The sequence below is a fragment of the Limosilactobacillus oris DSM 4864 genome (genome assembly GCF_001434465.1).
GTDB classification, from domain to species: Bacteria; Bacillota; Bacilli; order Lactobacillales; family Lactobacillaceae; genus Limosilactobacillus; species Limosilactobacillus oris.
Genome location: NZ_AZGE01000007.1, coordinates 1 through 57,671, shown reverse-complemented (window position 1 = coordinate 57,671; position 57,671 = coordinate 1). Strand labels below are relative to the sequence as shown.

The following is a 57,671-nucleotide window of genomic DNA, read 5'->3' as shown; positions in this document are numbered from 1 at the left end:
CTCCAGGATGATCCCCAGGACGTCATCGCGAACCCACTTGCTCATCGCGTCGGCACCGATGTCGTCCAGCATCAGGACCGGTGCTTTCTTGACTGCTTCCAGCTTCTCACTGGTATTGTTCTTCTTAATTGAGTTGCGCATTTCAACAGCAAAACTCGGGAAGTGCAGCATCGTCGTCGCCACACCCTTTTGCTTCGCCAGTTCATTGGCAATTGCACCTAGGAGGTAGGTCTTACCAACCCCAAAGTTCCCGTAGAGGTAAAACCCGGGAATGAAGTGGTCCGCGGAATAGTGGTCGGTAAAGTTGATGGCTGCTTTTAGGGCTGCCATCCGGGTCGCGGTCTGGTGCTGCTCGTCAATGTAGAAGTTATCCAATGAAGCATTCTGGATAAACTTTGGCATGTTGATCGAGCGGACGAGCCGCTGAATGTGCCGCTGCCGTTCCTTTTCCAGCAGTTGCTGGGTGGGCACATAGGTGACATCTATTTGCCCGGAATTCAGCACTAGCTGCGGCGAATAGCCTGGAGCCACCGTGGTTTCTCCCTTCTTCGCCAGCTGTTTTTCATGGTAAAACTCATACAGCTTGGATTGCCCACTTTGGACCATCTCCCGAGAAATCCGCTCCTGATTGTCCTGCAAAAAGGCCTGAACATCCGGATCGGCTAGCACTCGCTTCATCAATTGGTCAACACTGGCAGCCACATTTTGATTTTTCATCAGCCCTTGGAGGGTTTCATTTAACGACTTCATTGCTTTCACCACCCCTATTTCTGCTTTCGTTTAGCCAACAGGGCCTGAACCTCTTGAACCTCTGCCTGCGACGCTTTCTTGGTGCGCTCCGCCTGACTGGCCTTGGTCCATTCCGGCATCTGCTCTTCAATCTGTGGCCGGCCCCGGTAATTTTTCCGCTGACGGGGCCGCCCCTTTGACTGACCAGCCGCCCGTTGCTGGTTAAAGTTCTTGAGCTGGAGCAAGGCACTGGCACCATCATGGACCCCTGCTTTGACCCAGCTATTGGCAATTGCGTCAACAAAGTTAGCCTTCAATAGGTCGTTGTCTAATTCGGCAATCACGTACCAGGAAAGGACGTTGATGACTTCTGGACTAAGTTTGACATCCGCTAACAGGTGGGTCAGGATATGCCGCTCGCTGGCGGTCACAAAGCCCCCGGTCTGTTCTTTAAGTCCCTGGAGGAAGTCCGCCGGGGCATACCCGGTCACGCTCTTTAACAGCTGCTGGTCCTTAGCAGTCAACCCCTGGTCCTTCTTACCCGGCTGGTTGGTCCCGGTCGAGCTGCCAGTTGAACTGCCGGTCTGCCGGTAGGCCGCGGCAACGACCCGTTTAAACTTCGCCGCGTCAAAGTGGTTGTCAGCCAGGTTGACCGCCTTCAAAATCAGGTCCTTCATCGTTGGGACGTCAATGCCGTATAGCTGGTGTTCTACCTCGATTAACTGCCGGTGGGCGTCCAGGTCCTTTTTGACAAGCGGCTGGTTAGCGAGGAGCTGAAAAAGGGTCGGCCAGTCAAAATCACTAGCTGCGAGTGACGGGCGGGCGGTCTCCACGCTGAACTGCTGCCGTGCTTCTTTGATGGGTGCTGGTGCCGTGATAACTGACTCCGCGGCAACGTGGAATTCATCCAAGAAGCGGTGGCTGACTTCCCTTAGCTGGGGACGCGAGGTCAACTCGTAACGCCGGGCCCACTTTGCCAAGTGAGCAAAGGCAGCGCTCCCCACCGCCTCAAGGAGGAGGACGCTCAGCAGGTCATCTTCAATAAAGGCGGCGGGGGAAAGGGTCGGCTGGAGCTGGTAAACGTAAAAGTCCCCCTGCTCATCATTCCCGGCGAAGGTCCTTACCAGCCCCACTGCTTCCAAACGGTGAAGGGCGTGGGTAATCTGTTCCGCCCCCGCGTTCATCTGTCGGATAAGGACCGCTTGCAGGCGCCGGTCAGCCAGGGTTGGCCGTTCCAACAGCTGACTATGCAGGGCATAGAACAGGCTAAAGGCGGTCGGCCCCACCACCGGCTGGTAAAAGCGGGCCAGGGTCGTGGCATTAAAGTTTACAAAGTCGCCGGCCGTCGTCACGAGGAAGGCTGCCTGTGGTGCAAACTGGTCCTCCTGCTTAGCCATCCTCATTCCTCCTAATCATTACTTTTGTGCTCCGTCTTCACCATGGTTTCCAGTTCGCTCATAAAGGCGTCAACATCCTTAAACTGGCGGTAAACACTGGCAAAACGAATGTAGGCCACCTCGTCGACGTCCTTTAGTTCGTTCATCACGTACTTGCCAATCAGCTGACTGGAAATTTCATTTTCGCCCAGGCTCCGCACCTTCTTCTCGACCTTATCAGTCAGCTTGGTGAGGCGTTCCATGCTAACCGGCCTTTTCTCGGCGGACCGGACAATCCCATTAAGAATCTTCTGCCGGCTGAATTCCTGCCGGGTCCCGTCCTTCTTCACAACTAACAGCGGGGTCTCTTCATAGCGTTCAAACGTGGTAAAGCGGAAGCCGCAATGCACACACTCCCGTCGCCGGCGTATAAAGCTGCCATCTTCACTCGGCCGACTGTCGACGACCCGTGAACCATTCTGGTGACAATGTGGACACTTCATGCGCTTACCTCCCTTATAATACTTAACACTTTATTGTACCATACCTCGGTCTAGTTTAATCGTTTAACAAGCTGGGCCACCTGCTGCCGCAAGTGATTATCGTCTCCGTTGTTATCAATCACGATGTCCGCCCGCGCGGCCTTCTCATTTAACGGCATTTGAGCCGCTACCCTGGCTTGCGCTGCCATTTGGGATAGACCATCCCGCTTCATCAGGCGTGCGAGCTGGGTCGCCTTATCGACGGTCACCACCACGACTAGGTCGCAATCCTCGTCATAGCCCTGCTCAAACAGCAGTGGCACGTCTAAAATGACGGCTGGGACAGCAGCCTTCGTGAAACCTGCGAGCTGGCCCATAATGGTTTCCCGAATCAGGGGCTGCATTACTTGGTTCAGCTGGTTGCGAGCATCCTGGTTATTAAAGACGAACTGGCCGAGCCGCTGGCGGTCAAGGCTGCCATCCATGGTCAAGATTGACCGGCCAAACCGCTCTACCAGACGTTCAAAACCTGGTTGACCAGGCTGCTGGAGGCGGTGGGCAACCAGATCAGCGTCGATGATTGGAAAGCCAACTTGACCCAGCAGCCCGCTGACGGTCGACTTGCCGCTGGCAATCCCGCCGGTTAATCCCACTACTTGTGTCATCTTAATCCTCCACTAGCGGCTGACAATGCGGACAGAAAGTCGTTCCTCGCTGGGCCACCTTGATTTTGACCATCTTGGCACCGCACCGGGGACACTTCTCGCCGCCCCGCCCATAGGCGTTCAGCCGCTCTTGGAAGCCCCCAGCATCACCAAAGGCATTGGTAAAACTGTGCACAGTCGTCCCCTTATACTTAGTTGCGACCGCTAATTCCTTAATGATGTTGTCATGCAGGACTGCTGCCTGGTCAGGGGTAAGGCTGTTGGCCGGCTGTTCTGGGTTGATCTTGGACATCCAGAGCACCTCATCGACGTAGATGTTGCCGAGACCAGCGACGTGTCGTTGGTTCAGCAGGAATGGCTTGATCTTGCCCCTGCTCCTGCCTAGCTCATCCTGGAAAAAGGCCAGCTTAAAATCAGCGGCGGTCGGTTCAGGTCCTAAGGTTTTCAAGCCGCCGACTGTCTTCTCATCTCCCGTCTCGACCAGGGTCATCCGGCCAAACTTACGGGTATCGTGGTAGCACAGCTCGGTGCCGTCCGTAAATTGAAAGACAACGTGGGTGTGCTTGTCGATTGGTCCCCCAATCGGCTGGTTATAATACTTCCCTTCCATCCGTAAATGGGACACCATCGTTAGATTATTACTAAAGCGGAACAGCAGGTACTTTCCCCGCCGGTCAATGTCTTCAATCGTCTGCCCAATCAGGGCCTGGCGAAAGTCTTCCACGTCATTAGTAATCGTCTTGCCGTAGTAGACATCAATTGCGTTAATTTTGCGGCCCTTGGCGACTTTTAAAAGTCCCCGTCGGACCGTCTCAACTTCAGGTAATTCTGGCATTTTCTACCGCCCCTATTTCAAGTCGTACCAAGTATCGCCAACCTTGCTCTCAACTTTTAGCGGCACGTTTAATTGAACCGCGGAGTCCATGACCTGGGGAACCAGCTTCTGGAGAACCGGGATTTCTTCCGCCGGCGCTTCAAAGACCAGTTCGTCATGGATTTGCAAGAGCATCCGGGCTTGGAGTTGACGCTGCTTGATTTCTTCCTTCATTCTAATCATTGCAATTTTAATGATATCTGCCGCGCTCCCCTGGATAGGGGTGTTCATCGCCGTCCGCTCAGCAAAGGACCGCCGGCTAAAACTCTTCGCATGAATATCCGGCAGGTAACGGCGGCGGTGGGTAATGGTTTCGACATAGCCGTGCTCACGGGCAAAGGCAATCGTGTCATCAATATACTTCTTTACGCCCGGGAACTCCTTAAAGTAATTCTGGATAAACTCGTGGGCCTGGGAACGGCTAACATGAATCCGCTGGGCCAGCCCGTAGTCACTGATTCCATAAACAATCCCGAAGTTAACCGCCTTGGCTCGCCGCCGCATATTGCGGTCAATTTCGGCGTCGGCCGGCAGGTGGAAAATCCGTCGGGCCGTGCTGGCGTGAATGTCCTCCCCGTTCTTAAAGTCCTCCTGGAGGTTCTTATCACCGGTGATGTGGGCCAACACCCGCAGTTCCACTTGGGAATAGTCAGATGAAAAGATCTGCCAGCCCTCATGGCTCGGTACAAAGGCCTTCCGGATCAGGCGGCCTTCCGGCAGGCGAACCGGAATGTTTTGCAGGTTAGGATCCACGGAGGACAGACGGCCAGTTTGCGTCAGGGTTTGCAGGTACCGGGTGTGAATCTTCTGGTCGCTGGAATGGATGACCTTCAGCAGGCCGGTGATGTAAGTCGACTGGAGCTTGGCGATTTGACGGTATTGGAGGATGTCCTCCACGATTGGCGCCTGGTCAGCCAGTTTCTCCAGTACATCCACCGCGGTCGAGTAGCCGGTCTTGGTCTTCTTGATGACCGGCAGTTTCAGCTTTTCAAAGAGGATGTGCCCCAACTGCTTGGTAGAATTGATATTAAATTCCTCGCCAGCGGCCGCGTAAATCTGGTCTTCAATGTCGGCTAAGCGCTCGGTCAGCTTGCTGCCCATATCTTTGAGCGTCTGGGAGTTAACCTTGATCCCAGTGATTTCCATCGCCGCTAAGACCCGGGTCAGCGGCACTTCGATTTCCGTGTAAAGCGGCGTCTGCTGGTTATCGTCAAGTTTCTTAAACAGCGGGTCCCGCAGGTCGTTAATCGCCCGGGCTTTTTGTGCCAGGTGAGTATAGAAGGTCTGGTCATCGTCCGGGATGGCCCGCTTAGCCCCCTTGCCATAGACCTCCTCGTCAGTGGCGACCTCATGATAATCATGCTCCAGGGCGACCTGCCCAAGGTCATTGCTGTTGTCGTTTGTGTTCAGCAGGTAGGAGGCCAGTAGGAGGTCAAAATCAACGTTCCGTAAGTCAATTCCCAGCCGGTGTAAACCGACAATCTGAGCCTTAGCGTTAAAGACGTTCTTTGCTACCGCTGGTGACTCCAACAGCTTTTTGAGCGGTGCCTGTTTTAAGAGTTCTGCGTCGCGACTGACCAGCCAGGTCGTGCCATCACCGATTACAAAGCCGGCAAAGGGGGAGGTGTGGTAGTTGGCGTCCGGCATTTCGAGGTAGAAACTCAGTTCACCCTTGAGCTGGTCGACTGCCGCCAGGTTATCCGCGGTTAGTTCCGTATACTTCACCGGCGCGCTGTCATCCGCCCCTTCTTCGGGGGCCAAGTCCATCTTCGCGAGGAAGGACTTAAAGCCCATCTGCTGGTAGAACGCCACCAGTTTCTCCGTCTGCTCGCCCCGGTAGGCGATGTCGTCTAAGCTAATTTCCAGCGGTGCGTCCTGGAGGATGGTTGCCAGGGTCTTGCACTGCCGCGCAATCTCTTCGTCTTCGACCAGGTGTTCCTTCATCTTGCTCTTTTTAAGGTCATCAATGTGGTCGTAGAGGTTTTCGACGGAGCCAAACTGCTTGACCAGCTTGATGGCCGTCTTTTCACCAATCTTGGTGACTCCGGGATAATTATCCGAGCTATCGCCCATCAGCGCTTTCATGTCGATAATTTGCCGCGGCGTAATGCCGAGTTTTTCTTCTACGTGGGCCGGAGTGTAGTGCTCGGTGTCGGTGACCCCCTTATGGGTAACGGCGACCGTGGTGTGGTCGCTGGCCAGCTGGGTCAGATCGCGGTCCCCGGTAACAATCAGGGTTTCATAGCCCGCTTCGTCCCCCTCCTTAGCCAGAGTCCCGATAATGTCATCGGCCTCGTAATTCTTTAGTTCGTAACTGTGGAGGCCGCACGCTTCCACCAGTTCGCGGACGTAGGGAAACTGCTCCGTCAGTTCGTCCGGGGTCTTGTTCCGACCGCCCTTGTAGTCATCGTACATTTTCGTCCGAAAAGTGACCTTCCCGGCATCGAAGGCTACCAGGGCAGCGTCCGGGTGAAACTTATCCAAGACGTGGTCCAGCATCAGCTTAAAGCCATAAATAGCTGCCGTATGCAGACCATCCTTATTGGTAAACTTGTCAATTTGGTTGTGCATCGCAAAAAATGCCCGAAAGACAATGCTGTTTCCATCGATTAGCAATAGTTGTTTTGCCATTTATTCTCCGTCCCTTCTCTTGATAGTGTTATTGTACCAAAGATTAAAGCCGACTGTTAGTTCCCTGTTTAGCCTTCTAAGTGTAATATAATGAGGATGTACTAATTTGCAAGAAGGGATTATTTTGGACAAACTGCTAAACAAACGTCACGTCGAGGAGGCCCGGCTCTTTGCCATCCTCCTCACCTTTTGCGGCGGCTTTTTGGACGCCTTCACCTACATCCAGTGCGGGCACACCCTTGCTGCCGCCCAGACTGGCAACATCGTCTTCCTCAGTGCCGCCTTAGTCAACCACAACGTCATCGGCATCGTTGACCGCTGTGGCGCCATCATCCTCTATATTCTAGGCATCATCGTCGCCATCGGCTTTCAGGCCCATATCAAATACTGGCGGATTTTCTGCCTCTTCCCGATTCTCATCATCGGTGGTTTCGTCGGTGCCATGCCAGAGGACTTCCCCACCTACCTGTCAGTCGGACTGGTTTCCTTTGGTCTCGCCCTGCTTAACACCGCCTTTAGCAAAATCGAGGGGCTCGGTTACAGCAGCGTCTTTACCACCGGGAATATTAAGAAGTTCGTCGTCGCCTGGACGGAATACGGCTACCACCACGACCGCGCTGACCTCATCATCGGCTTTGACTACTTCCTGATTGTGCTGGCCTTTACCACCGGCGCCATCAGCTCTGCGGTCATTCAACCATTTCTCCGGATGAAGACGATTTGGGTTGCGGTCCTCGTCATCTTAATCACCGATATTATTTACTACTTCCAAAAGAAGCGGGTGAACCCCTAACAAAAGCAGGAGGCTAAGAGAAAACGTTGCTTTTCTCCCAGCCTTTTGCTAGTTCTTAACTATTATAAAATTAACGTGCGTAACCACAGTGCTGATGTCTAACGCCGCGAAGCAAGGCTATTTGCCTACGAATACTAGTCGACCCGTATCGTTCTCAGTTAGTCAAGGAGGTTATTTACCACTCGCTCCCCTTCATCGCCGCTTAAATTTAACCGTCTTCCTTTTCAGAGAAATCTTTTCCACCTGCCAGCCGTAGTCTATCAACTCCTTCTTGTAAGAAAGAAAAGAATGATCCAACGGCACCCCTGCGGCCTGTTCAATTTCAGCAAACGATAGCGTGACAGTTGTCCCATCCTGCTGACTTACAAACGACCAGAGTGCATTATACTTACTCATTTTGATTACCCCCAAGAAAAGACTCCTGCGGCCCAATCGCCACAGGAGTCTTTACAAAATATATTAGTCCCGGTCGCTCATCCCAAAGATTTGCAGGAAGGAGATGAAGAGGTTGACGAAGTCCAGGTAGAGCTGGAGTGCGCCCACGATTGCCAGACCCATCACTGAATTTTCATTGCTGTAATTCAGGTAGATCTGCTTCATCTTCTGTGCGTCCCATGCCGTCAGCACCACGAAGATGATCACGGCAATGTAAGAGAAAATGTAGGTAATTGCCGGGCTCTTCAAGAAAATGTTGATGATTGAAGCGATAATCAAGGCTACCAGTGCCGCCATGGCGTGGGCACCAAACTTGCTGAGGTCCCGCTTGGTAACCGTCCCGTAGAGGGCCATCGTCGCGAAGACCGCCGCCGAAGAAATAAAGGCCGCCGTGATGTTAGCCGCCGTGAATGCTCCCGCGATCAGGGCAAACTCAACCCCGTAAATAATCGCCACCAGCATCAGCATGATAAAACCACCAACCGGGTTCCGGGTGGCGCTAAAGCTAATCCCCATCGACAACGCGATTGGCAAGAGAAGAATCAGCCATACCATCCCCTGGTGCTGTTGGAAGTAGCCCAGCACCTGCGTAGCAAAGACGTTCATCGTCAAGTAGGCGCTCAGTGCGGAAACTAAGACTGCCAGGGTCATGTTTCCGTACATCTTAGTCAGGAAACTATTCAACCCCGCCTGGTCGGCAACCACGCGCCGGCCAGAATCATTTGGAAAATTGTCCATTATTTAATTCCTCCTAAAAGCTTATTGAAATACAATACCACATTTGGGCTTGCCAGTGGTCCTTTTGACTACTTATTAAGCAATTCTTTGAACTTCTCTTCATACTTTTCGATATCGCCGGCACCCATGAAAATCAGCACCGCGTTATGGTACTTCGTCAGCTTGTCAATGCTATCCATATCGACCCCTTCACTGCCTGGAATCTTGGCTTCAAGGTCCGCACTGGAAACCGACCCGTCCTGCTCACGAATGGAAGAGAAGATTGGCGTTACAAAAACCTTGTCCGCCTTGCTCAGACTAGCAGCAAAGCCATCAATGTACGCCGCCAGCCGGGAGTACGTGTGAGGCTGGAAGACCGCCACGATTTCCTTATCCGGGAACTTCTGTCGCGCAGCATCAATCGTTGCCTTGATTTCGTTTGGGTGGTGGGCGTAGTCGTCGATCAGCTTGTCGTCAGCAACATCGGTCTCACTGAACCGGCGCTTGACCCCGGAGAAGTTGGCGAGTTCCTGCTTGATCTTGTCCATGTCGACTTTTTCCATGTAAGCCACCGCCAGAACTGCCAGGCTATTCAGGATGCTGTGCTCACCGTAGAGGTGGATGGTGAAAGTTCCCAGCTTCCGGTCGCGGAAGTAGGCGTCATAGGTCGAACCAGCCGGGGTCCGGCGGATATTCTCAGCCCGGAAGTCATCGTCAGCCCCGGTCCCGTAGTAGTAAACCGGCACGTCGACGTCCAACTTCCGCAGGTTGGCATCATCACCCCAGGCAAAGATGGCCTTCTTGACTTGCCGACCATAAGTTTCAAATGACCCGCGCACGTCATCAATGTCTTTGAAGTAGTCCGGGTGGTCAAAGTCAATGTTGGTCATAATGGCATAGTCCGGGTGGTAAGCCAAGAAGTGGTCCCGGTATTCATCCGCTTCAAAGACGAAGAAACGATCGTCATCGTTCCCCTTGCCGACACCATCACCAATTAGGTAGCTAGTTGGTTCAACCGCGGCGAGGACGTGGGACAGCAGGGCCGTGGTACTGGTCTTGCCGTGGGCACCGGCAATTCCGATACTGGTGTGGTCCGCCACTTCCTTTTCGACCGCTTCCGGATAGGTCAGCACCGGCAGGCCCATTTCCTTGGCCCGCAGCACTTCCGGATGATCTTCGGCAAAGGCATTCCCCTTGATCACCGTCATCCCCTCCTTGAGGTTGGCAGGGTCAAACGGCAGGATCTGAATGCCCGCCTTGAGCAGGGGTCCCTGGGTAAAGGTTTCCTTCGCAATGTCTGAGCCGAGGACTTCGTTTCCTTGATCATGTAAAACGCGGGCGAGGGCCGCCATCCCGGTGCCTTTAATGCCGATGAAGTAATATGTCTTCTTTTCCATTCTCTCTTTTCCTTTCCGTGTTCCTGCCTAGTTTGCTGGGAAGAAGGTGTCAGCCTTGGCAAAGTCGACTGCCTCGCCAACCTCCTGCCAATCATCAGGAATAATCCACAGGCCCTTCTTGTCCGGAGCATTCTTCATCCGCAATTCACGGAAGCCACAGAGCATCCCATCGCTTTCGACCCCCATCAGTGCGCCGGGCCAAATGAGCTTGCCATCGGGCATCATGGCACCGGGGCGCGCCACGACCACCTTAATACCGGTAGCGACGTTCGGCGAACCACAGACGATTTGAACTGTCTGGTCAGCACCGATCCGGGTCTGGGTGACCTTGAGGTGGTCGGACTTCGGGTGGTCTTCCATCTTCTCGACGTACCCGACCACGAACTTTGGCGTATGGTCGGCCGTTAATTGCTGGTCAAACCCGGCTTGAGTCAGTTTCTGGTTGAGCTTGGCAACCTGGTCATCGGTCAGGAAGACCTGACCATTTTCCTTTGTCAATTCCGGCAACAGCTTGCTGGCGTCCATAAAGTTGTAGCCAAGCAGCTGCTGGTCCTTGGCACTCACGATTTGGACAACTCCATCCTTGATCGTGCTTGTCTGGTCACCATTATTAGGCGCGGTAATCGTTACTAGGATGTCGCCCATCTCTGCTGGATTATAGCTTGCAATTAACATTCTCTATTCATGTCTCCTTTACTTTCAAACCGCTGAATTAGAAAAGGGAGTGGGACTGAACCAAACCACCTGGTTCGTCGTCCCACTTCTACTAATCCACAGCAGGATCAGCACAGGTCGGGGTCAATACCGGCTAAGCTGCTAACTGCCCTGCTGCTCTACTTATCTCCATCAAGAAAAAGGAGGCTGAGTGGTCCCCGGCCTCCTTATAAATCTAAAAAAAGCGGGCCATTTTGACTTGCTTTTTTATTTTACTTCAAATTCCGCAAAAAATCTTCAACTTGTTCCTTAGTTTTGCGATCTTTATTGACTAGCCGGCCAATTTCCTTGCCGTGGTCATAAGCGATGAAGCTCGGAATCCCAAAAACATTTAGTTCTGCTGCCAAGTCAATGTTTTCATCGCGGTCGACGGTGTAGAAGGTATAATCCGCAAAATCCTGTTCGATTTCCGGCACGGCGGGTTTAATAAAGCGGCAGTCAGGGCACCAACCAGCGGTGAAGAACAGGACAACCTTGCCCTGACCAATCTTGTCGATTAACTGGTCATCTTTAATTACAGGTAACTTTTCCATAGAAGTATCCCTCCTCATTGATTACAACGTTACTATACCATAACTGCTTCTTAATTACTCGTAAATAGCACCTGCTTGGCTTTTTACCGCCGTTAATGTTAGAATTGGGTAATCATTATATTAAAGGAAGCGTTGCAATGAACGATTCAAACAACACACTCAATCCATGGCTGGTCCCGGTGACACTGGGAGCCTCCGGGGTCGCAGGATTTCTGGCCGGCAAGCTCTTTGGCAAACGGCCCTACTCGGCTAACCGGGCGCTCAAACAAATTCGCCGGGACTTTGCTAAGGAGGGAACCATCACCGGCAGTTGGATCGACCACCGGCAGACTCCCTTCCAACGCTTCGCCGTTAAGACCAGCGCCTACCAGGGCGGCTTAACGCGCTTAGAAGATGGTGAACCGGTAAATTACGAGTTTAAGGTTGACGCCTTTACCGGCAGCCTGCTGGAATTAAAACGGCTGGAAAATTAAGCTCCGTGACTAACCAAGTTAAAAAGCGTTCAAAATCAGTTGTTAGCTGGTTTTGAACGCTTTTCTTATTCGTCCTTCTTAAAATGCGCCGTCAGCTTATAGATTGGCTGGCCCTTGGCCGCGAACTTTTGCTCGTACTCGGTCTCAACGTTATGCTCGTTCTCATCACTGTTGTGCAAATCGAGCCACACCCCATCGAAGAGCATTCCATAGTTGTTCATGCTTTGGAGGGAGAATTCAAAGAAGCCCATGTTATCAGTCTTCAGTTCAATTGCCCCTTCATCTTTGAGCACCTGCTGGTAGCCAGCTAAGAAGGTGTGGTAGGTCAGCCGCCGCTTGGCATGACGCGTCTTCGGCCATGGGTCCGAAAAGTTCAGATAGAGACGGTCAAGCTCATGGTCCTCGAAGTAGTTGGTGATGTCAGAACCATCACCACAGATCAGCTGGAGGTTGGGCAACTCCTCTGCGAGGGCCTTCTTCAAGGCGATAGCTGCTACCGTCCGCTGGATTTCCAGGCCGATAAAGTTGATCTCCGGATGGGCCTTCGCCATCCCAATGATGAACTGCCCCTTCCCCATACCGACTTCAACGTGAATTGGCTGCTTCTTGGCAAAACGGTCCTGCCAGTGACCCTTCACCTCCTCGGCATTGGTTACGATCATCTCCGGGTGGTCCGCAATCAGCGGATCCGCCCACTTTTTATGTTTCACACGCATAATTAGTATTCCTCACTTAACTTTTTTATTCGTAATTTGAAGTAGAAGCGGGTCAAAATCCCGACCTCAATTGTGGCAAAGACCAGGTTGAGTAAAAAGCCTCGCCAGTCGAAATGCAGACCAATACTTGCCAGGACAATCAGTGCCGCCTCAATCACGGTTACCCGGGTCAGGAGCCGTTGGAAGTCCTTGACCCGTTCCTCAGTTTGAACCGGGTAGAGGTGGGTCAAGACGTTGGCATCGTACTGGCCGTACAACGGCATTAACTGGGTTGCAATCAGGTAGATAAACAGGACGCCCAGCGCGGTGTTTAGCCACTGGAGCGGAACCAGGAACGCCAGGGCCATCCCCAGTAAGGTCAGCCGGATAACAATCCCGCTGATGTCCGTATTGCGGACAAAGCCCCGCGCGTAGAGGTACGCCCATGGCCGGTGGCCGTTTGACAGCCACCGCACCAGTCCATTCGCCCAGCGCCGGCGCTTGACATTCCCCTGAACGCTCGGTACGTCGGTAAAGAGGTTGAAAAAGCGGTAAACGCTGTACATCCGGTTACTTTCCATTTTGACCGCCGCCTGCCAGTCAATTGTCAGTTCACGGTAAACTAGCCGCATCGCAACATCCAAAATTACTGCCACTGCCAACCCCAACAAGGGGCTGACAAGCCAGGTCGCCGCAGCCGCCAACAAGGGATTCAGCCAATACTCCGCTTGGGTTCGCCAGCCCTGCTTTGACCAACGAAGGCTGATGGACTTGCGGGCGGTAAACAGCCAGTCATCCTTTGTCACTACCGCCGTCAGAAAAACGGCTACAATGTCAACTGTCGATAGCCGTTCCGTTGTAAGGGCGAACGGTAGGGCAGCAAAGGTTCCCGCCAGGGTCATTCCCTCCGCGAGCACAAGGCTGTAAAGGTAGGCCCGTCTCAAATAGCCATCCATGGCCCGAACCTGAGGTAAGAGGAAAACCGGGTCCGGCCGCTTGATCAGGGTCGCCAGCCGACCAATCTGGGCCAACAGGACAAACCAAGCAATCAGCATGAAACGGGGCCACCACTGGTTAGCACTGAGGGTTGGCAACCATTCTGAATACCCGTAGGCCAGCGCGCCAAAGAGGAAAAAGAGGGCGATGACAAAGTGGTCGTTGAACACCAGTCGCCAATACTTCAGGAGCATCATAAAGTGACGCTGGCGGCGTTTCGTAAATAGTCTACTCATCTTGATCATCCCTTGCTAAGCCGAGATAAATTTCGTCTAGCGACTCATCCGGCCGGTCTGCCTGCTCACGGAGTTCCGCCAGGGTTCCGTGGGCCCGGACCTGCCCGTTAGCTAAGAGGACAAAGCGGTCACAGTAGCGCTGCGCAGTATCGAGGACGTGGGTCGACATCAGTACGGCCACCCCCTCCTTTTTCTTTTGCTCAATCAGCTTCAGCAAGTCATGGACAGCCAGGGGGTCCAAGCCATAGAAAGGCTCGTCCACAATCAGCAGTTTGGCGTTGGTCATGAAGGCACAGCAAATCATCACCTTTTGCTTCATTCCCTTGGAGAAGTTCGCCGGGAACCAGTCCAGTTTATTGTCGAGCCGGAACAGTTTAAGCAGCTTATGAGCCCGCTGCCAGGCTGCCTCATGGTCAAGTCCGTACGCGTTCATCGTTAATTCGAGGTGCTCCCGCAACGTCAACTCGTCATACAGGATCGGCGTCTCGGGAACGTAGGCAATCTGCTGCTTATACTCGGCCGGATTTTCGGCTAAGGTCAGTCCGTTGAGGGTAATCGTCCCGGAAAACGGCCGCAGCAAACCGATAATGTGGTTTAAGGTCGTGGACTTTCCCGCCCCGTTTAAGCCGATCAGACCCACTAATTCCCCCGGCTGGACCGCCAGGCTAACCTGCTTTAGGACGGGAATCTGTGAATATCCCCCTACCAGGTTCTTTACTTCAAGTGCCATCATCGTTCCCCCTTGCTAGTCTTAATTTCAACCATTAATTATAACATATCCGGTGCAGCCCTCCCGCTTTTTCGGTATACTAGGGATAGACACAAAAGTTAAAGGAGTGCGATCACATGACTGACTGTATTTTTTGCAAGATAATTGCTGGGGAAATCCCAAGCTACACGGTATACGAAGACGACGTTGTCAAGGCCTTTCTCGACATTTCCCAGGGCACACCAGGGCACACCCTCGTGGTTCCTAAGAAGCACGTCAAGGACCTCTTCGCCTACGATGAGGACCTGGCTGCCGCTGTCTTTTCCCGCCTGCCAAAGATTGCCCGCGCCGTTAAGAAGTCCAACCCGGCAATTAAGGGGATGAACATCATCAACAACAATGGTGAAGTGGCCTACCAATCAGTCTTCCACTCCCATATTCACCTGGTTCCCCGCTACACTGACCAGGACGACTTCAAGATTATCTTTAAGGATAATTCCGCTAAGTATGACGAGGACAAGTACAAGGAAATTCAGCAAGCAATCGTCAAGCAGATGGAAGATGAACAGTAATGTTTAAGGCAATCAAAGAAACGGTGACTGACGTTCGGCAGCTCGTCCGTTCCTGTCAGGGATTGACCACGAACGTCAAACAACTCCAGGATAGTCTGCCCGCGGTCAATAAGTTCCAGGCAGAAGTGCAAAAGGACATTGCCAAGTGGCAGTTTAAGGACCAGCCGCGCCTGGATAAAATCCGGGAAATCACTGAACGGTTAAGCAAACAAAGCAAAGCATAGTAAAAAAACATCGGGCAATTAAATACCCGATGTTTTTTATTACCTAGTTATTGGCATTGCTGGAAGAGCTACTGTTGCTCGAATTGCCCAAGGTACCACTGTTGCTCGTCGCACCGTTGGAATTCAGGTAGTCATCCAGGATGTTCTTCTCATCGTTTTCCTTAATGGAAACATTCCCCTTCTTGAGGACGTTAGAAACGACCTTATGGAGGAAGGTCCGGTTGTTCATGTTTTCCTGAACAATCTGGGTCCGCAGGTCAGCGATGTGCTGGCTCTTCTTCCCCTTAGCCGGGTGTTCGATCATGTAGATCACCTGGTAACCATCATCGGTCTTGACCGGGGTCGTGGTGTATTCACCAGTCTTGAGCTTAAAGGCAGCTTCCTTGTATGCCGAATCAAGCGAGTTATCCGTATTGTCAAAAGCAGGAACCCGCCCACCATTATCCTTGTTGGAAGTGTCAGTCGACTTTGACTTTGCCAGCTTCTTGAAGGTCTTATACTTGTCGCTTGAGTTGTTCAGCTGGTCGATGATGTCCTGGGCATCGTTCTTGCTACCGACAAGGATCTCAGCTGTTTGAACTTTTGGCTGGTACTTCTTCCACTGGGCATTGATCTGCTTGTTCGTAATGTGAGAGTAATCACGAACCGCGGCTTCCAGCAGGAGGTTAGACCGCAGCTGCTGCTTGAGTGACTTTTCGGTCATCCCATTTTGCTGCAAGAAGGCGCTGAACTGGGAGCCGTACTGGGACTTGTAGCTGTTGTACTGGGCATTGACCTGCTTGTCAGATACCTGTTTGCCGTACTCCTTTTCCAGGACCTTGTCCAAAATCATCTGTTGCAGGACCTGCTTACCATTGCTGGTGGCCTTCATACTGGAATAGTATTCGCTCTGGGTAATCTTTCCCCCGCTGGTTGTGGCTACCGCCTTATTTCCGCAGGCAGCCAGTGGCAGCATCAGGGCCGCCCCCGCGATTACCGCAATTAACTTCTTTGATTTCAAAAAAACACATCCCTTGTAGTATTTTAACTTTCACCCTGACGAAAAACGTCAGCCGGTGGTCTTCGCCCCACCGTTTTGTACCTTCTCAATATACCACAATTCCCCCCTCCGCCGAGGCTTTCAAGAAAAAGTTTAAGTGATTTTCACAATTTATTCACTATCTAGCCGTTCAAGGTCAATTACGCCCGTTAGCTGACGGGCCCGATGGTCGGCAGTAAAGTAAAGGACCTGGTTATGGCGGGCTAATCGGGTCAAAATCGCGAGTACCCGTTCCTTGCGTAGATAGTCAAAGTTGACAAAGCCATCATCAATAATAATCGGCAGGGAGACCTGGTCACTCATCACACTGATAAAGCCCAAACGCAGCGCAACGTAAAGCTGTTCGGCGGTCCCAGTCGACAGCTCTTCGACCGCAAACCGCTCCTGCCCAGCGGTTAACACCGCGACGCCTTCTTCATTAAGCAAAATCTTGGTATACCGCTGGTTCGTTAAGGTCGCAAAAAACTCCTCTGCGGCCTTAATGATGGCCGGGTACCGGTCCGCGGAAGCTAAAATCAATGCCTGGTTGATCCACTGGGCCGTCAGCTGGTAGGTCGTCCACCGCTGGGCCTCCTGCCAAATCCGGGCCGCAAGGTTGGCCGCCCGCTGTTCTAGTTCTGGCAGGGTCCCGTCAGCTGCCAGCCCCCGAATTTCCACCTCCGCGGCCTGCTCCTGCCGGTGCGCCGCTTCTAAGGTTGCCTGTTCACGGGCCACCCTGTCGCTCAACCGCTCCCACTCTCGTTTTAGCGCCGTCTCGTCCGTAAAGCGCGCAAGTGCTACCTTATCCTCGTCCGTCAGCTGCTGGTCATATACCGCCGTGGTAACTTGCTGCTGGTGGGCCCGGGCCCGCTGCTGGAGGAAGCGGGCAAAATCCACGTCACTATTGACACCAGCCGACTGGTAGATAGCCCACTTGTCATTCTGTACCTCCCGGAGCTGGCTTTTTAGGGCCGTTAGTTGCCGCTGGGCCCGTTCTAGCTGCTGGCGGATAGCTTGCCAGGACCGCCACTGGTCGGCCCAGCGATTTTCCCAAGCGAGCAGGTTGCGGGCCAATTCCCCGGCGTGCTCCCCACTGACTTTACCAGCCAGCCGCCGCTTGATAGTCAGCAACTGTTCATGGCTCTGGCCTGCCCCTAAAGCGGAGTTTGACAACTGGTTACTGAGTTCAGCATAGCGATGAAGGTCCGCCTGCATGGTCAGCCACTGGTCTGGTGAAAATCTGCTGAGCCCGTGAGCCCGGCCAAAAGATACTAAGGCCGCGTCCCGCCGCGCTAACTGTTGTTTTTCCTGCCGGTAGCCGTAGTAGCCCCAACCGCCGGCCGCGATTACCAAGAGCAGGCCGAGGTTGCGCAAACCACCATGCTGGCTGGCCAAGCCAAATAGGCAGAGCAGGCCGCCAAACGCCAGCAAAGCTAAAATGATCCCCTGGTTAGCTAGCGGCGCCGGGGCTTTCCTGAGCTGCTCCAACTGGGTCAGTTCCCGTTCGCTCAGCGGCTGGGGCGGTACCTGTCCATACCGCTCCTGCAACTGCTTTTTCTCCTGGGCTCGGTGTTCCTGGAAGCGTCCCTGCTGGCGTTGCTGGTCATCCCGAGCCGCTAGTTGGAGCAGTTGGCCCCGCATTTCCTGGTACTCTGCCAGGTGGTCATGGTAGTCATTCAACTGGGCCTGGTCAAACTGGCTGAGCCGACCGTTGAGCTGGGCTAGTTCAGCTTCCTGACTTTTGATTTGCCGCCGCAGCTCCTGCTCCTGGATACCGAGCCGGTCGGCTGCCGCCACTTGTTCATCGCTGATTAGCTCAGCCCGAGAACTATCCTGGCCCCGCCGCCACTGCTGAAAGACAGGCCAGAGACGGGCCAGGCGTTCCAAATCATTTTGGCGGGCTTGAGCCTTTTTCAGCTCTGCCTGCCCAGTCTTCATCTGCTCTTGGGCCGCCCCGCGAGTCTTCAGTAGACGCTGGTAGTCATCATACTTGCCCCGCGCCTGCTGAATCCGTTGCTGTAAATCCTGGTACTCGGTAAGGTGTTGGTTAAGCGTCGGCTTGCGTCCCCGGGGTTTGAAGACTTCATCCCCCTTTTTGAGCAATTCCGCGACCAATTGACGCCACTCACCACTATCAACCGCCCCGACCTGCTGTAATTGCCGTTGCACATCTTCCCGGCTAAGGTCACTGATCCTGGCGAGGTCCGCTTGCCGAATACCAAAGATCGCCTGGTAGAGGTCCAGGTCAACGTTCCCCAAGAGGGCCGCTAACTTCTCCTGGCCAAATTGCTGGCCCCGCTGGTCGGTGACGGTTACCCTGCCGCCGTCGCGACCCGCTGTCCTGGTAATCCGGTACTGCTGGCCGTCAGCTTCCACCAGCAGGCTGCCGCCATATGCCGCGGTCGTTCGCGGTCGGTACTGCTGAAATCGGTTTTTCCCCTTCGCATTGGCAAAGCCAAATAAAATGCTGCGGATAAAGACGGCGAGCGTCGTTTTCCCGGCCTCGTTTTCACCATAAATCACCTGCGGGTTTACCGCCAAGGAAAAATCCTGGTCGACCCACTTTCCAAAACCGTCAATGTGAACACTTTTAATTCTCATCCTGCTTCTCCCGTTCACTAATCAAGGCCGCCGCCCACTGCTCAAATTCCGCCAAGTTCTGGTGATCAGCAAACTGGTCATAGAGGGGCTGGTGCTTAACCAGCGGTTTGATCACCGCCGCCAGGTTCTCCGCCGTGAAAACCGCCTGCTTGGCCTGGGCCCAGTAGCGCTGGTCCAAGGATGGCAAGTGCGGTTCCCCTTGCCGCGTCGCCAAGGTCAGCTGGTAAGGCCACCACTCAATTGTTTCTTCCATCCGTAGACGACTTTGCAGGTGAGTAAGCAGGCTACCGTTCTCCACTAGCAGCCGCCACTGCTGCCTGCTTGCTGTTACCTGAACCGCACAAAGCTGCAGGTGGCCAGCCGCGTTGATGGTCGCCGCACTGGTAATTGCCCGGTCAACCGCCGCTTCCGTTTGGCAAGCGTCAAGGTCAACGCTCACCGTCCGCCAGCCGATGCCAGCAACCGGTTTGAACTCCGGAATCAGGCGGGAACCCTGACTGTGAACCAGGTAGTAGCCATGACTGCCAGCCTCATTTTTATGCCGCCCCTGGGGATTTCCACTATAAACAATCGGCGGGGTGGTAGCCAGCTCCTGGTGTTTGTGGATATGGCCTAGTGCCCAGTAGTCATAGTGCTTGCTCTCTAACTCATCCACCGTAAAGGGGGCGTAATGGTTGTCGGCCCCTGCCTGGTATGGTGCGCCATGCAAGAGCCCGATTTGCCAGTCAACGGCCCCTTTTACCGGGTATTTTCTTGCGACATCCGTGCTGATCCACCGCTGCCCGTAACTAAAACCGGTTATAGCGACCCGTTCACCGGTTGCTAGTGTAAGGGTGGCCGTTGTGACCTGGTTGCCCAAAACACGGGTATTCGCCGGCAGGGATTGGTTGGCAGCGGTCACCTGCTGAAAGTCATGGTTGCCATAGCACAGAAAGACCGGAATGTGCTGCTGAGCCAACCGGGTCAGCTGTTTGTTGAAAAAGTCAACGGCCGCAATGCTTTTCCGTTCACCATCGTAAATATCGCCCGCAATCACGACAAAATCGACTCGTTCCGTAATCGCGGCGTCGACGATCCTCCGCAAGGCGGCAAAAGTGGAGTCATAAACTTGCCGCCACAACTGACTAGGCATCTCGGTCAATCCTTGGAAGGGACTGGCAAGGTGTAAATCTGCCGTATGAATAAACTTCACCATTTTCACCCCATTCTTCATTAACAATACAAAAGCCCCCACCGTTCTAGCAAAGCCGAACGCTGGAGGCCAGGTAGTACCATGAGCCGGGAAAACTTTCCAAGCCCACTTACTAGCGGGTCCTGCTAGTTATTTTCGTTAGACTGCGGCATGATTTCACTGTACAGATCCTGAATCGGGCTGGTAATCGTCTTGTTCAGCTGTTGTAGCATCTGGTCGATTTGCCGTTCTTGGTTCATCAAGTTTTGCACTGCCTGCTTGCCGCTGATTTCCTTAGCCAGGGTCTGAATGGCCTTGATTTCGTCTTCGCTTGGCTGTTGACCCTTCATCTGCTTTTGCTGTGCTTCGACCTGCATCTGTTGGAACTTCTTGAATGAAGCAAAGGCTTCGCTATCCGCCTTCAGTTCGTCTAAGGCCTTCTTTAAGCCTTGGTATTCTTGCGTTTCAACTAATTGCCGGCTCATGTCATTCGCCGTGTCATAAATATTTACAACCATCTTCGATAACTCCTTTTTGGTTCATTATTATAAATTGTATCATGTTTTGCCTAGTGGTGAAACGGCGGGGCTAAAAGAGGGACTTAACGTTGTTCCAGAACTGGCTGGCCTTGTCGCCAATATTATTGACCGACTGGTTGAACCGGTTCATCAGGTCGTTGTCCCCACCATTAAAGAAGGACTTCCACCCCGACGTGTTTTTGACCCGCTTGTTGGCCCGGGTCTGGGCGTCCTGGACCGTAAACTTGGTTCCCGGTGTATTCGCCAGAATCCCGGACATTTCATTCTTAAAGAGGCCGTTGATGTTTCGCTCGGAAATATCGTTCAGCACATGACTTGAGTTGGTATCATCATAGCCCTCCCAGGTGGCGACCACCACGTCAGGAGTGTAGCCAACGATCCACTTATCGCGATCGTTGGACTCGTCACCCTTGACTCCGGAATTAGTCGTCCCGGTCTTTCCAGCCAGGGTATCCCCCGCCGGCTTAGCGGTTTCCCCGGTTCCGTGCTCGTATACCCCAATCAGCATACTGGTCATTTCACGGGCCGTCTTGCTGGAAATGACGTGCTTGACCTTTGAGCCCTTATTCTGGGCGACAACCTTTCCCGAAGCATCCTCAATCTTAGTGATGTAGTACGGGGTCGGCATCTGCCCGTCATTATCAAAGGTCGCGTACGCACGGGCAATTTGCTGGGGCGAGACCCCCTTGGTCATTCCACCGAGGGCCAGGGCCAGGTTCTTATCGCCCTTCTCTACCGGCAGGCCGAATTTTTCCGCCATCTTGTAGCCCTGGTTAACCCCGATTTTGTTAAGCAACCAGACTGCCGGAGCGTTCAAGCTCTCATACAGGGCCTTGTACATCGGCACCTTGCCGCTATACGTATCATCGTAGTTCTTCGGCGTGTAGTTGTTGGTCCCGTAAGACTGCTTCTTGTCCTGGAGCTCCGAATCATAGAAATAACCGTGTTCCAGTGCCGGTGCGTAGACAACGATTGGTTTGATCGTCGACCCCGGCTGCCGACGCATCTGAGTAGCCCGGTTAAAGCCCCGGAAAACGTGCTTGCCCCGGCCACCAACGACCGCGGTCACGCCCCCAGTCTTCGGATTCATCGCAATCGATGCTGACTGCACCATCGTCCCATCAGCAGAGTCATCAGGGAAATTATTGTCATTATCATAGGTATCCTGCATTGATTGCTGCTGATCCTGGTCCAGGGTCGTGTAGATTTTGTAGCCGTCATTCATAATCGATTTTTCAGAAATGTTATACCGGCTGGCCGCCTCGGAAATCACCGCGTCAAAGAAGTAGGGGTACTTGTAGCTGTCATTAGCCACGTAGCCGCTATTGATTCCCAGGGAAGTCTTCTTATAGGCGTTTGCGTCCGACTGGCTGAGCTTTTTATTCTCTACCATCAGCTGCAAGACCATGTTCCGCCGTTCCCGCGTTGCTTCCGGATGGTCAATCGGGTCGTAAATCCCCGGCGAGGTCAGCATCCCCGCCAGAGTAGCTGCTTGGGGAACCGTCAGCTGGCTGGCGTTGACATCAAAGTACCGCCGGGCCGCGTCCTGGACCCCCCAGACTCCGTGGCCGAAGTAGGCATTGTTGAGGTACATGGTCAGAATCTCGTTTTTGGAATACTGGTTCTCGACCTCGATCGCAATAAAAATTTCCCGTGCCTTTCGCGAGAAGGTCTGCTGCTGGGTCAAAAAGGCATTTTTGACTAGCTGCTGGGTCAGAGTACTCCCCCCACCAGAAATGTAATCACGGTGGAGAACCTTATTCTTGACTAGCAGGAAGGCTGCCCGACCCAAGCCCTTTACCGAGAAGCCGTGCTCATGGTAAAAATTCCGGTCCTCAGTCGACAGCACCGCGTCAGGAACACTCGAGGAGATGTTGCTTAGCTTCACGTAGGTTCCCTTTTGCGAGTACAGGCTGCCGGCCGACTGCTTCTTATTGTCGTAAATCATCGTCGGTCGTGACAGGCGGTTTTGCAAGTTCTTGACGTCCGAAGTCTTCGCTACGAAGGTCAAGTGAATGCTCATCAGCAAAAAGAGGCTTAGGAAAACGACTATTAACCAGCGAGTCAGCTGATAACGGTGCCAGACTTGTTTGAGTTTTTTCTTAAAGCGCTGCCAGGCGTCTTGCAAAAATGCCAGCAGCTGTTTGCCCACCTTCTTTAACCAGGCCACCAGGCGGTCCTTGGTAGAATTTGTTTGTGGCTCACGTTTCATTGTTTCTCTCCATTATCCGTTCATTTTAGAATGCAAACCATTTTAGCACACTTTCCACTGGTTGCCGCACTTTCGGCGATTTTTTTAGCAAGGCTTAACAAGTGCAAATAAAAAACGTGAGTGGGAAATAACCTTCTCGACAGGGCGTATGGCTAACCTAGAACGATAGTTGGCACGGCACGGGCCGGCTAGCGTTCGTAGGCAAATAGCCTTGCTTCGCGGCGTTAGACACTAGCCCTGTGGTTACGACACGCAGTTAGCCTATTGGTTTCGCACGTTATCTTTATAATAGTTAAGAACTAGCAAGAGGCTGGTGAGAAAAGCAACGTTTTCTCCCAGCCTCGTTTGCTAGTTTATTTCAATTAATGAAGTCCGGTCAAGTTCTCCCTAACTACATCTCGTCCGGGGCCTTGATGTCAAGCATTGCCAGGGCATCCTTGAGGACGTGGCTAACGGCCTGAACAAGGGCTAAGCGGGCCGGTTGGCCTTCGTCGTCCTGGAGGATCCGATTGTGGGCGTAGTACTGGTTAAACTTCTTGGACAACTCCAGCGCGTACTTGGCGATTACGGACGGGTCATAGTTGACCGCAGCCCGTTCCACTACGTCACTGTATTGACCAAGGAAGCTCAGGATGTCCCAAGCCGCGTCCCCAACAGTCGTCAGGTCAACATTGCTGAAGTCGCGGATACCACCTTTGCGGAGGATGCTCTCAGCACGAGCCCGGGCGTATTGAACGTACGGGCCGGTTTCCCCTTCAAACTTAACCACGTCTTCCAGCTTGAAGTTAACTGCATTCCGCCGGTCATTTTTGAGGTCGTGGAAGATGACGGCGCCGACACCGACCTGCTTAGCCACCTCATCAGCATTTGGCAGGTCCGGATTCTTTTCGGCAATCTGTTGGCGAGCCAGCTTGATGGAGTCGTTCAAGACGTCCTCCAGGTTGACCACGTTCCCCTTCCGCGTCGACATCTTTTGCCCGTTCAGGTTCATCAGGCCGAAGGAAATGTGTTCCAGTTGGTCCCACCAAGTGAAGCCCATTTCTTTGAGGACCGCCTTGAGCTGCTTGTAGTAGTTTTCCTGTTCGGCACCAACGACGTACAAGGACTTGGCGTGACCAAACATCCGCTTCCGGTAGAGGGCCGTCGCTAGGTCCCGGGTGATGTAGGTGGTCGTCCCGTTGCTCTTGATAATCAGCGGTGGCGTCAGCTTGTAGGCGTCCAGGTCGACAATTTGCGCACCCCGGCTGGCCTTGAGCAAATGCTTGTCCTTCAACAGCTGGATCGGGTCATCCATCTTTTGGGCCGAGAAGGCTTCACCGTTAAAGGAGTCAAAGTGGACGTCCAGCATATCGTAAACCTTTTGGAACCGTTCAATGGAAATTTGGCGGAACCAGTGCCACAGGCGCCAGGCCTCCTTGTCACCATGTTCGAGCTTGGCAAACCACTCCCGGCCAGCGTCAGTGTATTCCGGGTGTTCTTCGGCTTCGGTGTTGATGCGGACATAGTACTTCAGCAGGGTGTTGATTGGGTCCTTTTTGACCTCTTCTTCGCTCCCCCACATCTTGTAGGCCGCCATCAGCTTTCCAAATTGGGTGCCCCAGTCACCCAGGTAGTCGATCCGGACTGGCGTGTAGTTTTCCTTCGCCAGAATCCGGGCGATGGCTTCACCGATCATGGTCGAACGGAGGTGTCCCATCCCCATTGGCTTGGCGATGTTCGGTGACGAATAGTCAATCGTCACGTTGGCCCCGTGACCGAGGTCCTTCTTACCATAACCAGCCGGGTCAGCCAAAATCGCCTTGATAATCTCCGCTCCAACCTGGGCCTTGTCCAGGAAGAAGTTGATGTAAGGACCAGCGACAACGACCTTTTCGAAGCCGGCCTGGTCAATCTTTTCCACCAGGTCCGCCGCAATCATCTGCGGAGCCTTGTGCAGCGTTTTGGCTAGGAAGAAGGTTGGGAAAGCGTAGTCCCCGTTGTTGGCATCCTTTGGCCGTTCAATCTTGTCAACAATTTCTTCTAATGATAAGTCTGGCAAGGCGGCAGCAACTGCCGATGCTACTCGTTGTTTTTCGTCCATTTGATTTCCTCCTCAAATAAAAAGTCCCCAGTATGAAAAAACATACTAGAGACGAGATTTCCCGCGGTACCACTCTAATTGAATTGGCTTCCACTCTTTAAAGACTAATTTAGCTGTCCTGACGCGCACGCCTTCACTGGAACCACTCCCCCAACTCACACCAAATTTGGGGTCGCTGCATAGTGGTCATCCGTTACTACTCACGCCAGCTTTTACAGTCATTCATTATAGCAAAGATTCGTGTAAATACAAGCGACAAAAAAGCCAAGTGAAATTCACCTGGCTCTCAATTAAGCGGGTAACGAGAATCGAACTCGCGACGCAACCTTGGGAAGGTTAAGTTTTACCACTAAACTATACCCGCATAACTAACTTAATCATTAATACTAAGTTAGTATACACCAATTAATCTTTCTTGTCAGCCTTTTTTGTGGTTTTTTTCCGCTTAGCTGGCTTTTTCTTGGTATCCTTGCTTTCTTCCTCGTCGTCAGTATCTTTGTCTTCCCGGGGAACTGCTTTGATCATCTTAGCTTCGTCTTGCCGAATCACTGCCCGGCCGTTCAATTCATTGACACCGCTCTTATCAGCTGGATCAAAGTCATTAATTGAAACCATGATCGAATTGTTATAAACTTTCTCCACTACTCCCTGGAAGTCGTGATCCATCGGCCCAAACTTCTTGCAGCCGACAACATCACCGATTTCAAAATCAGCCATAGTTTTCACCTCGCTAATAATTTCCAATGGGATAACAGGAAACACTTTACACTTTTTTTAATCCTTTTTCAAGTCTAACGACCGGTTGGTCACCGTCCAGCATTAATGGTAAAATCATCGTAGAAAGGAATTACTGTTATGATAAAACCAATTGCTGAAGTGATGGTCGTGATCCTAATTATCGCCACCATCGGAGGAAACCACTCCAAAAAGGAAAAGCACGTTGCCGACTGGCTCGGCATTGCACGGATTGCCTACTTCATCCTGCTAACCCTCTCAGTTATCAAGCTGATTACTAATTATCCGGTTGTCCTCATCCCCAACATTCTCTGGCTGCTCTACCTAATTATCGTCTACATTTACCTTGAGAACACCTTCCGCCTCAAACGGGAGACGTTTGGTAACCCCCTGCGGACCACCGGAGTGACGATTGCCCTGGTCATTGCAATGATCGTAATTATCGTCTTCTTCTAGCATTTTTCTTCATTAAAAAGTAAAAGCCACCCGCTTCCGTTCAAGCAGGTGGCTTTTTAACTGAAAATTAATTAGTGTTCTTCAACTTCGTCCGGATGCGCTAATTCGTAGCGGTGTTCCGTCCAGAAGTAGAGGGTAATCAGTGCAAAGCAGATTGCTGGCACGATGAATGACAGCTGCATCGAACCAGAAAGGTCGGAAACCCGTCCCTGGATAGTTGGCACGATGGCACCACCGATCAAGGACATCACGATGAAGGCCCCACCCATGGCAGTGTGCTTCTTTTCGTGAATTTGGTCCAAAGTGTGGGCGTAAATCGTTGGCCATTCTGGGCCAAAGAAGAAACTTGTGGCAATTGCCGCCACAACCGCCGTCATGTTTGGCACGGTAAAGGTAATTACCAGAGAAACCGTCCCGAGCAGTGAGAACCAGGTCAGAACCTTAGTGATGGAGTAACGCTTCAAGAACCAGTTAGCAACCAGCTTACCGAAGAACCAGGCAACGTAACTGTAAATCATGAAGGTCGAAGCGTCAGCATCGGAAATGTGACTGTCAATCCGCAGGGCCAGCCGGATAGTGAATGACCATACTGTCGTCTGCATTCCGGCGTAGATGAATTGGCAGAGTACCCCCTTCATGTAACGCTTGTTGTGTGACAGGTAGTGGAATGACTCCCGAATACTTGGCTGGTCTTCCTGAGCCTCTGCACCAGCTTCACCATTGGCACCGGTAGCCAGTGCCTTGGCCCGTGGCATCTTCGTCACTGCCAGGACTATGAAGATAATGATCAGGACAATCAAAATGTACTTGTACGGCCGCAAGGTCAACTGGAGCATGTGCTGGTTGAATGCTTCGGCCTCAGCCGCGCTCATTCCCTTGACCTTGTCCGCAATGTTACCACCCTCACCAAAGATCAGGTACTTCCCGAGGACGATCCCCGTGATGTCCCCCAGTGGAATCAGGACGTTGGCAATGTTCAACCGCATGTTGGCCTGGGCCTTTGGACCGAACATCGTAGCGTAGGTATCACAGGAGGTTTCCAGGAAACTCAAACCGATGGCGATGGCAAAGATGGCCGCCAGGAACATACTGTAGGTCGCAACGTGGGAAGCCGGGAAGAACATCCCACACCCGATAATGTAGAAGAGCAACCCGACTAAGATTGAGAGCTTGTAGGAGGTCTTCTTAATCAAAATCGATGCTGGGATGGCCATCAGGAAGTAACCACCATAAAAGGCACTCTGCACGAAGGCGGTCGCGGTATCGTTCAAAGTAAAGACGGTTTTAAACTGCGTAATTAAAATATCGTTTAGACTCGCTGCGGCACCCCAAAGTGGAAAAATTAAACATAAAATTACAAATTGGAAGATTGGGGTCCGGTTTAAGTAACCGTCAGGAAGCTGAATCCAGCTCTGTTTTCTTTCCTTATCCATTTTCTAACTCTCCTTGTTTAGAATGTAACGCCTGATTCGAGGATGATGTTGGAGTACGGAGTCATTTCCCCAGTCCGAATAAAGGCGTGGGTCTTAGAAAGGCTCTTCTTCAAATCGCTGTGGGGCATAAAGGCAATTTCCACGTCCGGTAAAGCAGCTTTGATGTTTTCCAGCTGCTGGGGATTTTGGTCCTTAATCTCGTCTGCCAGGTAGATTTTTTGAACCTTGAGCTCCTTGAGGACGTTTTGCAAAACATCCATGAAACTCGGCAGTTCCTTGTCGACACAGAGGTCAATCTTCTTGGTGTCGGCCGGCACCGGCATTCCGGCGTCACCGATTGACAGCCAGTCCATGTGGCCCATGCCAGCAACTACGGAGGCAACTTCTGAATTTAAAATACCAGTTTTCTTCATTACTATTCTCCTATTCTTGCTTCAATGCTGCTTTAACGTCTTCACCGGTTGGGATTGACGGCATCGCACCCATCCGTTGCACGGTCAGGCTAGAAGCTCGTTGTGCGTAGCGGAGTGAATCCTCCACGTTGGCCAAGTCCTTTTCCAGTTGGGAACACAGGGCACCAATGAAAGTGTCACCGGCAGCGGTCGTGTCAACCGCCTTGACCTTGAAGGCGGGAACCAGCCCATGGTCGTCTGGAGTGGAGTAAAAGACGCCCCGGTCACCCAAGGTAATCAGCAGGTGCTTAACCCCGCGTTCACGGAAGTAGTCCGCACTCTTGAGCATTGAATCTTCATCCGTGAGTTCAATCCCCGTCAGCAATGCACATTCGGTTTCATTCGGTGCAATCACGTCCGTGTACTGAAGCAGTTCCGGCATAATTTCGTGAGCTGGTGCAGGGTTCAAAACCGTGGTGACCCCCTGTTCCTTTGCCTGCTTGAACAAATCCAGGGCCACTGCCTGCGGTGTTTCAAACTGGGCAATCAGGAAGTCCGTGTGGGTAAGCAGCTCAGACAAGTCGCCAAATTCACCCGGCTGCATCGCCTGGTTGGCACCACCATAAACCATGATGTCATTTTGACCATTGGCGTCCAGGGTAATGGCCGCGCTCCCCGTTCCATGATACTTGTCGATGTTGATGTGACTAGTATCAATATCATTTTCTTTCAGCGCTTCCAGCATGTACTGGCCTTCGTTATCGGAACCCACGGCCCCGACGAATGCAGTTTGCGCACCAGAACGGGCGGCAGCTACGGCTTGATTAGCCCCTTTGCCACCGGGAGCTGAACTCTTACTCTGCGCAGCGATTGTTTCACCGGGCTGCGGGAAACGGTTCACGTGATAGGTAGTATCCACATTGATACTGCCCAGAACCACGACATGGTTAACCATCTTTTAGTCCTCCATTTCAAACAAAAAATAATCTAACGTTTCATAAAAACGTTTTCAAGATGACTTTTGTATAATAACGCTTATTAAAACGTTTTACAAGCCTAAAGATAGCCAAACGCATAAATTCACAAAGTTTTAGGTAAATCGTTTTATTAATTGTGACCGCCATTTTCCTGATTTAAATTACAAATAAAATAATTTGTGAAATTTAAACTTTTTTGCTTGCTGTTAAAAACACAACCGGCCCGCAGCACCCTGATTGGGGATACTACGAGCCGGTAAAAGCCAACTGATTCTAATTTTAATGGTTTTCGTTGTAATAACTGTCTTCGAGTCGTTTGAAGGAACCGGGTTCCACTTCTTCCAGGGCTGTCCCAATCTTTTCCAGACTCTTTGCGTATTCGTATTCACTAAACAACTGGCGCGCCTCCTGGGCAGCCTTTTCAACCGTTTCATCATTCGGGAAACGGTTGGCGTATTGCAGCAGTCGTTCCGTGAGCTCGACACTGTCCCGCAGGTCGTTTGTCTTAGTATGCAGGGTCTCCAAATCAGCTTCTACCATAATCAGCTGTTTGGTGACGTCGTCCATATCGACCTTGTATTGCCCTAAGGCCGCGGCTAGTTTCTTTATCTCGTCACTAACTCCCTTGAAGTAATCAAGGTAATCAGTTGACAGCCCTGGCAGGTTAAGTTGCTCCACTTGACGCTTAATGGTTCGAATATCGACCGAGTACCGTTGGAGCATTTTCTTGGCCCGTTGTTCATCAGTTTGGAGTTTAGCAACCTCATCGTTGATTTCCCGCTGCTTTTCCTCGACCGCAGTCAGCTCCTGCTGGTTCGCCTTTTGGCTTGCGAGGATCTGACTATACAGGGCTTGATCGTCCTTGATGGCCTGGGCATCACGCTGGTAGTCCTTGTCGATCGCCTTGATCCGTTCATCAAGCCGGCGGGCAGCCTCAATTTCATTATTATTGAAAGTGTAGCTAAGGTTGAGCCGCTTTAGTTCCTTTGTCAGCTCATCATTCTGCCGGCGGGCGTGATTAATGAATTCACCCATCACCTTCATTAAGTGCTGGGCTTCTGGCTTGGCATCCAATTCCTTTTGCATTACGTCATACAAGTGGTCGATTTCGGTAGAAAGGTCCTGGTTAGACTGCTCGACCACATCCACCTGAAGGTCATTCAGCTGCTTAACGGTTTGCGTCAATTTTGCCTGCAACTGGTCAATTTTTTGTCCCAGCTTTTTCTCCGTAAAGTGATAATGCTGCTTGGTCAAGGTTTCGTAACCACTCCGCAGTTCCGCCAGCTGATCCGGAAATTCAGCCACCAGCGGTTTGTAAAGTTGGGGAACCTTTTTGAGCAAGTCGTCAAATTCCTGGTTATCAGCCTGGAGGTCGGTCAGGATTTCCTGGGCGGCTTCCAAATCGCCCTTGGTCGTCAGGTCAGTAAATTTAGCATAGCGGTCTTCTAAGTCAGCTAAGCGGTCATTCAACTGGTCAGTCGTCTCGCCGTACTCAAAACTCTTGTCATCGAGCTGTTGGTGGTACTGCTGGTAACGCTGCTTCAGCTGGTCAACGGCTTCGTGGTGGTTTTCTTCTTGTTGATGGAGGGTCCGCAACTGCTTTTGCAAGCGGTCAGCCTGCTTACTGGCCTTTTCGATTGCCTCACGGTAGTCGCTAATCGCCGAATTAATCGTTAGTAACTGGCTAGTCTTAACGGCTGCCTGGAGGTCCTCACCCTGCTTGTTCAGCCGCTTAATGGCGGGGGCCAATTGATCGTATTCCTTTTGCAACTTTGCTAGCTGGTCGCGGGCATCCCCCACCAGCTGCATTTGCTGCGCCTTCTTCAGGTTAGCCGCCAGTGGTTGCTTACTAAGATGCGCACTGACCGCCTGTAATTCACTAATTTGCTGAATTGCCCGTCGTTGGAACCACACGATTCCTAACAGCAGTAACAAAACAATCACTAAAATTGCAATTAAAATTTGAAACATCATTACCCCACCTAATTATTCAACCAGTTGACAATCGCTGCCAGTGGTATATTCTAGGTAAAATTATACCATAGTACCGCCTGCTTGCCGGTGCTTATCTGAAAGAAAGAAGGGTGAATTCACCATGAAGAATAACCAATTACTGCTTAACCAGCTGACAAGCCTCCTTGCGGGCGAACCTTCCCCGCTGGCAATCCTCGCCAACGCCAGCGCGCTGATCAACCAATCTGTGAGCCAGCTCAACTGGGCCGGGTTTTACCTCTATGACCAGGCAAACAATAAACTGGTCCTCGGCCCCTTCCAAGGGCAGGTCGCCTGTATGCACATCAAAATGGGAACTGGGGTTTGTGGAACAGCGGCCCAAACTCAAACAACGCAGGTGGTCGCTGACGTCAGCCAATACCCCGGCTACATCTCCTGCGACGCTGCAGCAAGGTCAGAGTTGGTCGTCCCCCTTGTCAAGTCGAATGGCGAGCTTTATGGGGTCCTAGACCTTGACGCTCCGGTACCGGACCGCTTCGACGACCAGCTGGTTGCCTGCATGACCGCCGCGGCCGCGATTATTATGAAAGCCATTGACGAGGCGGCGTAAATCATGGTATTCTATACCTTGTGTAAAATAATGCAGCAGTGAGGGGCAAGCTCGTCAACAGACTGGTGCCGCAAGGTGTTTTTAGTAACCCAGCTGCAAGGGTGAAAAATTCAAATCAGCCTGCACGAATGTCAAGCTCACAATCGGATTATTTTACTCCAAGAAAAAATATTGGAGGAATTCATTTATGTCTCGTTATACTGGTCCAAGCTGGCGTGTATCACGTCGTCTTGGCGTTTCACTTTCTGGTACTGGTAAGGAATTAGCACGTCGTCCATACGCTCCTGGTGACCACGGTCGTGACCGCCACGGTAAACTTTCCGAATATGGTACGCAACTGCGGGAAAAGCAAAAGCTGCGTTTCATGTACGGCATGACTGAACGGCAATTCGCTAACCTCTTCGTTCGTGCCGGCAAGATCAAGGAAGGTACCCACGGTGCTAACTTCATGGCATTGCTGGAACGCCGTCTGGACAACATGGTTTACCGTCTCGGTTTGGCTACTACCCGTCGTCAAGCTCGTCAACTGGTTAACCACGGTCACATTACCGTTGATGGCAAGCGCGTTGACATCCCTTCATACGAAGTTGATGTTAACCAGGTTATCGGTGTTCGCGAAAAGTCCAAGAACCTGGACATCATCAAGAACGCTGTTGATGCCGTTGTTTCCCGTCCTTCATACGTTGACTTTGATGCCGACAAGCTGGAAGGTAAGCTGAACCGCATTCCTGCCCGTGAAGACATGGACGCTGACATCGACGAAGCTCTGATCGTTGAATTCTACAACAAGTAATCAAGATTACTTGTTCAAACAAAAACCGTCTGCGATTTGCAGGCGGTTTTTTATATTGTTTCATAAAAAGGAAACCTACGAACAATCGTGGTTTCCTTTTTTCATTTACTATTTAATTAAAGACTAAGCGCTGCTGAGCAAGTGAAGGAATAAAGCTAACGTCATCCAGCCCCGAATCAGCCGAGTCAGTGCTGCTGTCATCAGTGGCCGCCCCTTCATCAAACGGATTATCCGAATTGTCCACGTCGTCCATAGTATCCAAGAGCTTCCCAATGTCATTGAGGCTGTCCACCATGTTCAGCAGATCAGCCAATTTATTTAAGACATCCGCTGATTCATTCAACTCCTTGGCAAGTTTCTTTTGGTCAGTCTTAGCTGCCCAGTCCTGCGGTTTATTCGGCTCCTTGCTCCCCCGGTAAAAGAGGAAGTACTTCTCACCCGTTCCGACGGTCATTTTTCTCCAACCGGGGGCCAGTTCATTTTCCTTACTGTAAGTGCCATTTCCATAAAGATCCTTAGTGAAGTCCTTAATGTCACTTTGCGAGTAACCCGCCTCCTTGAAGAGGGTGGATTGGTACTGAAGATACCATTTCCTCTTATGCTTCACCGCTTGCATTGGGATTTTCGCCTCAGTCAAGTAATCCTTATACAGCTTACTGTTCATTAAGTTCTTCGCTTCCAAAGCCGTACTGTCCTTATCAGCAAGCTCACTGATGACTTGATCGTTCCTATCAAGTGCCTTTGTCAACCGCTTGATCGCCCGGCCAGTATCAGTTGTAGAAACATACTGAAGGTAACCTAATTTCTTGTTCTTACCCTCTTTTTCAATCACGATTTTGACATTTTTCTTACCATCAATGTAACCGTAATAGGTTCCGCTGACCCGCGGATGAGCAACCCACACCGCTAGCAGGATAGCGAGAAGGACGACCATCCCGCTAATAATGCCAAGTTTAGCATGGCTTTTTAGCCACATCCCGAAGTTTTGTCTACTATTTTCATTATTCGATTTTGCCAATTGCGTTATCCTCCTATAATCGTTTCTCCCTAGTGAATTGATTATATCATGGAGGCTTCTTGATTTGGATTACATTTTAAATAACACTATTTTGCTATCAATCGATAACTAAAGTCTTAAAAAAAGGGAGGTGAACAGAACTAGCCCAGCCAGTCCGTTGTTCCATCCCCGTTGCCCCTAGCTAGCCTATTTGACATGCCAGCCAGCAGCATTACTATCTTTAAAATAGCAAAGAGGCCGGTCAGTCAGCCAGCCTCTTCACTCCGTCTATCTTACTATTCATCCAGGTACTGCTTTGCGGCAGCGATAATATCTTTCAGCCCCTTCTTGGCATCTGCGAAGAACATCCGGGCCTGGTCATCACTGAACAGTGGGTTAGCAATCCCAGCATAGCCAGGGTGCATCGACCGCTTGATAATGACAACTGACTTGGACTTATCTACATCCAGAATCGGCATCCCAGAAATAGCATTGCCGGACTTCCGGGCCATCGGGTTCGTAACGTCGTTCGCCCCGATAACCAGGGAAACATCGGTGTTTTCAAACATCGAGTTGGCCTCATCCATCTGCTTCATCTCTTCATACGGGACGTTAACGTCCGCCAGCAGGACATTCATGTGCCCTGGCATCCGTCCGGCAACCGGGTGGATGGCGTAGTTAACGTTAATCCCGTGGTCGGTCAGTAGTTTAGCCAGTTCAGCGACCTCGTGTTGTGCCTGAGCAGCAGCTAACCCATACCCAGGAACAATCATGACGTTATGGGCGTAAGCAAGCTGAAGACCAATGTCATCGGCAGAGGTTTCCTTAACGTTGACCGGAACGTCATCGGCAGCACCAGCATCACTGGCACCGCCACCGAAACCACCGGCGAGGATGTTAGCAACGGACCGGTTCATCGCTTCCGCCATTTGCAAAGTCAGGATCGTCCCGGCGGCCCCAACTAAGGCCCCGGCAATAATCAGAACCTGGTGATCAATGACGAACCCGGCAAAGGCAACTGCTAGTCCGGTGAAGGCGTTCAGCAGAGAAACAACAACTGGCATATCGGCACCACCAATTGGCAAGGTCATTAAGAGACCGAAGACCAGGGCGGCGACTAATTCAAGAACCAGTGCCCAGTAATTTTGTGGGAAACCAATCATCCAAACCGCACCGACAACCATGGCAATGATGGAGAGGGCGTTGCAGAGCCGACTGCCTGGGAAAATAATCGGCTTACCAGAAACGTGCCCGGCCAGCTTCCCGGTGGCAATCAGCGAACCCGAGAAGGTCGTCCCACCGATAATAACATCTAGGACAACCGGGATGGATAAAATCAGCGCCAGGTGCGTTCCGTTAGCAACTTGCAGGTAGTCAAAAATCCCGATCGTTGCCGCGGCACCACCACCAACGGCGTTAAAAAGCGAAACCAGCTGGGGAACGTCGGTCATCTTGACCTTACGGGCCTTCACGACCCCATACAGAATCCCAAGGACCAGCCCAGCAACCAAGGCAATCCAGCCAGCGGCATTAATCTTACCATCGGCAATAATAGTGATGACAATCATAACGACCGCCAACGCCATCCCCAAGCAGGAGAGACCGTTCCCTTTCCGGGCAGTCTTCGGCGACCGCATCAGGTGGACACCGATAACGTAGCAGATGGCGGAAACCAGGTAAACTAATGATGAACAGGTTTGTAATCCAGTCATTATTGTTCACCCCCGTCCTGCTTAGTATCCTTAGCGGGTGCTTTACCACCCCGCGGGCGGTCAAACATTCCCAGCATCCGGTCAGTCACCGTATAACCACCGGCAACGTTGACGGCCGCAAAGAAGGCACAGAGGAAAGCCAGAATGTAGAAGCCCCAACTGTTGGCTTCTGCGGCAACTACGAAGGCCCCCACGACAACTACCCCGTGAATTGCGTTAGCACCGGACATCATTGGCGTTTGCAAGGTTGCAGGGATCTTGCTCATAACTTCAAAGCCGACGAGGAGACTTAAAACAAAAATTGCTAAATTAGAATATAATTGCTCACTCATACAATCGCTCCCCTTTCTTATTTTTGGGCTTGCTGCTGATCATCGGCAGCAGGCTCTTTTTCTTCCTGTTTGATTTCCGGGAGACCCATCTGGGACCGTAACCGTCCCGAGATGACTTCACCCTGGTAGGTGGCAACTAGTTCGGACATCACATCGTCAGTCGTGTCGATTTCAATGTTGCCTTCCTTATTCAGCAGGGCCTTGATAACCGCTTGCACGTTCTTGGAGTACATCTCGGAAGAGCTGGTTGCCAGGTCACTTGGCAGGTTATCCGCACCGACAATTTTGGCGCCATTAGCCGTTTCAACTACTTCGCCAGGCTTGGAACCCGCAACGTTCCCACCGAGGTCACTCGCCGCGATGTCAATGAAAATCGAACCTGGCTTGGCCTCTTCAACGGACTTGGCGGTAACCAGCATTGGCGGCTTCTTGCCGGGAACCCGGGCCGTCGTAATCACGATGTCGCTGTCGGCAATAAAGCCGGCTAGTTCATCCTGCTGTTGCTGTTGCTCTTCCTTTGTCAACTGCCGGGCATAACCGCCTTTGCCAGCAGCGGAAACGGAACTGGTCAAGAACTTAGCCCCGAGTGATTCAACCTCACCCCGGGAAGCAGGCCGAACGTCATAGCCGGAGACAATCGCCCCAAGCCGTTTGGCGGTCCCAATCGCTTGCAGACCAGCAACCCCAGTCCCTAAGACAAGCACCTTTGCCGGTTTAGCGGTCCCAGCAGCAGTAATCATCATCGGGAAGTAGCGCATAAAGTGGTCAGCAGCAACCAGGGCAGCCTTGTAACCAGCAACCGAAGACTGCGAACTCAAAGCGTCCATGCTTTGTGCCCGGGAAACCGTCCGGGGCAGCAGTTCAAACGAAAGGGCCGTTACCTGTTTTTCAGCTAACTGCTTGGCAACATCGTGGTCAACTGCCAGGGAAAGCAGGCCCAAAATTACCTGCCCTGCCTTGAGCTGGTCCAGCGTCCCGTCGTCTGGGCGGTTCACCACCGTCACCAGGTTTGCTTGCGTCAAGGCGGCGTCCCGGTCGACAACCTTGGCCCCCGCCTCTTCATACTGTTGGTCAGCAAAGTTGGCTGCCGCCCCAGCACCCTTTTCAATGAGCACGTGGCAGCCCTGCTTAACCAATCTCTTAACAACACTTGGCACTAGGGAAACCCGGTGTTCGGCCGGCGCTTCCTTCAGCGCTGCAATTGTAATTGCCATACTGATTCCTCCTCATCTTTAATAATCAACCGCTTTCATTACCAATGATAGTCTACTTTGTATTTTAAATCATACTTTTTCAGACATTTTTGTGATTTTTTAGCCCTTTTTATTAAGGAGGGGCTAGTGCGTCGCATTGGTCTAGCCCATTCTTTGAATTCTCCCTGAACGCCACAATGAGCAAGCAGGCTCTGGTGGACAGCTCCCGTGCCAGCTCGTTAATTAGCTTTAAAATAACAAAGAGGTCGAGTTAGTTCCCCCACCTCTTCAATAATTCTTTTCTAATCAAAGAGTAAACGCAAGGCTGTCAGCAGTAGAGAGTTCGGGACGAAAGCGGTAGCCACCGACCGCAAACTTTTTGACCCCCGCTAGGTCACGAATGTTGTTTTCCGCAAGGTAACGCACCATCGTTCCCCGGGCCATTTTTGCTCGGGTGGCCTTTTGCTTGACCCTGCCAGCAACCTCCTCGCCGAAAATACACTTGACTAACCGTCGTTCACCAGTCACATAGGGACGGATGGCCTGTTCGTATTCCACCGACGCAAGGTCTAACACTAACTGGTCGTCCCGGTACAAGCTATCCGCCAGTCGGTGCCCCCAAAACTGGTAGAGACTCGCTGTCCCGGCCACGTGAGCACGGTCGCCCATCCCCAGGCGGTACGACACAATTCCGTCAAAAGGCCGCAGGAGTCCGTAGAAGCCGGAAAGGATCCGGAGGTGGTCCTGAATATACCGTAGTCCCTGGTCAGAAAAGACGTCCGGCGCCATGTGCTGATACTGCAAACCGGTAAAAGCAATGATCGCTGGCGTAAGGTGGTGGTGTAAATCCAGCACCTGCAACCAGCGGTAGTTTTTCTCCGCCAGCCGAGTGCTGCAATTCCACCATAGCCGGTGGAGTTCTTCGTAACTCAGCGACCGCATCCAGGCTAAAATCTGCTCAGTTTCGGGCAAGAACTCCGGCAGGTCCTGGTAGGGAAAACTATCCTCATCAATCTTCATTGTGCGAGCGGGCGCAATAATAACTTTCATCAGTGCTTTGTCCTCCTTTTCAAGCCGTCAGGCAAGGCTTATTTACTAATTCAATGGTACAATAAAAACATTATTCTGACTAAGGAGGAATTAACGTGGCAGAAGAAAAAAAATCAGCACTAGAGCAGCGGCTCGATAACGGAATCTACGGGACGCCCCAGCTCAAGCCAGACGAACAGCGCCGTTACCTGGGAACATTCCGGGAGCGGGTCTGCCTAACCATCAGCGTGGCGGAACTGCACGAACAGAATTGGGAATCCGCAATGGCCGCTGAATTCAAGCGGGGCATCGGCAACTTAGTCTTTTTAAACGGCAACCTCCCCCATGAGGAGATCCGCCCCTATGTCCGGGCAGCTTCCCAAGCCGGTGCCAGTTTTACTATGAAAACCGACCCTGAGTTTAAAACCGCTCCCGACTCCCTAGCCGTGGTGGTGGCAGCTAAAGAAGCCGTTTACCAAAGTCCAGTCGACGTCAAGAAACGCTATCCCCAGCTAGTCGCAACCGGAACGGCTAACGAACAGCAGACTAAGCAGCAAGAGACCGGTGGCTTCTTCCACCGCCTCTTTCACCGGGAGGGACAATGATGGAACCACTCGCCTATCGAATGCGGCCCCGGACGCTTGAAGAAGTTGTCGGCCAGCAGCACCTGGTCGGCCCCGGCAAAATTATTGCCCGGATGGTCAAAGCCCGGATGCTTTCCTCGATGATCCTCTACGGCCCGCCGGGTACCGGAAAGACCAGCATTGCCAGCGCCATCGCCGGTTCCACCAAGTACGCCTTCCGCAAGCTCAATGCCGCAACGGATAGCAAGAAGGACTTGCAAGTTGTGGCTGAAGAAGCCAAGATGAGTGGGACCGTTATCCTCCTGCTGGACGAAATCCACCGCCTGGACAAGGCCAAGCAGGACTTCCTCCTTCCCCACCTCGAGAGCGGGCGGATTGTCCTCATCGGCGCCACGACGGAAAATCCCTACATCAGTATTAATCCCGCCATCCGGAGCCGAACCCAGATTTTTCCGGTTCACCCCCTGAGCAGCGACGACGTCAAGGTGGCAATCGCCCGGGCGCTGACCGATAAGGAGCGGGGGCTGGGGAAGCTGCCCCTCGTCCTGGAAGCCAACGCTGAAGAACAACTGGCTCGGGCGACCAATGGCGATCTCCGCAGTGCCCTCAATGGTCTGGAGCTGGCTGCCCGGTCAACCGACCCTGGTCCTGACGGAAAGATTCATCTGACGCTGCCAGTAATTGAAGAAAGCGTGCAGAAGAAAGCCCTCACCGCCGACAAGGATGGGGACGCCCACTACGACGTCATCTCCGCTTTTCAAAAGTCAATTCGCGGTTCTGATGTTGACGCCGCACTCCACTACCTTGCCCGTTTGATTGAAGCCGGGGACCTCACTTCAATCGTCCGCCGATTGATGGTGATCGCCTATGAAGACATTGGCCTGGCAAATATGCCGGCAGTCCAGCGGGCAGTCACCGCGGTTCAGGCAGCCCAGCAGGTTGGCCTGCCAGAGGCACGAATCCCGCTTGCCGACGTGGTAATCGAACTCTGCCTCTCGCCAAAGTCTAATTCTGGAATCAGCGCAATTGACCGGGCCCTCGCCCAGGTCAAGCAGGGCGGCTTCGGTGATGTCCCGGCCTACCTGAAGGATGCCCACTATAAGGGCGCCGCCAAGCTCGGCCATGGGGTCGACTATCAGTTCCCCCATGATCATCCCCAAGACTGGGTGGCCCAGCAATACCTTCCCGACCGGATCAAAGATGCCCAGTACTTCCAGCCGAAGCAAAACGGCCGCTTTGAGCAGGCCCTCGGCAAGCAGTACTGGCAACTGCGGCGTGCTCAGCGGCAGGCCCTCGGTGGTCACCACCACCCGACGAAATAATTGCCACCCGGACCAAAAAATGCTAACATAAGAATTGAAAATTCTGTGGTGTACGCGTTGTCTAAACGCAGGTTTGCCTTACAGTCTTTTTACTTTGGGACTAGTGTCATGTCTTCTTTTACAACATGCCTTTTCACTTGGTAGTTGGCGACTAGACAGCCGTGTCCCACCTGTTTTACACACAGGTCAACACTGAATGACAATTAACGGCACTAACGGAGTTTTCGTACATAACAGCGGCCGGTGACATGGTAGCCATTTGTCACCAGCCGCTTAATTATTAAATAAAGGACTGTCGACCGATGCTTTTACCAATCTTAGTGACCCTTTTCGGGCTAATTGCCCTGTTTGAGGGTGTCTTCTTCCTGACCCACCTCCATAAGGACTTCCTGATCCTTGAACCCACGCGCAGCCCCTTCGTCGCCCGCCAATTAAAAGTCTGGGGAATCATCCTAACCATTTTGGGACTGATCACGGTTGGCGCGGCGTGGACCGATAACATTACTTTTATTGTAATCATGGTCGTCCTTGGCTGCATTTTAGAAACCCAGATGGCCTTTGCGGTCACCAGCGAATTTCGGGCGAAGTACCACTAGGTTCTTTACCGCCAATGGTAGAAAAGTGTATAATAATAGTAAATAAGTTTAAGGAGGCACTATTATGGCACAAACATACAAGCACATTTTGGTTCCTGTCGATGGCTCTGCGGAAGCTGAACTGGCCTTCAAGAAGGCCGTGGCCGTTGCTAAGCGGAATGGGGAAGATGCGGAATTACGGCTGCTGCACGTTGTCGACACCCGGGCGTTCCAAAATATTTCCAGTTTTGACACCTCAATGGTCGAACAAGTAACGGATACCGCCAAGAAGACGCTGGATAAGTATATCGATTACGCCAAGAAACAGGGCGTTAAGAACGTCAACTACTCAATTGAATACGGTGCACCAAAGACCATTATCGCCCGTGATGTCCCTAAGGAAATGGGTGCTGACTTAATCATGATCGGTGCTACGGGGCTCAACGCGGTCGAACGGATTCTGATTGGTTCTGTAACTGAATACGTTACCCGGACGGCAATTTGTGATGTCCTGGTAGTTCGGACCGATTTGGACAACAAGCCAATTGCTAACCCTAAGAAGCGCAACAAGCGTTAATTAGCGATTAATTTAACTTCAAAAATGCTTCATATTGTCGATAAGCGACGCGGATATGGAGCATTTTTATTTCACCCTTAAATTTTAAAAGGAGGAACCAGCGTGAATTCCAAAACCACTTTACTAACCCTTGCCGATGGTCAGCAAATGCCGCAAGAAGGGTTCGGCCTCTACAAAGTTACCGGCCAGCAAACGATTTCCGCAGCGATTGCCAGTGCCTACCAGGCCGGCTACCGGCTGTTTGACACTGCCCAGCTCTACCAAAACGAAGCTGAGGTTGGTCAGGCCCTCGCTGACCTGCGCGTCCCCCGGGAAGAACTATTCGTGACCACCAAGGTCGCCGAAGAAAACCAAGGCTACCAGCGGACAATTGCTTCGGTGAAAGATTCCCTTCATAAGCTCCAGCTTGACTATGTTAACCTCCTGATGATCCACTGGCCGATTGAGCGGGCCTTCTTCGATAGCTGGCAGGCCCTAATCGACCTTAAAAAGGCGGGCCTAACCAAGTCCATCGGAGTCAGCAACTTTCAAATGATCCACCTGCAATACCTCGCGACCCAGGCGAGCGAGCTGCCAGTCGTCAACCAAATTGAACGGCACCCCCGCTTGAACCAGGCCCCCCTGGTCAAGTTTGACCGTGAGCACGGTATTGTGACCCAGGCCTGGAGTCCGCTGGGCCGGGGAACCATCCTCTCTAATCCGGTTCTCAAGCAAGTTGGCGACCACCACCATAAGTCCCCTGCCCAGGTGGTCCTCCGGTGGCACCTGCAAAGCGGGGTCGCCTTTATTCCTAAATCAGTCCACCAGGCCCGAATCGAGCAAAACATGGATATTTATGACTTCGAACTAACGGCTGACGAAATGGCTAAGATCGACGCCCTCAATGGTTTCCACCGGACGGGCAAGGAACCCGCACTGGTCTACGAATATAATAAGAAGTGGTAAACGCGAGCGGCTTTGGTCAAGTGCTGGTTCAACAACACTTGACCTGCCAGTCAACAATTAGCTTTAAACTAATAAGGAGGCAGAGAGAAAACGAGTTTTCTCTCTGCCTCCTTATTTTATTGATGACTAACCTGCGCTTTGATCCGGCGCGGCTGATGTTGGTGCCAGTAGCCGATTCCATTAACGTAGCGGTAATGATCCCACTCGTGCTTTTTAATCAGAAGACGTTTCTCCGGTTCACCCACTGGCGATACGTCCACCTTATCCATGCAGTATAAGTACATAGCAAGCAGGATCGTGTCGGAAACGATGCCCACTCCGGTAAAGAGGAGCAAGAAGCCAACTACGGAGAAGACCTTTTCAAACTTTGTCCACCGCCGGTAGTAAATTACCCCTTCTTGAAGCCTATCAGTCTCAACTGGTTTTAACTTATGAAACTTCACTAATCCTGCCTCCAGTTCTTATTTACTAATCATATTTTATACTTATCCGGACAAATATGCAAGCGGTTCCAGATGAATTAGATAATTAAAGGCGGCCACCATGAAAGCGGCCGCCTTTAATATAAGGGGTGAACATGTTAATTACTTGATGTCGATCAATTCGATGCCGAACAGGTTGGCAAGAGTTGCCATCTGGTCCATCGTCAGGTTCATAGAAAGAACAGTGTGGTGACCACCACCATTGTGCATCCAGGCGGTAGCGCCCTTCTTTAAGCCGCACTTTGGCGTCCACATTTGCTTAGCAACTGGCAGGTTTGGCATTTCCTTTTCTGGCTTAGCGCAGTCCACGTCGTAAGCAATGAACTTGTAGCCATCGTCGAAGTATGACAGGGTAACGTCGATTCCTTCGCCTTCTGAACCGGTGAATACCAACCGTGCTGGGTCGGCCTTGTCACCGATGTCCAGTGGGTGAACTTCAACGCGTGGCTTGTCGGAAGCAAGGGTTGGGTCAACTTCCAGCATGTGGGAGCCCATAATTGCCTGGTGACCAGAACGCAGGTCCAGGGTGTAGTCTTCCATGAAGGCCGTTTCCTTGTTTTCAGCCGCAATCTTCAGCAGACGGGAAAGACCAGCGGACTTGAAGTCCCCTTCGGCACCGAAGCCGTAACCATCAATCATCAGCAATTGAACGGCTAAGCCTGGTAACTGTTCCAAGCCTTCCAGGTCTTGGAAGTTGGTGGTAAAGGCATCGTAGCCCTTTTCGTCTAGGAAGTGCTTGATTCCCAAGTATTCACGCAGTTGGTAACGAACGGAGTGCACGTACTTGTCGTGGTCGTTGTCGCCTTCAACCATGTCGTAGTTTTCTTCCAGCCGCTTGTACTGTTCGTCAATTTCTGCTTCGCTAACCGCGTTAACAGCGGCAACCAGCTCAGCTACTGGCCAGTAGTCAACGGTCCAGCCCAGCTTGATCTGAGCAGCAACTTTGTCACCTTCCGTAACGGCAACGTCCCGCATGGTGTCGCCGAAACGAGCAATCTTAATCTTGAAGCTCATGTCGTAGGCAATCGCAACTTTTTGCCAGTCAGCGATTTCTTCTTGAACTTCGGGGTCGTTCCACCAGCCGTAAACAATCTTTTCAGGAACGCCAAGACGGGCGTTGATGTAGTCGTATTCACGGTCACCATGGGCACTCTGGTTCAGGTTCATGTAGTCAAAGTCAATGGTGTCAAATGGGATGTGGTCCAGCATTTGAGTTGCCAGGTGCAACAGTGGCTTTTGCAGCAACTGGGTTCCCCGAATCCAGTTCTTGGCTGGTGAGAAGGTGTGCATCCAGGTCATTACCCCAGCAACCTTGTCATTGTAGTTAGCATCCTTCATGAACTTTGTGATGCTGTCAGCAGTGGTGGCAACCAACTTAAAGACTACCTTGTATGGCAGCTTGCCGCTGGCGTTTAAACCGTCAACCAGCTTGCGGCCATCCTTTTCAACCTGCTCTAAGGCTTCTGGACCATAGAGGGGTTGACTACCAACAGCAAACCAAAATTCGTAATCTGGAGTTTTTAACATAGTGAACAGATCTCCTTTATCTTAAATGATCTTGCAATCAATAGCTTGTTGCTAAATCGCTTACATTGACATTATATATAATTTGTACGGATAAATCAACACATAAATCAAAGTAATCATATAAATTGCTGACAAGTAAAAGAAGCGGAATCAGACTAGACAAACCAGCCCGATCCCGCTTCCACTTTCACTAGAAATTATGCCTTCTTCTTAGCAGCAGTCATCTTGCGCATTGAAGCTTCGATCTCTTCCAGCGACTTCCCCCGGGTTTCCAGGAAGAACTTGTTGGTAAAGATGATACAAATGACACAGATAACACCGTAGATAATGAAGGTATTCGCAATGTCAAACGCTGCTAGCATGGTTGGGAAGGTCAAGGAAACAACCATATCAGCCAGCCAGTTCGTAGCGGAACAGAGGGAAGTCCCCAACCCACGGATGTTCAGTGGGAAGACCTCACCAATGTAAACCCAAGTAATTGGTGCCCAGGTACATGCGTAAAAGGCAATGTAGACGGTCAGCGCAATCGCACTGACGTAAGCAGCGACTTGGGAACCACTATCCATCTTCAGGATTGCGGCCATGACAAACAGTGACAGACCCATGCCGGCAGCACCAACGGTCAGCATCTTCTTCCGGTCAACGTGGTCCATCAGCAGCATAGCAACTACCGTCACAATCACGTTAACGATCCCGATACCGATGTGGGCCAGCAAGGCAGCAGCCACACCCCAACCAACTTTGGTAAAGATGGTTGGTGCATAGAAGATAACCGAGTTAGAACCGATAATCTGCTGGAAAATGGCCGCCCCTAAACCAGTAACCAGGGCTGGCCGAACATCAGCACCGAACAGTTCTTTCCAGCCACCCTGCTTTTGGTTGGCGGAAACCTGAATTTCGTCTAGGGCGGTGTCAACGGCTTGTTCATCACCCTTGTTGGTGTTCATCAAAACTGCCCGGGCTTCATCAGTCTTACCAATTTTAACTAAGAACCGGGGACTTTCTGGCAGGAGAAGGGCACCGAAGAAAAGAATAATAGCAGGTAATGCAGCAAATCCCAACATCCAACGCCAACCGGTGTACATCCCTTGGAAGGTGTAGTTCAAAATGTAAGCCAACAGGATCCCAATCATGACCATCAGTTGGAACATCGTCGCTACCGCACCGTGCATCCGTTTTGGTGCCAACTCGTGCAGGTAGGCAGGAATCAACGCTGAGGTGATCCCAACACCAATCCCCAAGATAACCCGGGTTACCAACAGTGTCCAGTATTCTGGCGCAAATCCTGAACCTAAGGCACCAATCGTAAAGATAATTGCGGCCCAGATCAATAGCTTCCGCCGCCCGTACTTATCAAGGAACTTACTCGTTCCCAACGCACCAAGAATGGCACCAATCAGAACGGACGAAACAACCATCCCTTGTTCCCAAGAGTTCAAACTTAACTGCTTTTGGATAAATAGAATGGCACCAGAAACGGAAGCAATATCGTAACCGAATAGTAAACCACCTAACGCCCCAAAAGTATAGATAAATCCATTTGAAACTTTCCTCAATGTTGTTCACTCCTATACTTTCTTAACAAATAACAACCTCAAAACCTAGAAACCACATGTGATAATTCTGTAAATCATTTCCTTCAAGCGCTTACAAACACAGTATAGGTTATTTGTCCGTATAAGTCAATAAAACGGTTACAATAATTTGATGGATTATGCAGACAATTTTATTCTATACCGGACAAATCCCATTAAGACGCGCTTTAGGCGGTAAAACTTCTCCCGAATAAATAGACACACGCCAGCAAAAATGCCGGCTAGCAACTCCTTATTTTACGGAATTGCCAACCGGCATTGGTATATTTGTCTGGTGGTTAATTTACTTTGTGAGGTCTTTTACAGACTGCCGTTCAATAATCTCGGGATGGTAAACAATCGGGTCAACCTGCTCCCCCTTAATCAGACGCAAAATCATCTTTCCGGCATCCATCCCCATCTTATTCTTCGGGTGAACGACGGTCGTCAAGCCGGGCAGCACAGACGCGCTCAGCAAGTAATCGTCAAAACCGACAATGCTAATATCATCGGGAATTTTCATCCCCAGCGACCGGACAACGTCCATCACCTGAATCGCTAGCTGGTCATTGTAGCAGGCAATCGCCGTTGGCCGTTCCGTCCCTTGCAAATGCTGGGCCAGCTTGGCAAAGATGGAGGCGACATCATCGCTGGACTGGTACATAATCACATCACTCAGCAGGGTCTTATCCGGGTGCGCGGTGTAGGCATCCATGAAGCCCTGCAGGCGCCCTACTCCCTGCATATCGTCAATCTTGAAGATCCCCAAAATCCGCTCGTGGCCCTTGTCAAACAGGCCGTTTACCAGCTGCGCTTCCGTTTCCCGGTCTGCCAAGTCAATGTACGGCAGGGACGAGTCGTCGTAGTGAGCATCAATAAACATTGCCGGAATCCGGGACTTTTCGATCTGCTGGTAGAGGTCCCGGTTGGGGTTCGGCCGGGCACTTTGGGTCGGCTCCAAAATCAGACCATCGACATTGCTATCCAGCATCCGCTGCAAGCTGAGCCGTTCCTGGTCGTGATCGTTGTGGGTATTGCCCAGGAGAATCGAGTAGCCCTGACTAGAGAGGGCCCGGTCAATCCCGCTGATAATGCTGGGGAAAATGTAGTCCGCCAGGTGGGTCGTAACTACCCCGATGACCTTCTGGTTAACCGGCTGGTCATGGTTGTTGTGCCAATCCTCAACAAACATTCCGCCACCTTGGATCCGGTAAATGTAATGCTCGTTCTCGAGTTCTCCCATGGCCCGGCGAATCGTGTAACGACTGACCTGGTACTCCTTCATCAGCGCCGATTCCGTTGGCAACTGGTCCCCCGGCTGGTATTGTCCAGAGCTAATCACCTCGCGAATTTTTTCCTTAACTGTTTCGTACTTAGTTGCCATGATGTCTCCTAACTAAACCGAGCCGTGACCCAACTATCCAGTTGTCCACGACTCAGTTAATCCTATAATCCTATTTTAAAAAATATCGTTAATTTTCCCGCTTGGCATGGTCCTTGCTGTGGGCGTTGTTTTGGCCATAGTAAGCATTTGCCCCGTGCTTGCGGTAGTAGTGCTTATCCAACAGGTATTGTGGCAGGTGGTTGTCCGCCCGGGTCAGCTGCAGGGTGTGGTAGTCTTCTTCGGCGACGACTTCCAGCACCTTGGCATTGTAGACCGCTTTGTCTGGAGTTGGTCCCCAGGCAAATGGCCCGTGCTGCATTACTAGGGCAGCTGGCGTCGCTTCGTAATCGAGGCCCCGTTCCTTGAAGGAGCGAACGATTACCTTACCGGTGTTGCCCTCGTAGTCCTCTTCGATTTCTTCCTTGGTCAGGGCGTCGGCAGCCGGCACATCCGTGTAGAAGGTATCAGCGTGGGTCGTGTTCATCGCTGGAATATCCATGTGAGCCGCCGCAAAGGACACTGCCCATGGGGAGTGGGTGTGGACAATCCCCCCAATCTTTGGGAAGTGGTTGTAGAGGTAAGTGTGCGTTGGGGTGTCACTGGATGGGTTGAGGTCCCCTTCGACCACTTCCCCGTCCAAGTTGACTACCACCATGTCTGAAGGCTTCAATTCCTCATACGGAACACCGGACGGCTTGATAACGAACAAGCCCTTCTCCCGGTCGATTCCGGAAACGTTCCCCCAGGTAAAAGTGACCAGACCTAACTTAGGCAGCTTCATGTTGGCTTCGTAGACTTCTTGTTTTAATTCTTCTAGCATTGTAAATCTCCTTTGGCTTAGTTTAACTTCATATCTTTACCGGCTTCGATTTCTGCTGGCAAAGCTGCTTTATAGTTGTCGATAAACTTTTCGTAGCCCTGGACACTTTCAGGTTCAGGGTACAGGGTTGCGCTCTCGCTGTCAACAAATACTTCGTCATCCAGGTAGTCTGCCAGGTTTTTACCCTTGTTATCACTGGCGTAGAGGGCTAAAACAGCCATTCCCCATGGGCCACCCTCGCCGGCATTGCTCATCAGAGTAATTGGGGTGTTCAGGGCGTCTGCCAAAACCTGTTGGGCAACTACCGGGGTCTTGAACAGTCCCCCTTGAGCAATCAAAACATCCGTCCGGATATGTTCTTCACGGAGGAGGATGTCCATCCCGATTTTAAGGGGCGCAAAGGCAGAGTAGAGCTGAACCTTAAAGATGTTTGCCAGGGTAAAGTGGCTGTCCGGCTTGCGGACCATCATCGGCCGCCCGTCCTGAACCTTGGTGATGTTTTCACCGGACAAGTAGCTAAAGTTGACCAGGCCACCAGCGTCCTGATCGCCCCGCAGGGAAGTATCAAAGAGCTTTTCGTAAAGCTGGTTTGGTGACAAGTTGACCCCCAGAGCCTTGGCAAACTGGTTGAAGACACTGGCCCAGGCGTTGATGTCGGACGAACAGTTGTTGGTGTGGACCATTGCCACTGGCGCCCCGTCCGGCGTCGTTACCATGTCGATGTCCCGGTGAACCTTATTTAGCTTCTGGTCGAGGACCACCATTGAAAAGGCGGAGGTCCCGGCAGAAATGTTTCCTGTCCGCTTCCGGACCGCGTTAGTAGCAACCATCCCGGTCCCGGCATCCCCTTCTGACGGTGCAATCAGAGAACCGGCTTGCAACTGGCCACTAATGTCGAGGAGTTTGGCCCCCTCTTCGGTTAGTTTCCCGGCTGGCTGACCTGCTAAGAGGACGTCCGGCAAGATCTCCCTGATATTCCACGGGTACTGGGCAACTTCCGGCAGACTGGCAAACTGTTCCAGCATCTTGCCATCGTAGTTCTTCGTCGCTTCATCAATTGGGAACATTCCGGAAGCGTCACCGATTCCCGTGTTCTTGTTGCCAGAGAGCTTCCAGGAAACGTAGCCGTCCAAGGTGGTAATGAAGTCAATGTCCTTGACATGGTCTTCCTTGTTCAGGATGGCTTGGTAGAGGTGGGCGACACTCCACCGTTCTGGAATATTGAAGTTAAACAGCTTCGTCAGCTTTTCAGCTGCCTCGCCGGTAATGTTGTTCCGCCAAGTCCGGAACGGTACAAGCAGGTTGCCGTCCTTGTCAAACGGCATGTAGCCGTGCATCATGGCACTGATTCCGATCGAACCGATCCTCGTCAGCTTGAGCCCGTATTCCTCACTTACGCTGGCGGCCAAGTTAGCATAGCTGGTCTGGATTCCCTTCCAGACCTTTTCCAACGGGTAGGTCCAGATGTTGTCATGCAGCTCGTTTTCCCAAACGAAGTCCCCAGAAGCAACGACTTGGTAGTCATCGGTTACCAAGACCGCTTTGATCCGGGTCGAACCTAATTCGATTCCCAAAGCAGTGTTGGCGCTTTCAATTTTTTCTTTAATGGCACTGTTATTCACAGGAATAGCCTCCCTTGTAATTCAATCTTCAACACCCATATTGTAAAATATTTGTCCGTACAAATCAAACTAATTTATTAGTTAACTGTAAAATAATTTCATTTGCAGGCTCTCCCGAAAGTTGCCAAAGCCCTGGCCGTAAATGGTACAACCCCCTTTATGGGTGGCCGTCTTCTTGACCTCAAAACGGAGGACAAAGCGATCCGGATCATAACTCAGGTCCGCCAGTGAGACCGGTGACCAGGGTTGCCCATCCAGGTAAGTACCGTGGTCGGTAATCCGGAAAGTCTTTTGCAGGCCATACTGGTTGACGTTATTCGGCACCCAGGCCGGTGTGTACTTTCCTCGGACATCCGAAAAATCCCCCGGTGAGGTCCAAAAGCCCAGCTCAGTCCCGTTCACGGATACCGTGATATCGGACGGCCAATTATTATTAGAAAAGGGAAATTCACTCCCGAGTTCTGCCACGATATCAATCATCTGGAGGTGGTCACTGTCCTTGAGGTGGTTGGGCAGCTGGTATTCAAGGTAACCATCATTGAACCAGACCATCCCCGCTTCCATCCGGTGCGGATCCATGAAGTAGGATGGGTTGTCGACCTTGCCGATGTAGTCGGTGCGGCCCGCCATCCCGCACGAGGGTTTGACGGAGAAGTTCGTAAACTGGCCTACCGGAACCTCGGTTTTATAAACATTGAAGAGTTCATAAATGGTCTTTGGAAAGGCAATGTTAATTTTATCTACCTTAATTTTGGCAACCTTCTTGTGACCGACCTGGTTAAATTGAATAATTTCCGCCTTTGCCAGTTTTTTCAGGTGGCGGGCGGTAATGGTCGCACTCAGCCCCAAGTGTGCGGCCAACTCCTCGATGCTGAGCTGTTCCTTCGACAATAATTGGATAATTTCTAACCGCACGGGGCTGGCAAGTGCCTTATACACATCTAAATAGTCCTGTGAAATGGTAGTTTCCACCCTTTTCTCCTCCTTATCCAAACTAAAAAGTTAATATTAACGTAACGAAGCTACAAAATGCTGATAACTAAGCATTTTCAATAATAAATTCTTTAATACCGCCGTTAAGAAGCAGTCCAGTTTCCCACAAACTAGGCTAACTTGCTTAGTTTGACCCATTTTTGCTTTTTTAGCCAACTTTTTAGTTATCTTTTTCACTAATTATGACACCGGTTACAAGAAACTGTCAATCAAATTGTTGAGTTTAGCAAAATTTGTTCAATAAATTATCGGCAACGTCTTGAAACCCCTTTCTTCTGACGGTATCTTATGCTTGTAAAATCAATTATCTGTTTTGAGGAGGATTTCTAATGGCAGAAATCAACTACACCGCCCCGCTGATCATCCAGCGGGCGGATCCATACATCTATCGGCACACCGATGGCTACTACTACTTTACCGCTTCGGTGCCAGCCTACAACCGGATTGAAATTCGGCGGGCACGGACAATCGAGGGCCTAGCCCATGCCGCCCCACGGACGATTTGGCGCAAGCATGACGAGGGACCAATGAGCCAACTCATCTGGGCACCAGAACTTCACTATATCGATGGCAAGTGGTTCGTCTACTTTGCTGCTGCTGAAACGACGGCCTTCGACGAAAACGGGATGTTCCAGCACCGGATGTTCTGCATTGAATGTGACCAGGACAACCCAATGGGGAAAGAAGAGGACTGGATCGAACGCGGCCAAGTCAAGACGCCGATGGATTCGTTCTCCCTGGACGCCACGACCTTCGAGCTGAACGGCAAGCTCTACTACGTTTGGGCTCAAAAAGATCCTGACATTAAAGGGAACTCCAACCTCTACATTGCGGAAATGGAAAACCCATGGACGCTCAAGACTAAGCCGGCCATGCTGAGTAAGCCGGAATACGACTGGGAAACCAAAGTCTTCTGGGTTAACGAAGGTCCTGCAGTACTCCATCGCAATGGTCGCCTCTTCCTGACCTACTCCGCCAGTGCCACCGACGAAAACTACGCGATGGGAATGCTGACTTGTGACGATGACGCCGATGTCTTAGACGCCGCCAACTGGTCCAAGTCAAAGACGCCGGTTTTCCAAAGTGACATTGACCACGACCAATTTGGTCCCGGCCACAACTCATTCACGGTTGCTGAAGATGGCAAGACCGACCTGATGGTTTACCACTGCCGGAACTACACCGATATTAAGGGTGATCCCCTGTACGACCCGAACCGCCACACCATCGTCAAGCCTTTCACTTACGACGAAAACGGGGTTCCTGAATTTGGCAAGCCGGTTCCATACAACTACAAATAATAGAAAGGACTGTTGATTTTGGATAACGCACAAAATAACGCTCCACAAAAGCACCGGAGCAAGGATTTCTGGGGCTTCCCAGTCACCCACTTTAGCTACTTCTTTACCTGGGCAATCGTCTTCGGCTACCTGACCCTCTGGTTAGAGCAACAAGCGCACTTCAACGGGGTCGAGGCCGGGATGGTCTTCTCCATGATGTCCGGGATCTCCCTGATTTTCCAACCAATCTTCGGGATTATTTCCGACCGCTTGGTAATGAAGAAGAACCTGGTAATCACGATTGCCGCGGCCATGATTTTAATCGGCCCTTACTTCCAATGGCTCTTTAAGCCCCTGCTGGGTGTCAACAGCATGTTTGCGGCCATCATCACCGGGATTTACCTCTCCTTCGTACTGAACGGTGGGGTTTCCGTCATCGAACAATACGTCCAACGGGCCAGCTTGACCAACGGTTTTGAATATGGTCACTCCCGGATGGGTGGTTCCCTGGCCGGTGCCGTTGCTGCCCTGGTCGGCGGTCGGCTCTTCCTCTGGAGCCCGAACTCCATTTTCTGGGCATGTACCGTTGCCGCTATTATTCTGACTTGCTGCTTCGTATTCAGTGATAAGATTCACTGGGACAACGTTGCCGCTGCCGGTGAAGATACTTCCAACAAGCTCGACGTTAAGCAAATCGGTTCCATCTTTAAGCTGCGGAACTTCTGGATTCTGTCCCTGTTCTACATGGGAACTTCCGCGATTTACGACGTGTTTGACCAGCAATTCATTATTTTCTTCAAGTCATTCTTCCACGCCGCTGCTCAAGGAACCCTGGCTTACTCTTACATGACCAGTGCCCAGACTGCGCTGGAATTCCTGCTGATGATTCCAATGCCATGGATTATCAACAAGATTGGTTCACGGAACGGGTTGATCTGCTACGGGGTCATCCTGACGATCCGGATTATCGGTTCTGCCCTGGTCCCAAGTCTGCCATTCATCATCATCTTACGGTTGTTGGCCGGCCTGGAAATGCCACTGTTACTTGTTTCCATCATGAAGTACATTGCCGGAGCCTTTGACCTCCGTCTCTACGCTACTGTTTACGCCCTGTCGTCCAACTTTGCTAAACAAATTTCGGTCTTCTTCTTCTCATCCTTTGCTGGGAAGCTCTACGACCAAATTGGTTTCCAACACACTTACCTGATCTTAGGGATTATCGTTGGTGTCGTTACCCTGATCTGTGCCTTTACCCTGACTAAGGAAGACCCTGTTCAGGCCGGCGAAGTTAAGGAAGCCAAGAACTAAACCACTTTACACCTACACCCCAAATACACCTCAAAAAGGGCTTCAGAGTTCGGCTTTGCCGAGCACTGAAGCCCCTTTGTGTACTGCGCTTTTTTGTTAAAGTAATAGTAGCCTCTTTACCTGTTTGGCGTAATTTAGTTTACTTAAAGAAATCTGGATCCTGGTATTCAGGGTTAGGGTAGTGATAGAAGCCCTGGCCGGCCTCAACCCCGGTGTGACCAGCGTCAATCATCGGCTTTAGCTTGTCAGCAATCTTCTTAAAGAGCTCATTATGGGTCTGCTCATACTGGTTCAGCACCACCGCGTAGGTTGTCCGCAAGCCCACGATGTCCTGGATCATAAACGGTCCCAGCGGTGAACCGTTAGAAATCATCCAGTCCTTATCAATCGTGTGCGGGTCAGCAACCCCGTTTGCCCACAGTGCCATGGCGGCATTCAGGAGTGGAACCAGGAGCGCATTCATGATATAGCCGTGCTGCTCCTTCTTCAGCACTACCGGTACCATCTTGATTGACCGGGCAAAGGCTACCAGGTCATCAATCACTTCCGGCTTCGTTTGCGGGTTGCCAACGATTTCGGCCACATTGTGCTTCCAGATATGGTTAGCAAAGTGCAAGTGGGCAAAACGGTCGGGCCGGTCAGTAAAGCCGACCAGCTCACTCGGGATAAAGGTCGAGGAATTACTGGTCAAAATCGTCTTTTCCGGCAACAGTGGGCATAGTTCTTCATAGAAAGCCTTCTTGATTTCTACTGACTCAGAAACGGATTCAATCACCAGGTCGGCATCCGCCACGGTTGCTTTCAAATCGTTGCTAATACTGACGATGTTGTCCATCGCCGCTTGGTAGTCGGCCGCCGTTGAGCCGGTTTCCTTTATAAAGGGCTCCTTGATCGCTGCCAGTCGCCGCTCAGCACGGTCGGTGTGCCGGTTCCAAATCTTAACCTGGTAGCCAAAGCGGGCCGCTTGAAAGGCAATCTGGCTCCCTAAGACCCCCGCGCCAGCAATTACTACATTCTTGATTTCCATAACAACGCCTCCTTAGTTTCTCTATCCCTAGTTTAGCATTCTTTGAAAGCGTTTCCCACAATTTCGATTACAGGCTGCTAAAAATGTTATTTAACAACACCAAAGGGCTTCCAAAGCCGGCTATACCGTGCTTTGGAAGCCCCTTTAGGTTCCCTCTTACATTCTAATTTTTAATTAAAGAAGTCGCTGCCATCGCCGTAGTTAACCATGTCCTGGTTGATTTGGCCCAGGTAGTAGGACTGCTGAACGGCATCATTGCCATCCTCATTAGCAGCATAACGGCTAATCAAGGTGTAACGGTGACCAAAGGTGAACTGCGGCGTCTGCAGGCTAATCTTAAAGCCCGACTCGCCAGCATTCTGGTACTGGCTGCCATACAGGTGGTCAATATCAGGGCGACTCGTGTCCCGGGCAGGCAACATTGGATTTCCGTAGGCCGCACCGCCAACCTGCTGACCGGTCGTATTGTCAATTAGCATGATGTCGTGGTACGGGCGGCCAGTCGCGGCATTGCTGGCGTGCCAGCCACTAGCAAAGAAGCAAATCCGGTTCGGATTATCGTAGCCCAGGGCCGGGTTGACGAAGACCGCCCACTTGTCGAGCGCACCGACCCCATCACCGGTCCCCCGGACAGCCCGGGAAGTTGGTTGGGCCACCGTGAACGTCTGCGGGGCAAACCAGTAGTCCGTCGCATTGCCGTTACCGGCCGGGTCAGTAGTCCAGCGACTAACAATTGCGAGCCGGTGTCCATCAAGCTGGGCCGGATCAAAGGCAAAGTTGACGTTGAAGCCGGACTCCCCAGCATTCAGGATTGTCGGGAAGGCCCGGGCGACGTCAGGACGTTGTACCAGCGGCGTTTCCACCCGGCTAACCTCGTGACCCGCTGTTTGGTCGAAGAGGATGACGTAGTGGTATTGCTTGCCAAGGGCCTGGTTAGAAGCGTGCCAGCCGGTCGCGGTCAGTTGACCATCGTTAAGACTAAAGCCATCCAGGCTGGCCCGGTTGCTCTGGTCACTAACTAGCAGTTGCGGTGCGAACCAGTAGTCGACATAGTCGCTGTTCTCATTGCCAGCGGAAGTCCAGCGGCTGATGATTTGAATCTGGTCGTGGGCCATTTCTGGTTGAAAATCAAAAGCAGCACTGAAGCCTGAATCGGCAGCGTTATAAATCGTTGGGAAAGCCTTCGCAACGTCAGGACGGGCCAGGCGGGCAACAGTTTGCCGACCAAGTTCCCGGTGCTGGGTGGCATCATACAGGATGATCACGTGCTCATCAGTTCCCATCTGGTTGGTGGCGTGCCAACCGCTAACATGAAGCTGGTTGCCGCTAAGAGAAATATTATCTAAGTTAGCGTGATTTCCCTGGTCGAGCCGCATTGCCGGCATCCAGTAGTCGGTGTGATTACCTTCACCGTTAGTAGCATCATCAGAGTAACGAGAGATAATGCTCAGTGAATGCTGGCTCGTGCTTTGAAGGAGGGCAAACCGGGCCTCAAAACCGGACCGATTACTATCGAGGACATTTTGGTACTGACGCGCAACGTCAGGCCGGAGGATCGGTTGGGTTGCAAAGTGCGAGTTCCCGTAGAAGTCACTGGCCTGGCCCTTGATTGGCATCCGGACAACTTCCTGGTGGGTATCGTTATCGTAGAGAATGACCCAGTGGTAAGGCTGGGTAAGGCTATTCCCCGCAACGTGCCAGCCGGAAACGACGAGGTCGATCCCGGTCCCGTTAGTACCGCGCTCCGCATGGTAGTTGTCAACCCAGCCGGCATTGACCTGGCTGTTGACTAAGCGGGGAACAGCCAGCCAGCAGTCGGTCCGGTTGCCCTCCCCGTTAACGGCATCATCGGAGTAGCGGGCAATCACGGAAAGGTTGTGACCCAATTCGGCACGGGACAGGGTAAAAGTGCCGTCAAAGCCGGATTGACCACTGTTGGCAATTCCCGGAAAGGCGTGGGCAACGTCGGGACGGCTGACAACGTAATTATCAGCATTTGAGAGCTTGACCCGCTGAATTTCGGAATTGGTGGTGTTATCAAAGAGGATCAGCCAGTGACTGCCTTCGGTCACACTCCGGCCCGCGGCGTGCCAGCCGACAACGTTCAGCTGGATATTACCATTCCGTGAGTTAGTGCTCAAATGGTAGCCATCCAGGCTGGCCTTATTGGCATTCAGGTCGGTGACCGGGTTAAGGTTGTTGAAGTAGTAATCCTGGTACTGACCATTACCGGCCGGGTCATTGCTAAAGCGGGCGATCACAGTCAGACGGTCCCCGTAGGCGTAGGTTGGGATGTCCACGTCAGCGATAAAGCCAGCCGCCTGACGTCCGTTGGTATTCGGATAGAGGCGGTCAACGTCGGGACGGTCAACCAACTGCGCTTGGGCCCGGCCAACCTCCCGACCATTGTCCAGCACGATGATGTACGGGTACTGGTAGTCGGCACTAGCGGAAGAAACGTGCCAGCCTACTAAATGGAGCTTGCCATTTTGCGCGGAGTAACTGTCAAGCCAGCCATTGTTTTGGCTGAGGTCAACGGTGTGGTTATTGACCGGGTAAACAACGATTGACATATGGAAGTCCTGATTAGGAATCTTGTTATCATACATTGATTCGTCACTGGTATCGAACATATAACCGGCTGGTGGGTTCAGGTTAAAGCGTGTCCCTGCCTTCCCAGTAACCGTTTGCGTACCAATGACTTCCTCTTGCATATTGATAAAGTCGATTTTGACCGTGTACTGCTGGTCATCAGTAGTTGGTGTGTCGGGAATGCTGCTCGTTGGAGTAACGTAAATCTGAATCGTATCATCATCGTCACCAAACCGCCAGCTCTTCCATGAGTTATCGCTCGGGTCAAATTGGTAACCAGCTGGTGCGTGGACAAATCCCGGTGCTACCGGGTCACCAGACTTCCCAGTGAAAGTCTGGGTAGCGATGACTTGGCCTTGAGGATTTAGGTATTGAACCACCAGTTTTACTGGTTGATAATTCATCAACTGGTTAAGGTGATTTTGTTCCTTTTTTAGTTTAGCTTGATCATTCGTTAATCGCTGTTGGTACTGCTGTAACAGTAACTGAGCCGAATCTAACTCATTCTTAGCCTCTGTTAGTGAATTCCAAAGTGTTTTCCCATCTTTAGTGTACGTGAAGTAATCGTTAAATTCTTTTTCGTTATTTAGCCATACAACTTCTTGATCCAACTGTTTCTTGGCAAATTCATAATTTGTTTTTGCCTGTTGATAATCTTTATCTAAATTAGCTAAATTTACTTTTAGATTCTTCCACTCATCGTATTGATCTTCAGTTTTGTGATACCTAGTCATATCATGGTGGTCTTCTTCAGCAACTTTTAGGTAGTACTGTAGATCAGCCCGATAATGAGTTAAATAATCATCTGCTAACAATTTAGGATCAATATTATTTAGCAACTGGGTAAGTTGCTTAAAACGTTCCTCTTTTGCACTTCTATTAGCGGGTTGTATTTCAGCGCTTAATTTCTGATACTCCTGATTAGCTTCGTCATACGAGCTTTTGTATAGTGAGTATTCATTTTCTCGAGCAAACTTTAGCGAATGGTTATAAGAAGCTTGCGCACTTTGATAATTTCTATTAGCACTATCATATGTTTCCTGCTGCTGTCCAACCTGCTCTTGGTCTTGTTTAATGGCTACTTGCCGAGCAGCAACCACTTTTTGCTGTTCTTCTGCAGTCGACGCATTCGTGTTCTGAGTATCTAGCCAGTCAGAAACCGAACCATTAACAGTTGGGTAACCATCATAACTACCATTGACCGAGCTATTAGTAGCCACTGACTGTACAGTTACAGAATTGTTAGCTGTCAATTGGCCAGTCACTGTATCAGTTGCAACAGGCTGGCCTTGCTCAGTCGTATCCGCATGAACCGAAGTCGTTGCCAAGGCAGTCCCGGCAGCGACCGCAAACAGAGTTGCGACCAGCCAGTTCTTACCGGCTTTATATAGTTTCTTATGTTCTTTTGCCATTAAAAAAATCTCCCAATCTCCGAAGTAAAATAGCACCTTCTATTCTAGCCCAATCGATTAAATCCACGCTTCATTCAATGGCAGCACGGTGCATTAAACGTGACTTTTTTTAATTCAAAAAGCGGCTGAGAAATAATGGCTCTTCGTCAAGAAGTACTGATGA

At 51.5% G+C, this 57,671-nt stretch carries 53 protein-coding genes and 1 tRNA gene (1 of these 54 running past the window's edge); 14 read left to right on the top strand and 40 right to left on the bottom strand.

From position 1 onward, the window contains the following. The 6 genes in view from dnaI to polA are tightly spaced (at most 50 nt apart) and all read right to left on the bottom strand, a layout consistent with a single transcriptional unit that may run on beyond the window. Positions 1-750 carry the 5' portion of a primosomal protein DnaI gene (dnaI, locus tag FC49_RS04565; RefSeq protein WP_004564507.1) on the bottom strand. Its footprint begins 192 nt before the window's first position, so 750 of the gene's 942 nt are visible here — the first part of the coding sequence; its start codon is at positions 748-750; its stop codon lies beyond the left edge, outside the window. A 14-nt stretch (positions 751-764) separates the two neighbouring features. Beyond that, positions 765-2,126: a DnaD domain protein gene (locus FC49_RS04560; RefSeq protein ID WP_003711411.1), complete on the bottom strand. Its 1,362-nt coding sequence runs from the start codon at positions 2,124-2,126 to the stop codon at positions 765-767. Between the two features lie 11 nt (positions 2,127-2,137). Then, positions 2,138-2,608 carry a transcriptional regulator NrdR gene (gene nrdR, locus FC49_RS04555; RefSeq protein WP_003715323.1) on the bottom strand — a complete coding sequence of 157 codons (471 nt, stop codon included), beginning with the start codon at positions 2,606-2,608 and terminating at the stop codon, positions 2,138-2,140. A 50-nt stretch (positions 2,609-2,658) separates the two neighbouring features. Then, a complete protein-coding gene (gene coaE, locus FC49_RS04550) occupies positions 2,659-3,252 on the bottom strand; it encodes a dephospho-CoA kinase (RefSeq protein WP_003715351.1) in 594 nt (197 codons plus the stop codon). A 1-nt stretch (position 3,253) separates the two neighbouring features. Continuing rightward, the gene (gene mutM / locus FC49_RS04545; protein ID WP_056984395.1) at positions 3,254-4,087 is read right to left on the bottom strand and encodes a DNA-formamidopyrimidine glycosylase; all 834 of its coding nucleotides are present in this window, start codon (positions 4,085-4,087) and stop codon (positions 3,254-3,256) included. A 12-nt stretch (positions 4,088-4,099) separates the two neighbouring features. After that, complete coding sequence (gene polA, locus FC49_RS04540; protein ID WP_003715346.1) at positions 4,100-6,757, bottom strand: DNA polymerase I; 2,658 nt, start codon at positions 6,755-6,757, stop codon at positions 4,100-4,102. A gap of 124 nt (positions 6,758-6,881) precedes the next feature. Between polA and FC49_RS04535 the strand changes: the two genes are divergently transcribed. Then, positions 6,882-7,550: a YoaK family protein gene (locus tag FC49_RS04535; RefSeq protein WP_176605837.1), complete on the top strand. Its 669-nt coding sequence runs from the start codon at positions 6,882-6,884 to the stop codon at positions 7,548-7,550. A gap of 192 nt (positions 7,551-7,742) precedes the next feature. Here FC49_RS04535 and FC49_RS04530 read toward each other — a convergent pair whose 3' ends face one another. From FC49_RS04530 to FC49_RS04510, 5 genes are all read right to left on the bottom strand, one after another. Next, a complete protein-coding gene (locus FC49_RS04530) occupies positions 7,743-7,946 on the bottom strand; it encodes a hypothetical protein (protein WP_034537546.1) in 204 nt (67 codons plus the stop codon). Positions 7,947-8,009: 63 nt separating this feature from the next. Beyond that, entirely contained in the window at positions 8,010-8,723 is a 714-nt protein-coding gene (locus FC49_RS04525; RefSeq protein WP_003715335.1) for a Bax inhibitor-1/YccA family protein, read from the bottom strand. 68 nt (positions 8,724-8,791) lie between these two features. Further along, positions 8,792-10,099 (bottom strand): UDP-N-acetylmuramate--L-alanine ligase, encoded by a 1,308-nt coding sequence (gene murC, locus FC49_RS04520; protein WP_003715349.1) that lies wholly within the window; start codon positions 10,097-10,099, stop codon positions 8,792-8,794. Positions 10,100-10,126: 27 nt separating this feature from the next. Beyond that, the gene (ytpR, locus tag FC49_RS04515; RefSeq protein ID WP_004564509.1) at positions 10,127-10,774 is read right to left on the bottom strand and encodes a YtpR family tRNA-binding protein; all 648 of its coding nucleotides are present in this window, start codon (positions 10,772-10,774) and stop codon (positions 10,127-10,129) included. A 251-nt stretch (positions 10,775-11,025) separates the two neighbouring features. Further along, positions 11,026-11,346, bottom strand: a complete 321-nt coding sequence (locus tag FC49_RS04510; protein WP_056984394.1) for a thioredoxin family protein — start codon at positions 11,344-11,346, stop codon at positions 11,026-11,028. 137 nt (positions 11,347-11,483) lie between these two features. Between FC49_RS04510 and FC49_RS04505 the strand changes: the two genes are divergently transcribed. After that, on the top strand, positions 11,484-11,819 hold the full coding sequence (locus tag FC49_RS04505; protein ID WP_003715350.1) for a PepSY domain-containing protein: 336 nt from the start codon (positions 11,484-11,486) through the stop codon (positions 11,817-11,819). Positions 11,820-11,884: 65 nt separating this feature from the next. On the opposite strand, the gene trmB is transcribed toward FC49_RS04505, so the two are convergent. The 3 genes from trmB to FC49_RS04490 are packed head-to-tail and all read right to left on the bottom strand — an operon-like array spanning position 11,885 to position 14,476. Next, positions 11,885-12,535: a tRNA (guanosine(46)-N7)-methyltransferase TrmB gene (gene trmB, locus FC49_RS04500; RefSeq protein WP_003715344.1), complete on the bottom strand. Its 651-nt coding sequence runs from the start codon at positions 12,533-12,535 to the stop codon at positions 11,885-11,887. 2 nt (positions 12,536-12,537) lie between these two features. Then, on the bottom strand, positions 12,538-13,746 hold the full coding sequence (locus FC49_RS04495) for an ABC transporter permease (protein WP_003715337.1): 1,209 nt from the start codon (positions 13,744-13,746) through the stop codon (positions 12,538-12,540). Further along, the gene (locus FC49_RS04490) at positions 13,739-14,476 is read right to left on the bottom strand and encodes an ABC transporter ATP-binding protein (RefSeq protein ID WP_039929761.1); all 738 of its coding nucleotides are present in this window, start codon (positions 14,474-14,476) and stop codon (positions 13,739-13,741) included. The genes FC49_RS04495 and FC49_RS04490 overlap by 8 nt, the downstream gene beginning before the upstream one ends. 116 nt (positions 14,477-14,592) lie before the next feature. On the opposite strand from FC49_RS04490, the gene FC49_RS04485 reads away from it, so the two are divergent. Next, the gene (locus FC49_RS04485) at positions 14,593-15,027 is read left to right on the top strand and encodes an HIT family protein (RefSeq protein ID WP_003715339.1); all 435 of its coding nucleotides are present in this window, start codon (positions 14,593-14,595) and stop codon (positions 15,025-15,027) included. Beyond that, positions 15,027-15,251: a hypothetical protein gene (locus FC49_RS04480; protein ID WP_056984393.1), complete on the top strand. Its 225-nt coding sequence runs from the start codon at positions 15,027-15,029 to the stop codon at positions 15,249-15,251. The genes FC49_RS04485 and FC49_RS04480 overlap by 1 nt, the downstream gene beginning before the upstream one ends. Positions 15,252-15,294: 43 nt before the next feature. Here FC49_RS04480 and FC49_RS04475 read toward each other — a convergent pair whose 3' ends face one another. The 8 genes from FC49_RS04475 to FC49_RS04440 all read right to left on the bottom strand — a co-directional run bounded on the left by FC49_RS04475 (position 15,295) and on the right by FC49_RS04440 (position 25,589). Next, positions 15,295-16,251: a peptidylprolyl isomerase PrsA gene (locus tag FC49_RS04475; protein WP_056984392.1), complete on the bottom strand. Its 957-nt coding sequence runs from the start codon at positions 16,249-16,251 to the stop codon at positions 15,295-15,297. Positions 16,252-16,401: 150 nt separating this feature from the next. Continuing rightward, complete coding sequence (locus FC49_RS04470) at positions 16,402-18,870, bottom strand: ATP-binding protein (RefSeq protein ID WP_056984391.1); 2,469 nt, start codon at positions 18,868-18,870, stop codon at positions 16,402-16,404. After that, a complete protein-coding gene (locus FC49_RS04465) occupies positions 18,860-20,089 on the bottom strand; it encodes a metallophosphoesterase family protein (RefSeq protein WP_004564506.1) in 1,230 nt (409 codons plus the stop codon). Before FC49_RS04465 ends, FC49_RS04470 begins: the two co-directional genes overlap by 11 nt. Before the next feature lie 98 nt (positions 20,090-20,187). After that, positions 20,188-20,559: a YlbF family regulator gene (locus FC49_RS04460; protein ID WP_004564520.1), complete on the bottom strand. Its 372-nt coding sequence runs from the start codon at positions 20,557-20,559 to the stop codon at positions 20,188-20,190. Between the two features lie 70 nt (positions 20,560-20,629). Then, positions 20,630-22,792 (bottom strand): PBP1A family penicillin-binding protein, encoded by a 2,163-nt coding sequence (locus tag FC49_RS04455; RefSeq protein ID WP_056984390.1) that lies wholly within the window; start codon positions 22,790-22,792, stop codon positions 20,630-20,632. Positions 22,793-23,183: 391 nt separating this feature from the next. Then, positions 23,184-24,872 carry an arginine--tRNA ligase gene (argS, locus tag FC49_RS04450; protein ID WP_004564517.1) on the bottom strand — a complete coding sequence of 563 codons (1,689 nt, stop codon included), beginning with the start codon at positions 24,870-24,872 and terminating at the stop codon, positions 23,184-23,186. A gap of 293 nt (positions 24,873-25,165) precedes the next feature. After that, a tRNA-Gly gene (locus FC49_RS04445) sits at positions 25,166-25,236 on the bottom strand. Between the two features lie 41 nt (positions 25,237-25,277). Further along, on the bottom strand, positions 25,278-25,589 hold the full coding sequence (locus tag FC49_RS04440; RefSeq protein WP_003715992.1) for a hypothetical protein: 312 nt from the start codon (positions 25,587-25,589) through the stop codon (positions 25,278-25,280). A gap of 138 nt (positions 25,590-25,727) precedes the next feature. Here FC49_RS04440 and FC49_RS04435 point away from each other — a divergent pair, with 138 nt between their 5' ends. Beyond that, positions 25,728-26,063 carry a hypothetical protein gene (locus FC49_RS04435; RefSeq protein WP_003716053.1) on the top strand — a complete coding sequence of 112 codons (336 nt, stop codon included), beginning with the start codon at positions 25,728-25,730 and terminating at the stop codon, positions 26,061-26,063. 71 nt (positions 26,064-26,134) lie between these two features. Here the strand turns inward: FC49_RS04435 and fucP are convergent, their stop codons facing one another. The 4 genes from fucP to ezrA form a co-directional block, all read right to left on the bottom strand. Further along, on the bottom strand, positions 26,135-27,496 hold the full coding sequence (fucP, locus tag FC49_RS04430) for an L-fucose:H+ symporter permease (protein WP_003716129.1): 1,362 nt from the start codon (positions 27,494-27,496) through the stop codon (positions 26,135-26,137). Between the two features lie 17 nt (positions 27,497-27,513). After that, the gene (gene rbsD, locus FC49_RS04425; protein ID WP_004564513.1) at positions 27,514-27,909 is read right to left on the bottom strand and encodes a D-ribose pyranase; all 396 of its coding nucleotides are present in this window, start codon (positions 27,907-27,909) and stop codon (positions 27,514-27,516) included. 10 nt (positions 27,910-27,919) lie between these two features. Next, positions 27,920-28,843, bottom strand: coding sequence for a ribokinase (gene rbsK / locus FC49_RS04420; protein ID WP_004564515.1), 924 nt, complete (start codon positions 28,841-28,843; stop codon positions 27,920-27,922). Positions 28,844-29,144: 301 nt separating this feature from the next. Further along, positions 29,145-30,839 (bottom strand): septation ring formation regulator EzrA, encoded by a 1,695-nt coding sequence (ezrA, locus tag FC49_RS04415; protein WP_004564527.1) that lies wholly within the window; start codon positions 30,837-30,839, stop codon positions 29,145-29,147. 121 nt (positions 30,840-30,960) lie between these two features. Here ezrA and FC49_RS04410 point away from each other — a divergent pair, with 121 nt between their 5' ends. Both FC49_RS04410 and rpsD read left to right on the top strand, forming a co-directional pair. Further along, positions 30,961-31,428, top strand: coding sequence for a GAF domain-containing protein (locus tag FC49_RS04410; protein ID WP_056984389.1), 468 nt, complete (start codon positions 30,961-30,963; stop codon positions 31,426-31,428). Positions 31,429-31,615: 187 nt separating this feature from the next. Next, positions 31,616-32,221 carry a 30S ribosomal protein S4 gene (gene rpsD / locus FC49_RS04405; RefSeq protein ID WP_003715925.1) on the top strand — a complete coding sequence of 202 codons (606 nt, stop codon included), beginning with the start codon at positions 31,616-31,618 and terminating at the stop codon, positions 32,219-32,221. Between the two features lie 112 nt (positions 32,222-32,333). Here rpsD and FC49_RS04400 read toward each other — a convergent pair whose 3' ends face one another. From FC49_RS04400 to yaaA, 5 genes are all read right to left on the bottom strand, one after another. Further along, positions 32,334-33,239 carry a hypothetical protein gene (locus FC49_RS04400; RefSeq protein ID WP_056984388.1) on the bottom strand — a complete coding sequence of 302 codons (906 nt, stop codon included), beginning with the start codon at positions 33,237-33,239 and terminating at the stop codon, positions 32,334-32,336. 275 nt (positions 33,240-33,514) lie between these two features. Further along, on the bottom strand, positions 33,515-34,930 hold the full coding sequence (locus FC49_RS04395) for an NAD(P)(+) transhydrogenase (Re/Si-specific) subunit beta (protein ID WP_003711402.1): 1,416 nt from the start codon (positions 34,928-34,930) through the stop codon (positions 33,515-33,517). Next, positions 34,930-35,262: an NAD(P) transhydrogenase subunit alpha part 2 gene (locus tag FC49_RS04390; RefSeq protein ID WP_003715970.1), complete on the bottom strand. Its 333-nt coding sequence runs from the start codon at positions 35,260-35,262 to the stop codon at positions 34,930-34,932. The genes FC49_RS04395 and FC49_RS04390 overlap by 1 nt, the downstream gene beginning before the upstream one ends. 17 nt (positions 35,263-35,279) lie before the next feature. Then, entirely contained in the window at positions 35,280-36,476 is a 1,197-nt protein-coding gene (locus tag FC49_RS04385; protein ID WP_003716031.1) for an NAD(P) transhydrogenase subunit alpha, read from the bottom strand. A 285-nt stretch (positions 36,477-36,761) separates the two neighbouring features. After that, positions 36,762-37,505: a peroxide stress protein YaaA gene (gene yaaA / locus FC49_RS04380; RefSeq protein ID WP_003716113.1), complete on the bottom strand. Its 744-nt coding sequence runs from the start codon at positions 37,503-37,505 to the stop codon at positions 36,762-36,764. A 95-nt stretch (positions 37,506-37,600) separates the two neighbouring features. Here yaaA and FC49_RS04375 point away from each other — a divergent pair, with 95 nt between their 5' ends. The 5 genes from FC49_RS04375 to FC49_RS04355 all read left to right on the top strand — a co-directional run bounded on the left by FC49_RS04375 (position 37,601) and on the right by FC49_RS04355 (position 41,487). Next, entirely contained in the window at positions 37,601-38,089 is a 489-nt protein-coding gene (locus tag FC49_RS04375) for a YueI family protein (RefSeq protein WP_004564504.1), read from the top strand. Next, positions 38,086-39,390, top strand: coding sequence for a replication-associated recombination protein A (locus tag FC49_RS04370; protein WP_004564501.1), 1,305 nt, complete (start codon positions 38,086-38,088; stop codon positions 39,388-39,390). The genes FC49_RS04375 and FC49_RS04370 overlap by 4 nt, the downstream gene beginning before the upstream one ends. Positions 39,391-39,692: 302 nt before the next feature. Next, the gene (locus FC49_RS04365; RefSeq protein ID WP_003715985.1) at positions 39,693-39,986 is read left to right on the top strand and encodes a hypothetical protein; all 294 of its coding nucleotides are present in this window, start codon (positions 39,693-39,695) and stop codon (positions 39,984-39,986) included. Between the two features lie 64 nt (positions 39,987-40,050). Then, a complete protein-coding gene (locus FC49_RS04360) occupies positions 40,051-40,542 on the top strand; it encodes a universal stress protein (protein ID WP_003716066.1) in 492 nt (163 codons plus the stop codon). A 102-nt stretch (positions 40,543-40,644) separates the two neighbouring features. Continuing rightward, the gene (locus tag FC49_RS04355) at positions 40,645-41,487 is read left to right on the top strand and encodes an aldo/keto reductase (protein ID WP_056984387.1); all 843 of its coding nucleotides are present in this window, start codon (positions 40,645-40,647) and stop codon (positions 41,485-41,487) included. Positions 41,488-41,603: 116 nt separating this feature from the next. Here FC49_RS04355 and FC49_RS04350 read toward each other — a convergent pair whose 3' ends face one another. The 7 genes from FC49_RS04350 to FC49_RS04320 form a co-directional block, all read right to left on the bottom strand. Beyond that, positions 41,604-41,930, bottom strand: a complete 327-nt coding sequence (locus tag FC49_RS04350; RefSeq protein ID WP_056984386.1) for a hypothetical protein — start codon at positions 41,928-41,930, stop codon at positions 41,604-41,606. Between the two features lie 141 nt (positions 41,931-42,071). Continuing rightward, a complete protein-coding gene (gene araA, locus FC49_RS04345) occupies positions 42,072-43,496 on the bottom strand; it encodes an L-arabinose isomerase (protein ID WP_056984385.1) in 1,425 nt (474 codons plus the stop codon). 197 nt (positions 43,497-43,693) lie between these two features. Continuing rightward, positions 43,694-45,052: a sugar porter family MFS transporter gene (locus tag FC49_RS04340; protein WP_056984384.1), complete on the bottom strand. Its 1,359-nt coding sequence runs from the start codon at positions 45,050-45,052 to the stop codon at positions 43,694-43,696. A gap of 322 nt (positions 45,053-45,374) precedes the next feature. Then, positions 45,375-46,454 (bottom strand): GntR family transcriptional regulator, encoded by a 1,080-nt coding sequence (locus FC49_RS04335; RefSeq protein ID WP_003715972.1) that lies wholly within the window; start codon positions 46,452-46,454, stop codon positions 45,375-45,377. A gap of 88 nt (positions 46,455-46,542) precedes the next feature. Next, positions 46,543-47,274, bottom strand: coding sequence for an L-ribulose-5-phosphate 4-epimerase (locus tag FC49_RS04330; RefSeq protein WP_003711408.1), 732 nt, complete (start codon positions 47,272-47,274; stop codon positions 46,543-46,545). A 17-nt stretch (positions 47,275-47,291) separates the two neighbouring features. Continuing rightward, complete coding sequence (locus FC49_RS04325; RefSeq protein ID WP_004564511.1) at positions 47,292-48,896, bottom strand: xylulokinase; 1,605 nt, start codon at positions 48,894-48,896, stop codon at positions 47,292-47,294. A gap of 81 nt (positions 48,897-48,977) precedes the next feature. Next, on the bottom strand, positions 48,978-49,868 hold the full coding sequence (locus tag FC49_RS04320) for an ArsR/SmtB family transcription factor (protein ID WP_003716026.1): 891 nt from the start codon (positions 49,866-49,868) through the stop codon (positions 48,978-48,980). 350 nt (positions 49,869-50,218) lie between these two features. Here FC49_RS04320 and FC49_RS04315 point away from each other — a divergent pair, with 350 nt between their 5' ends. Together FC49_RS04315 and FC49_RS04310 are read left to right on the top strand one after the other, a co-directional pair. After that, positions 50,219-51,190, top strand: a complete 972-nt coding sequence (locus tag FC49_RS04315) for a glycoside hydrolase family 43 protein (protein ID WP_056984383.1) — start codon at positions 50,219-50,221, stop codon at positions 51,188-51,190. A gap of 18 nt (positions 51,191-51,208) precedes the next feature. Next, entirely contained in the window at positions 51,209-52,477 is a 1,269-nt protein-coding gene (locus FC49_RS04310; RefSeq protein WP_056984382.1) for an oligosaccharide MFS transporter, read from the top strand. 139 nt (positions 52,478-52,616) lie between these two features. Here the strand turns inward: FC49_RS04310 and FC49_RS04305 are convergent, their stop codons facing one another. Both FC49_RS04305 and FC49_RS04300 read right to left on the bottom strand, forming a co-directional pair. Beyond that, positions 52,617-53,504: a 3-hydroxyacyl-CoA dehydrogenase gene (locus FC49_RS04305; RefSeq protein WP_003715980.1), complete on the bottom strand. Its 888-nt coding sequence runs from the start codon at positions 53,502-53,504 to the stop codon at positions 52,617-52,619. Positions 53,505-53,674: 170 nt separating this feature from the next. Next, complete coding sequence (locus FC49_RS04300; protein WP_056984381.1) at positions 53,675-57,508, bottom strand: KxYKxGKxW signal peptide domain-containing protein; 3,834 nt, start codon at positions 57,506-57,508, stop codon at positions 53,675-53,677. Positions 57,509-57,671 lie beyond the last annotated feature (163 nt).

Bases quoted from the DNA above. Each gene is read 5' to 3' on its own strand.
- FC49_RS04560 (WP_003711411.1), bottom strand. From the start codon at position 2,126: ATGGCTAAGCAGGAGGACCAGTTTGCACCACAGGCAGCCTTCCTCGTG.
- nrdR (WP_003715323.1), bottom strand. From the start codon at position 2,608: ATGAAGTGTCCACATTGTCACCAGAATGGTTCACGGGTCGTCGACAGT.
- coaE (WP_003715351.1), bottom strand. From the start codon at position 3,252: ATGACACAAGTAGTGGGATTAACCGGCGGGATTGCCAGCGGCAAGTCG.
- mutM (WP_056984395.1), bottom strand. From the start codon at position 4,087: ATGCCAGAATTACCTGAAGTTGAGACGGTCCGACGGGGACTTTTAAAA.
- polA (WP_003715346.1), bottom strand. From the start codon at position 6,757: ATGGCAAAACAACTATTGCTAATCGATGGAAACAGCATTGTCTTTCGG.
- FC49_RS04530 (WP_034537546.1), bottom strand. From the start codon at position 7,946: ATGAGTAAGTATAATGCACTCTGGTCGTTTGTAAGTCAGCAGGATGGG.
- FC49_RS04525 (WP_003715335.1), bottom strand. From the start codon at position 8,723: ATGGACAATTTTCCAAATGATTCTGGCCGGCGCGTGGTTGCCGACCAG.
- murC (WP_003715349.1), bottom strand. From the start codon at position 10,099: ATGGAAAAGAAGACATATTACTTCATCGGCATTAAAGGCACCGGGATG.
- ytpR (WP_004564509.1), bottom strand. From the start codon at position 10,774: ATGTTAATTGCAAGCTATAATCCAGCAGAGATGGGCGACATCCTAGTA.
- FC49_RS04510 (WP_056984394.1), bottom strand. From the start codon at position 11,346: ATGGAAAAGTTACCTGTAATTAAAGATGACCAGTTAATCGACAAGATT.
- FC49_RS04505 (WP_003715350.1), top strand. From the start codon at position 11,484: ATGAACGATTCAAACAACACACTCAATCCATGGCTGGTCCCGGTGACA.
- trmB (WP_003715344.1), bottom strand. From the start codon at position 12,535: ATGCGTGTGAAACATAAAAAGTGGGCGGATCCGCTGATTGCGGACCAC.
- FC49_RS04495 (WP_003715337.1), bottom strand. From the start codon at position 13,746: ATGAGTAGACTATTTACGAAACGCCGCCAGCGTCACTTTATGATGCTC.
- FC49_RS04490 (WP_039929761.1), bottom strand. From the start codon at position 14,476: ATGGCACTTGAAGTAAAGAACCTGGTAGGGGGATATTCACAGATTCCC.
- FC49_RS04485 (WP_003715339.1), top strand. From the start codon at position 14,593: ATGACTGACTGTATTTTTTGCAAGATAATTGCTGGGGAAATCCCAAGC.
- FC49_RS04480 (WP_056984393.1), top strand. From the start codon at position 15,027: ATGTTTAAGGCAATCAAAGAAACGGTGACTGACGTTCGGCAGCTCGTC.
- FC49_RS04470 (WP_056984391.1), bottom strand. From the start codon at position 18,870: ATGAGAATTAAAAGTGTTCACATTGACGGTTTTGGAAAGTGGGTCGAC.
- FC49_RS04460 (WP_004564520.1), bottom strand. From the start codon at position 20,559: ATGGTTGTAAATATTTATGACACGGCGAATGACATGAGCCGGCAATTA.
- FC49_RS04455 (WP_056984390.1), bottom strand. From the start codon at position 22,792: ATGAAACGTGAGCCACAAACAAATTCTACCAAGGACCGCCTGGTGGCC.
- argS (WP_004564517.1), bottom strand. From the start codon at position 24,872: ATGGACGAAAAACAACGAGTAGCATCGGCAGTTGCTGCCGCCTTGCCA.
- FC49_RS04440 (WP_003715992.1), bottom strand. From the start codon at position 25,589: ATGGCTGATTTTGAAATCGGTGATGTTGTCGGCTGCAAGAAGTTTGGG.
- FC49_RS04435 (WP_003716053.1), top strand. From the start codon at position 25,728: ATGATAAAACCAATTGCTGAAGTGATGGTCGTGATCCTAATTATCGCC.
- fucP (WP_003716129.1), bottom strand. From the start codon at position 27,496: ATGGATAAGGAAAGAAAACAGAGCTGGATTCAGCTTCCTGACGGTTAC.
- rbsD (WP_004564513.1), bottom strand. From the start codon at position 27,909: ATGAAGAAAACTGGTATTTTAAATTCAGAAGTTGCCTCCGTAGTTGCT.
- rbsK (WP_004564515.1), bottom strand. From the start codon at position 28,843: ATGGTTAACCATGTCGTGGTTCTGGGCAGTATCAATGTGGATACTACC.
- ezrA (WP_004564527.1), bottom strand. From the start codon at position 30,839: ATGATGTTTCAAATTTTAATTGCAATTTTAGTGATTGTTTTGTTACTG.
- FC49_RS04410 (WP_056984389.1), top strand. From the start codon at position 30,961: ATGAAGAATAACCAATTACTGCTTAACCAGCTGACAAGCCTCCTTGCG.
- rpsD (WP_003715925.1), top strand. From the start codon at position 31,616: ATGTCTCGTTATACTGGTCCAAGCTGGCGTGTATCACGTCGTCTTGGC.
- FC49_RS04395 (WP_003711402.1), bottom strand. From the start codon at position 34,930: ATGACTGGATTACAAACCTGTTCATCATTAGTTTACCTGGTTTCCGCC.
- FC49_RS04390 (WP_003715970.1), bottom strand. From the start codon at position 35,262: ATGAGTGAGCAATTATATTCTAATTTAGCAATTTTTGTTTTAAGTCTC.
- FC49_RS04385 (WP_003716031.1), bottom strand. From the start codon at position 36,476: ATGGCAATTACAATTGCAGCGCTGAAGGAAGCGCCGGCCGAACACCGG.
- yaaA (WP_003716113.1), bottom strand. From the start codon at position 37,505: ATGAAAGTTATTATTGCGCCCGCTCGCACAATGAAGATTGATGAGGAT.
- FC49_RS04370 (WP_004564501.1), top strand. From the start codon at position 38,086: ATGATGGAACCACTCGCCTATCGAATGCGGCCCCGGACGCTTGAAGAA.
- FC49_RS04365 (WP_003715985.1), top strand. From the start codon at position 39,693: ATGCTTTTACCAATCTTAGTGACCCTTTTCGGGCTAATTGCCCTGTTT.
- FC49_RS04360 (WP_003716066.1), top strand. From the start codon at position 40,051: ATGGCACAAACATACAAGCACATTTTGGTTCCTGTCGATGGCTCTGCG.
- araA (WP_056984385.1), bottom strand. From the start codon at position 43,496: ATGTTAAAAACTCCAGATTACGAATTTTGGTTTGCTGTTGGTAGTCAA.
- FC49_RS04335 (WP_003715972.1), bottom strand. From the start codon at position 46,454: ATGGCAACTAAGTACGAAACAGTTAAGGAAAAAATTCGCGAGGTGATT.
- FC49_RS04330 (WP_003711408.1), bottom strand. From the start codon at position 47,274: ATGCTAGAAGAATTAAAACAAGAAGTCTACGAAGCCAACATGAAGCTG.
- FC49_RS04315 (WP_056984383.1), top strand. From the start codon at position 50,219: ATGGCAGAAATCAACTACACCGCCCCGCTGATCATCCAGCGGGCGGAT.
- FC49_RS04305 (WP_003715980.1), bottom strand. From the start codon at position 53,504: ATGGAAATCAAGAATGTAGTAATTGCTGGCGCGGGGGTCTTAGGGAGC.
- FC49_RS04300 (WP_056984381.1), bottom strand. From the start codon at position 57,508: ATGGCAAAAGAACATAAGAAACTATATAAAGCCGGTAAGAACTGGCTG.